50 protein-coding genes (2 of these 50 running past the window's edge) are annotated in these 57,023 nt (G+C 65.2%); 26 read left to right on the forward strand and 24 right to left on the reverse strand.

Translation table 11 applies throughout. The features are described 5' to 3' along the window. On the reverse strand, positions 1 to 520 hold the start of the coding sequence (locus NTH_RS05695; RefSeq protein WP_338529115.1) for a glycoside hydrolase family 15 protein. 1,286 nt of this gene lie to the left of the window's left edge; only the first 520 of its 1,806 coding nucleotides appear in the window; it begins with the start codon at positions 518 to 520; its stop codon lies off the left edge, out of view. 163 nt (positions 521 to 683) lie between these two features. Between NTH_RS05695 and NTH_RS05700 the strand changes: the two genes are divergently transcribed. The 6 genes from NTH_RS05700 to NTH_RS05725 all read left to right on the forward strand — a co-directional run bounded on the left by NTH_RS05700 (position 684) and on the right by NTH_RS05725 (position 9,480). Beyond that, positions 684 to 1,127: a PPC domain-containing DNA-binding protein gene (locus tag NTH_RS05700; protein WP_338529116.1), complete on the forward strand. Its 444-nt coding sequence runs from the start codon at positions 684 to 686 to the stop codon at positions 1,125 to 1,127. 118 nt (positions 1,128 to 1,245) lie between these two features. Next, a complete protein-coding gene (locus NTH_RS05705) occupies positions 1,246 to 3,033 on the forward strand; it encodes a thiamine pyrophosphate-requiring protein (RefSeq protein WP_338529117.1) in 1,788 nt (595 codons plus the stop codon). Between the two features lie 114 nt (positions 3,034 to 3,147). Further along, positions 3,148 to 4,239: an enolase C-terminal domain-like protein gene (locus NTH_RS05710; protein ID WP_338529118.1), complete on the forward strand. Its 1,092-nt coding sequence runs from the start codon at positions 3,148 to 3,150 to the stop codon at positions 4,237 to 4,239. Between the two features lie 24 nt (positions 4,240 to 4,263). Continuing rightward, complete coding sequence (locus tag NTH_RS05715; RefSeq protein WP_338529119.1) at positions 4,264 to 7,257, forward strand: FAD-binding and (Fe-S)-binding domain-containing protein; 2,994 nt, start codon at positions 4,264 to 4,266, stop codon at positions 7,255 to 7,257. Positions 7,258 to 7,268: 11 nt separating this feature from the next. Further along, positions 7,269 to 7,751 carry a hypothetical protein gene (locus tag NTH_RS05720; RefSeq protein WP_338529120.1) on the forward strand — a complete coding sequence of 161 codons (483 nt, stop codon included), beginning with the start codon at positions 7,269 to 7,271 and terminating at the stop codon, positions 7,749 to 7,751. Positions 7,752 to 8,076: 325 nt separating this feature from the next. After that, positions 8,077 to 9,480, forward strand: a complete 1,404-nt coding sequence (locus NTH_RS05725) for a Do family serine endopeptidase (RefSeq protein ID WP_338529121.1) — start codon at positions 8,077 to 8,079, stop codon at positions 9,478 to 9,480. 256 nt (positions 9,481 to 9,736) lie between these two features. On the opposite strand, the gene NTH_RS05730 is transcribed toward NTH_RS05725, so the two are convergent. Next, entirely contained in the window at positions 9,737 to 9,910 is a 174-nt protein-coding gene (locus tag NTH_RS05730) for a hypothetical protein (RefSeq protein ID WP_338529122.1), read from the reverse strand. Between the two features lie 210 nt (positions 9,911 to 10,120). Between NTH_RS05730 and NTH_RS05735 the strand changes: the two genes are divergently transcribed. Both NTH_RS05735 and NTH_RS05740 read left to right on the forward strand, forming a co-directional pair. Continuing rightward, positions 10,121 to 11,287 carry a PQQ-dependent sugar dehydrogenase gene (locus NTH_RS05735; protein WP_338529123.1) on the forward strand — a complete coding sequence of 389 codons (1,167 nt, stop codon included), beginning with the start codon at positions 10,121 to 10,123 and terminating at the stop codon, positions 11,285 to 11,287. Positions 11,288 to 11,396: 109 nt separating this feature from the next. Next, positions 11,397 to 11,543: a hypothetical protein gene (locus tag NTH_RS05740; protein ID WP_338529124.1), complete on the forward strand. Its 147-nt coding sequence runs from the start codon at positions 11,397 to 11,399 to the stop codon at positions 11,541 to 11,543. A gap of 40 nt (positions 11,544 to 11,583) precedes the next feature. Here NTH_RS05740 and treY read toward each other — a convergent pair whose 3' ends face one another. Genes treY through NTH_RS05775 form a run of 7 tightly spaced genes read right to left on the reverse strand, consistent with a single transcriptional unit; the run spans position 11,584 to position 27,440 of the window. Then, a complete protein-coding gene (gene treY, locus NTH_RS05745) occupies positions 11,584 to 14,178 on the reverse strand; it encodes a malto-oligosyltrehalose synthase (protein WP_338529125.1) in 2,595 nt (864 codons plus the stop codon). Further along, on the reverse strand, positions 14,175 to 15,992 hold the full coding sequence (gene malQ / locus NTH_RS05750) for a 4-alpha-glucanotransferase (protein WP_338529126.1): 1,818 nt from the start codon (positions 15,990 to 15,992) through the stop codon (positions 14,175 to 14,177). Before malQ ends, treY begins: the two co-directional genes overlap by 4 nt. Further along, positions 15,985 to 17,808 carry a malto-oligosyltrehalose trehalohydrolase gene (gene treZ, locus NTH_RS05755; protein ID WP_338529127.1) on the reverse strand — a complete coding sequence of 608 codons (1,824 nt, stop codon included), beginning with the start codon at positions 17,806 to 17,808 and terminating at the stop codon, positions 15,985 to 15,987. Before treZ ends, malQ begins: the two co-directional genes overlap by 8 nt. Further along, on the reverse strand, positions 17,805 to 19,880 hold the full coding sequence (gene glgX, locus NTH_RS05760) for a glycogen debranching protein GlgX (RefSeq protein ID WP_338529128.1): 2,076 nt from the start codon (positions 19,878 to 19,880) through the stop codon (positions 17,805 to 17,807). The genes treZ and glgX overlap by 4 nt, the downstream gene beginning before the upstream one ends. 14 nt (positions 19,881 to 19,894) lie before the next feature. Beyond that, positions 19,895 to 22,114, reverse strand: coding sequence for a 1,4-alpha-glucan branching protein GlgB (gene glgB, locus NTH_RS05765; protein WP_338529129.1), 2,220 nt, complete (start codon positions 22,112 to 22,114; stop codon positions 19,895 to 19,897). Then, positions 22,111 to 25,452, reverse strand: coding sequence for a maltose alpha-D-glucosyltransferase (gene treS / locus NTH_RS05770; RefSeq protein WP_338529130.1), 3,342 nt, complete (start codon positions 25,450 to 25,452; stop codon positions 22,111 to 22,113). Before treS ends, glgB begins: the two co-directional genes overlap by 4 nt. Further along, positions 25,449 to 27,440, reverse strand: a complete 1,992-nt coding sequence (locus tag NTH_RS05775; RefSeq protein ID WP_338529131.1) for an alpha-1,4-glucan--maltose-1-phosphate maltosyltransferase — start codon at positions 27,438 to 27,440, stop codon at positions 25,449 to 25,451. Before NTH_RS05775 ends, treS begins: the two co-directional genes overlap by 4 nt. Positions 27,441 to 27,736: 296 nt before the next feature. Here NTH_RS05775 and NTH_RS05780 point away from each other — a divergent pair, with 296 nt between their 5' ends. Continuing rightward, the gene (locus tag NTH_RS05780) at positions 27,737 to 28,174 is read left to right on the forward strand and encodes a DUF2267 domain-containing protein (RefSeq protein WP_338529132.1); all 438 of its coding nucleotides are present in this window, start codon (positions 27,737 to 27,739) and stop codon (positions 28,172 to 28,174) included. Between the two features lie 97 nt (positions 28,175 to 28,271). After that, on the forward strand, positions 28,272 to 29,615 hold the full coding sequence (locus NTH_RS05785; RefSeq protein WP_338529133.1) for an erythromycin esterase family protein: 1,344 nt from the start codon (positions 28,272 to 28,274) through the stop codon (positions 29,613 to 29,615). A gap of 64 nt (positions 29,616 to 29,679) precedes the next feature. Here NTH_RS05785 and NTH_RS05790 read toward each other — a convergent pair whose 3' ends face one another. Continuing rightward, entirely contained in the window at positions 29,680 to 30,063 is a 384-nt protein-coding gene (locus tag NTH_RS05790; RefSeq protein WP_338529134.1) for a winged helix-turn-helix transcriptional regulator, read from the reverse strand. A gap of 349 nt (positions 30,064 to 30,412) precedes the next feature. On the opposite strand from NTH_RS05790, the gene NTH_RS05795 reads away from it, so the two are divergent. Further along, a complete protein-coding gene (locus tag NTH_RS05795; protein WP_338529135.1) occupies positions 30,413 to 31,600 on the forward strand; it encodes an AI-2E family transporter in 1,188 nt (395 codons plus the stop codon). A gap of 90 nt (positions 31,601 to 31,690) precedes the next feature. Here NTH_RS05795 and NTH_RS05800 read toward each other — a convergent pair whose 3' ends face one another. From NTH_RS05800 to NTH_RS05810, 3 genes are all read right to left on the reverse strand, one after another. Then, the gene (locus NTH_RS05800; RefSeq protein ID WP_338529136.1) at positions 31,691 to 33,049 is read right to left on the reverse strand and encodes a UDP-glucose dehydrogenase family protein; all 1,359 of its coding nucleotides are present in this window, start codon (positions 33,047 to 33,049) and stop codon (positions 31,691 to 31,693) included. 119 nt (positions 33,050 to 33,168) lie between these two features. After that, positions 33,169 to 33,897, reverse strand: a complete 729-nt coding sequence (locus tag NTH_RS05805) for an alpha/beta hydrolase family protein (protein ID WP_338529137.1) — start codon at positions 33,895 to 33,897, stop codon at positions 33,169 to 33,171. Further along, entirely contained in the window at positions 33,894 to 35,003 is a 1,110-nt protein-coding gene (locus NTH_RS05810; protein WP_338529138.1) for a DUF3182 family protein, read from the reverse strand. Before NTH_RS05810 ends, NTH_RS05805 begins: the two co-directional genes overlap by 4 nt. Positions 35,004 to 35,164: 161 nt before the next feature. Between NTH_RS05810 and NTH_RS05815 the strand changes: the two genes are divergently transcribed. Together NTH_RS05815 and NTH_RS05820 are read left to right on the forward strand one after the other, a co-directional pair. Next, on the forward strand, positions 35,165 to 36,169 hold the full coding sequence (locus NTH_RS05815; protein WP_338529139.1) for an MDR/zinc-dependent alcohol dehydrogenase-like family protein: 1,005 nt from the start codon (positions 35,165 to 35,167) through the stop codon (positions 36,167 to 36,169). Continuing rightward, entirely contained in the window at positions 36,169 to 37,278 is a 1,110-nt protein-coding gene (locus tag NTH_RS05820; protein ID WP_338529140.1) for a Gfo/Idh/MocA family protein, read from the forward strand. The genes NTH_RS05815 and NTH_RS05820 overlap by 1 nt, the downstream gene beginning before the upstream one ends. Positions 37,279 to 37,323: 45 nt before the next feature. Here NTH_RS05820 and NTH_RS05825 read toward each other — a convergent pair whose 3' ends face one another. After that, positions 37,324 to 38,127 carry an aldo/keto reductase gene (locus NTH_RS05825; protein ID WP_338529141.1) on the reverse strand — a complete coding sequence of 268 codons (804 nt, stop codon included), beginning with the start codon at positions 38,125 to 38,127 and terminating at the stop codon, positions 37,324 to 37,326. A 118-nt stretch (positions 38,128 to 38,245) separates the two neighbouring features. On the opposite strand from NTH_RS05825, the gene NTH_RS05830 reads away from it, so the two are divergent. Further along, the gene (locus tag NTH_RS05830) at positions 38,246 to 38,425 is read left to right on the forward strand and encodes a hypothetical protein (RefSeq protein ID WP_338529142.1); all 180 of its coding nucleotides are present in this window, start codon (positions 38,246 to 38,248) and stop codon (positions 38,423 to 38,425) included. 180 nt (positions 38,426 to 38,605) lie between these two features. On the opposite strand, the gene NTH_RS05835 is transcribed toward NTH_RS05830, so the two are convergent. Beyond that, positions 38,606 to 39,616: a DNA topoisomerase IB gene (locus tag NTH_RS05835; RefSeq protein WP_338529143.1), complete on the reverse strand. Its 1,011-nt coding sequence runs from the start codon at positions 39,614 to 39,616 to the stop codon at positions 38,606 to 38,608. Between the two features lie 128 nt (positions 39,617 to 39,744). Between NTH_RS05835 and NTH_RS05840 the strand changes: the two genes are divergently transcribed. From NTH_RS05840 to NTH_RS05880, 9 genes are all read left to right on the forward strand, one after another. Continuing rightward, complete coding sequence (locus NTH_RS05840; RefSeq protein ID WP_338529144.1) at positions 39,745 to 40,470, forward strand: hypothetical protein; 726 nt, start codon at positions 39,745 to 39,747, stop codon at positions 40,468 to 40,470. Between the two features lie 9 nt (positions 40,471 to 40,479). Further along, complete coding sequence (locus NTH_RS05845; RefSeq protein WP_338529145.1) at positions 40,480 to 41,067, forward strand: cytochrome c oxidase assembly protein; 588 nt, start codon at positions 40,480 to 40,482, stop codon at positions 41,065 to 41,067. Positions 41,068 to 41,105: 38 nt separating this feature from the next. Further along, the gene (locus tag NTH_RS05850) at positions 41,106 to 42,182 is read left to right on the forward strand and encodes a c-type cytochrome (protein WP_338529146.1); all 1,077 of its coding nucleotides are present in this window, start codon (positions 41,106 to 41,108) and stop codon (positions 42,180 to 42,182) included. Further along, positions 42,179 to 43,168: a c-type cytochrome gene (locus tag NTH_RS05855; protein ID WP_338529147.1), complete on the forward strand. Its 990-nt coding sequence runs from the start codon at positions 42,179 to 42,181 to the stop codon at positions 43,166 to 43,168. Before NTH_RS05850 ends, NTH_RS05855 begins: the two co-directional genes overlap by 4 nt. Before the next feature lie 15 nt (positions 43,169 to 43,183). Continuing rightward, positions 43,184 to 44,260 (forward strand): sodium:calcium antiporter, encoded by a 1,077-nt coding sequence (locus tag NTH_RS05860; protein ID WP_338529148.1) that lies wholly within the window; start codon positions 43,184 to 43,186, stop codon positions 44,258 to 44,260. Continuing rightward, a complete protein-coding gene (gene ctaD, locus NTH_RS05865) occupies positions 44,257 to 46,794 on the forward strand; it encodes a cytochrome c oxidase subunit I (RefSeq protein ID WP_338529149.1) in 2,538 nt (845 codons plus the stop codon). Before NTH_RS05860 ends, ctaD begins: the two co-directional genes overlap by 4 nt. Before the next feature lies 1 nt (position 46,795). Continuing rightward, the gene (locus tag NTH_RS05870; protein WP_338529150.1) at positions 46,796 to 47,179 is read left to right on the forward strand and encodes a hypothetical protein; all 384 of its coding nucleotides are present in this window, start codon (positions 46,796 to 46,798) and stop codon (positions 47,177 to 47,179) included. A gap of 317 nt (positions 47,180 to 47,496) precedes the next feature. Continuing rightward, the gene (locus NTH_RS05875) at positions 47,497 to 47,658 is read left to right on the forward strand and encodes a hypothetical protein (RefSeq protein ID WP_338529151.1); all 162 of its coding nucleotides are present in this window, start codon (positions 47,497 to 47,499) and stop codon (positions 47,656 to 47,658) included. Between the two features lie 256 nt (positions 47,659 to 47,914). Continuing rightward, on the forward strand, positions 47,915 to 48,088 hold the full coding sequence (locus NTH_RS05880; protein WP_338529152.1) for a hypothetical protein: 174 nt from the start codon (positions 47,915 to 47,917) through the stop codon (positions 48,086 to 48,088). Between the two features lie 39 nt (positions 48,089 to 48,127). On the opposite strand, the gene NTH_RS05885 is transcribed toward NTH_RS05880, so the two are convergent. Continuing rightward, entirely contained in the window at positions 48,128 to 48,388 is a 261-nt protein-coding gene (locus NTH_RS05885; protein ID WP_338529153.1) for a hypothetical protein, read from the reverse strand. A gap of 80 nt (positions 48,389 to 48,468) precedes the next feature. After that, positions 48,469 to 48,747 carry a hypothetical protein gene (locus NTH_RS05890; RefSeq protein ID WP_338529154.1) on the reverse strand — a complete coding sequence of 93 codons (279 nt, stop codon included), beginning with the start codon at positions 48,745 to 48,747 and terminating at the stop codon, positions 48,469 to 48,471. Between the two features lie 193 nt (positions 48,748 to 48,940). Between NTH_RS05890 and NTH_RS05895 the strand changes: the two genes are divergently transcribed. Then, positions 48,941 to 49,369 (forward strand): DUF2267 domain-containing protein, encoded by a 429-nt coding sequence (locus tag NTH_RS05895; protein WP_338529155.1) that lies wholly within the window; start codon positions 48,941 to 48,943, stop codon positions 49,367 to 49,369. Here NTH_RS05895 and NTH_RS05900 read toward each other — a convergent pair. The 3 genes from NTH_RS05900 to NTH_RS05910 form a co-directional block, all read right to left on the reverse strand. Further along, positions 49,366 to 50,718 (reverse strand): NAD(P)/FAD-dependent oxidoreductase, encoded by a 1,353-nt coding sequence (locus tag NTH_RS05900; RefSeq protein ID WP_338529156.1) that lies wholly within the window; start codon positions 50,716 to 50,718, stop codon positions 49,366 to 49,368. The genes NTH_RS05895 and NTH_RS05900 overlap by 4 nt on opposite strands. A 34-nt stretch (positions 50,719 to 50,752) precedes the next feature. After that, entirely contained in the window at positions 50,753 to 51,613 is an 861-nt protein-coding gene (locus tag NTH_RS05905) for an SDR family oxidoreductase (RefSeq protein ID WP_338529157.1), read from the reverse strand. Positions 51,614 to 51,721: 108 nt separating this feature from the next. Further along, positions 51,722 to 52,222, reverse strand: coding sequence for a hypothetical protein (locus NTH_RS05910; protein WP_338529158.1), 501 nt, complete (start codon positions 52,220 to 52,222; stop codon positions 51,722 to 51,724). Positions 52,223 to 52,761: 539 nt separating this feature from the next. On the opposite strand from NTH_RS05910, the gene NTH_RS05915 reads away from it, so the two are divergent. Together NTH_RS05915 and NTH_RS05920 are read left to right on the forward strand one after the other, a co-directional pair. Beyond that, positions 52,762 to 54,096, forward strand: coding sequence for a phospholipase D-like domain-containing protein (locus NTH_RS05915; RefSeq protein ID WP_338529159.1), 1,335 nt, complete (start codon positions 52,762 to 52,764; stop codon positions 54,094 to 54,096). A gap of 83 nt (positions 54,097 to 54,179) precedes the next feature. Next, complete coding sequence (locus NTH_RS05920; protein WP_338529160.1) at positions 54,180 to 54,566, forward strand: DUF427 domain-containing protein; 387 nt, start codon at positions 54,180 to 54,182, stop codon at positions 54,564 to 54,566. Between the two features lie 95 nt (positions 54,567 to 54,661). Here NTH_RS05920 and NTH_RS05925 read toward each other — a convergent pair whose 3' ends face one another. The 4 genes from NTH_RS05925 to NTH_RS05940 all read right to left on the reverse strand — a co-directional run. After that, entirely contained in the window at positions 54,662 to 54,904 is a 243-nt protein-coding gene (locus tag NTH_RS05925) for a hypothetical protein (RefSeq protein ID WP_338529161.1), read from the reverse strand. Between the two features lie 73 nt (positions 54,905 to 54,977). Continuing rightward, positions 54,978 to 55,733, reverse strand: coding sequence for a TIGR04290 family methyltransferase (locus NTH_RS05930; RefSeq protein ID WP_338529162.1), 756 nt, complete (start codon positions 55,731 to 55,733; stop codon positions 54,978 to 54,980). Beyond that, positions 55,711 to 56,757, reverse strand: a complete 1,047-nt coding sequence (locus NTH_RS05935) for a UDP-glucuronic acid decarboxylase family protein (RefSeq protein ID WP_338529163.1) — start codon at positions 56,755 to 56,757, stop codon at positions 55,711 to 55,713. The genes NTH_RS05930 and NTH_RS05935 overlap by 23 nt, the downstream gene beginning before the upstream one ends. Positions 56,758 to 56,765: 8 nt before the next feature. Continuing rightward, positions 56,766 to 57,023, reverse strand: the 3' portion of a protein-coding gene (locus NTH_RS05940; RefSeq protein ID WP_338529164.1) for a CgeB family protein. Its footprint extends 840 nt past the window's final position; the window shows 258 of its 1,098 coding nt (coding positions 841-1,098); the start codon falls outside the window, past its right edge — the gene reads right to left on this strand; the stop codon is at positions 56,766 to 56,768.

Consider the following 57,023-nt stretch of genomic DNA (forward strand, 5'->3'; position numbering starts at 1 on the left):
CCGTCTGCCCCTCCGATATGGTGAAATCGGAGACGGTCTTGAAATCCTCGCCGCGATGCTCCACCGGCGTGCGCAGGACAAGCCGGTGCGGCCCCGCAATCGCGACCAGCGCCCCGTCCTCACCCCTGCTCACCCATGGCACCAACTGGCCGTAGTCGAACCGGATCCTCAGGTCCATGCGCATCGGCACCTTGCCGGCGAGGCCGGTAACCAGCCGCACGACATGACGGTCCGGGTTTCCGACGGCCATGAAGTCGGTGATCCTCACCTTGCCCTCCGGCGTCTCGAACTCCGTCTCGAGGACAAGGCTTTCGGGCCTGTAGCGGCGCCGGGAGGAGAAGGTTTCCCCGGCGGGCGCAAGCCGCCAGCAGCCATTTTCGGAGTCGCCCACGAGGGCTGCAAAGCAGGCGGGGGAATCAAAGCGCGGCAGGCACAGCCAATCGATCGATCCGTTGAGACCGACCAGAGCGGCACTGTGGCTGTCGCCGATAAGGGCGTAGTCTTCGATCCTGGGCGTCATCGGCTCCCCAAAGCAAAACATGCCAATTTGGCATACTTCCAAAATCCCCCTTGCCACGATGGGTTCCAACCGCCGCACACGGGAATGACTGCGGCCGGGCGGAACGATTGGCCCTTCCCCATCGTTGGGTCAGACACTTCACGGCGCGATCGGAGGCTGCAGGATGCAGAGCAGGATTTTGGCTAGCAATGACGGACAGCGGACCTTTGCGCTGGTTCTGGAAACCGGCGACGAGGTCATGGCCTGCCTGAAGGATTTCGCCGAGCGCGAAGAACTCTCGGCGGCCGGCTTGTCCGCCATCGGGGCCTTCAGCAGCGCCGTCATCACCTATTTCGACTGGGACAAGAAGGATTATCTCCGCAATCCGGTGGACGAGCAGGTGGAGGTGGCCTCGCTCAACGGAGACGTCGCGCTGGCCCCGGACGGCAGCCGCGCCATTCATATCCATACCGTGCTCGGCAAGCGCGACGGCACCGCGCTCGCTGGCCATCTTGCCGAGGCCCGCGTGCGCCCGACGCTGGAGATCATCCTGACGGAAAGCCCCGTGCATCTGCAGAAGCGGTTCGACCCCGAAAGCGGTCTGGTGCTCATACGGCCGGAGAGTTGAGCTTTAGAGCTGAGCGTTTCGGCCTTTCACGATCGCGGCCGGACGGCGCGGAACTTCCGGCCGCAGGTCTAGTTGGGCCAGTAGCCAATCCATCATCGAGTGCCGAGGAGACACAGCAATGGCAATGGTCGCCGATTTCATGCTCGACCGTCTCAACCAGTGGGGCGTCAAGCGCATCTACGGATATCCCGGTGACGGGATCAACGGCATCCTCGGCGCTCTCGGGCGGGCGGAAGACAAGATCGAGTTCGTGCAGACCGCGCATGAGGAGCTGGCCGCCTTCGCCGCCTGCGCCCACGCCAAATGGACCGGCGAGACCGGCGTCTGCCTCGCCACTTCCGGGCCTGGCGCGATTCACCTTCTCAACGGCCTTTACGATGCAAAGCTGGACCATACGCCGGTGGTCGCCATCGTCGGACAGCAAAAGCGCATGTCGCTCGGCGGCAATTATCAGCAGGAAGTGGATCTTATCTCGCTGTTCAAGGACGTGGCCAGCGACTACGTGCACATGTGCACCGATCCGGCGCAGATGCGTCATCTCGTCGACCGGGCGATGCGGATCGCGCAGGCCGAGCGCACGGTGACCTGCATCATCGTGCCCAACGATGTGCAGGAAATGGACGCCGTTTCCTCTCCGCCGCGCGAGCACGGCGCACTCTTTTCGGGCGTGGGCTATGCCAAGCCGGCTCATGCGCCCGGTGAGGCCGAACTGAAACAGGCAGCCGAGATATTGAACGGCGGCGAGCGCGTTGCCATGCTGATAGGCGCCGGCGCGCTGGATGCCGGCGCGGAGGTCATCAAGGTTGCCGACATTCTGGGTGCCGGTGTCGCCAAGGCGCTGCTCGGCCGCGCCGCTCTGCCGGACGACCTTCCCTTCGTCACCGGTTCGATCGGCCTGCTCGGCACCCGGCCGAGCTTCGACCTGATGATGGGCTGCGACACGCTGCTCGTCGTCGGCTCCAGCTTCCCCTATTCCGAATTCCTGCCGCCCGAGGGCCAGGCGCGCGGGGTGCAGATCGACATCGATGGCCGCATGCTCAGCATTCGCTACCCGATGGAGGTGAACCTGGTTGGCGACAGCGCGGCGACCCTCCAGGCCCTCATTCCGCATCTGAAGCGCAAGGAAGACCGTTCCTGGCGTGACGAGGTGGAGAAGAATGTCAGCGACTGGTGGGAGCTGATGGAAGAGCGCGCCATGAGCGCCGCCGATCCCGTCAACCCGCAGCGTGTCCTGTGGGAGCTCTCGCCGCGCCTCCCGGACAATTGCATCATCAGCGCAGATTCGGGCAGCGTCGCGAACTGGTTCGCGCGCGACCTGAAGCTGCGGCCGGGAATGAAGGCGTCGCTGTCGGGCGGGCTGGCGACCATGTGCCCGGGCGTGCCCTATGCGATGGCCGCCAAATTCGCCTATCCCGACCGCGTCGCGATCGGCCTGGTCGGCGATGGGGCGATGCAGATGCTCGGCAACAACAGTCTGATCGACGTCGCGAAATACTGGCAGCGTTGGAGCGACCCGCGGCTGGTCATCATGGTGCTCAACAATGGCGACCTGAACCAGGTCACGTGGGAGCAGCGCGTGATGGCGGGCGATCCGAAATTTCCCGATTCGCAGGACGTGCCGGCCTTCGACTATGCCCGCTACGCCGCGATGATCGGCCTCAAGGGCATCAGGGTGGAGACGCCGGACGAGGTGGGCTCGGCCTGGGAGGAGGCGCTGACGGCCGACAGGCCCTGCGTCCTCGACGTGGTGACGGACCCGAAGGTGCCGCCGCTGCCGCCGCACGTCACATACGAGCAGGCGAAGAAATATGCCCAGGCCGTCGTCAAGGGCGATCCCGAGGCCATCGGCATCATCTGGCAGTCCTTCAAGCAGGCTGCGCAAGGCGTGCTGCCGAGCCGGCATTAGGACTCAATGTCTTCACCCTCGTCCTTCGGCAGGCGGCCTTCCTGAGCATGTCGCCCTTGTTCTGAGCCTATCGAGGGAGGAGGGCGGAATGCAGGCATTGGTGCAGAGAAACGAATGAAACAGCCGAAGATCGAGCGCATCCAGGTTGCCGCATATCGGGTTCCGACCGACGGGCCGGAGGGCGACGGGACGCTGCGCTGGGATGCGACCACGATGATCGTCGTGCATGCCCATGCCGGCGGAGAGCGCGGCCTCGGCTATACCTATAGCCATGAAGCGGCAGCCGAGCTGATACGCACGAAGCTCGCGGAAATCGCGACGGGGCATGATGCCATGGCAGTTTCCGCCTGCTGGGAGGCGATGGCCGGCATCATACGCAATTTCGGCCGCGCCGGTCTCGCCTTCCAGGCCATTTCCGCAGTGGACACGGCGCTTTGGGATCTGAAGGCGAAGCTCCTGGGCCTGTCTCTCGCAAACCTTCTCGGCCAGGTGCGCGAGGCGGTCCCGGTCTATGGAAGCGGCGGCTTCACCACCTATTCGCCCGAGCGCCTGCAGGAGCAGTTTCGCGGCTGGGTCGGGCAAGGCATCACCCGCGTCAAGATGAAGGTCGGCAGTTCCCCCGCGAAGGACGTTGCCCGCGTCCGCGCGGCGCGCGAGGCGATAGGGCCCGAGGCCGAGCTCTTCGTCGACGCCAACGGCGCCTATGATCGCAAGCAGGCGCTGGAAAAGGCGGAGGCGTTCCGCGAGCACGGCGTGAGCTGGTTCGAGGAGCCGGTATCGTCGGATGACCTCGACGGCCTGCGGCTTCTGCGCGACCGCGCGCCTGCCGGAATGGACGTCACCGCCGGCGAATACGGACACGACCTCTTTTACTTCCGCCGCATGATCGAGGCGGGCGCGGTGGACGTTCTGCAGCCGGACGCGACACGCTGTGGAGGCATCACCGGCTTCATGCAGGCCGGCATCCTGTGCCAGGCGCACGGGCTTCCGTTCTCGGCCCACACCGCGCCCGCCCTCCACGCCCATCCCTGCTGCGCCCTGCCGAATGCCCGCCACGTCGAATATTTCCACGATCACGCGCGCATCGAGGAGATGCTTCTGGAAGGCGCCACGCCGCCCGTCGACGGTTCGCTCCGCCCCGACCTTTCCCGCCCCGGCCTCGGCCTGGAATTCAGGGACCAGGAAGCGGCCCGCTACGCCATCTGAACCCATTGCCGAGGAGAAAATCCCGTGGCCAATGTTCGCACAGAGCCACCACCCCCTTTTTCGGACGAAGCGGCCGCGGCGCTCGCCGCCGATCTCGGCCGCCGGATCCGCGGAGAAGTCCGTTTCCGCAGCGAGGACCGCGCGCTCTATTCCACCGACGCGTCGAACTACCGCCAGGTGCCGATCGGCGTGGTGATCCCGTGCGATGCGGAAGATGCCGTCGAGGCCGTGGCCTGCTGCCGCGAGCACGGCGCGCCGGTCCTGCCCAGGGGCTGCGGCACCAGCCTGTCGGGCGAGACCTGCAATGTTGCCGTGGTGCTCGACTTTTCCAAGTACCACAACCGCGTGCTCGACATCGATTATGGCAAGAGGCGGGCGCGGGTGCAGAGCGGGACGATCTTCGACGATTTGCGCAACGAGGTGGAGACGCGCGACCTCACGGTGGCCTTCGATACCTCGACCCATGCCTACGCCACCATCGGTGGGATGGTGGGCAACAATTCCTGCGGCGTTCACTCCGTGCTTGCGGAGAAGATGGGCGCCGGCTCGGGCCGCACGGAGGACAATATCCACGAACTGGAGGTGCTCACCTATGACGGCCTGCGCATGAAGGTCGGCCCCACCAGCGAGGAGGAGCTGGAGGAGATCATCCGCCAGGGCGGGCGCAAGGGTGAGATCTACGGCAAGCTCAAGGCTCTGCGCGACAAATATGCCGACCTCATCAGGGAGCGCTACCCGAAGATTCCCCGGCGCGTCTCCGGCTACAGCCTGCCGCAATTGCTGCCCGAGCACGGCTTCAATGTCGCCCGCGCCCTGGTCGGCACGGAGGGAACCTGCGTGACGGTTCTGGAGGCGACCGTCGGGCTCGTCGAAAGCCCGCCCGCCCGCGCGCTCCTCGTCATCGGATACCCGGACGTTTTTGCCAGCGGCGACCACGTTGCCGAAGTGCTGGCGAGCGGGCCCGTCGGCCTTGAGGCCGTCGACGCCCGGCTGATCGAGAACATGCGGCGCAAGGGACTGCACACGAAGGAACTGGACCTTCTGCCCGAAGGCGGCGGATGGCTGCTCGCCGAGTTCGGCGGCGACAATGACGAGGATGCAGCAGCGCAGGCCCGCGAACTGATGGCGAAGCTCGACAAGAGCCGCAATCGGCCCGCAACGCGGCTCCTCACCGACCCGAGCGAACAGGAGAGCGTCTGGCACATCCGCGAATCCGGGCTTGGCGCGACGGCCTTCGTCCCCGGGCGCCAGGACAACTGGCCCGGCTGGGAGGATTCGGCCGTGCCGCCGGAACGGGTGGGCGACTATCTGCGCGATCTCAAGGCCCTCTTCGGCCGCTATGGCTATCGCGCCTCGCTCTATGGCCATTTCGGCCAGGGCTGCATCCACTGCCGCATCAATTTCGACATTCAGACGCAGGCGGGCGTGGCCAAGTGGCGCTCGTTCCTCGACGAGGCGGCGGACCTGGTCGTCAGCTATGGCGGATCGTTCTCGGGCGAGCACGGCGACGGCCAGGCACGCGCGGAGCTGTTGCCAAAGATGTTCGGAGAGGAGCTGGTCCAGGCCTTCCGCGAGTTCAAGGCTATCTGGGACCCGCAAGGCAAGATGAACCCGGGCAAGGTGGTGGATCCCTACCCCATCACGGCGCACCTGCAGGCCGGGCCGGACTACCGGCCGCCGGAAGTCGATACCCATTTCGCCTATCCCGACGACGGCGGCAGCTTCGCCCGCGCGGTCACGCGCTGCGTGGGCGTCGGAAAATGCCGCATGCGCGGCGGGCAGGTCATGTGCCCGAGCTTCATGGCGACGCGCGAGGAGGAGCACACGACGCGCGGCCGCGCCCACAGCCTGTTCGAAATGCTCCATGGCGGGCCCATCAAGGACGGCTGGCGCAGCGACCAGGTGCACGAGGCGCTCGATCTGTGCCTGGCCTGCAAGGGGTGCAGGAGCGACTGCCCCGTCAATGTCGACATGGCCACCTACAAGGCCGAGTTCATGGCCCACTATTACGAAGGCCGGCGGCGGCCGATGCACATGTATTCGATGGGCCTGATCTACTGGTGGGCGCGCATGGCCTCCCGCATGCCGGCGGCGGCCAATTTCTTCATGCGCACCGAGCCGTTCGCCGGGATGATGAAGCGCATGGGCGGCATCGCGCCCCAGCGGCAGATGCCGGCCTTCGCCTCGCCTACCTTGACCGGCTGGTTCCACGGCCGCGCTGCGCCTGACGGATCGTCGCGCGCGGCCGACCGGGCCCGCGTCATGCTCTGGCCGGACACCTTCACCAACTATCTGACGCCCGAGCCCGGCAAGGCAGCCGTCGAGGTCCTCGAAGCGGCGGGCTACCAGGTGGAAATCCCGCCGCGCCCTCTCTGCTGCGGCCGGCCGCTCTATGCCATCGGCATGCTGGACCGGGCGAAAAAGCTCTGGCGGCAGACGCTCGATCATCTGCGGCCCCTGATCCGCGACGGCGTGCCGCTGGTCGGCATCGAGCCGAGCTGCGTTGCCGCATTTCGCGACGAGCTCCTCAATCTCTTTCCCGACGACGAGGATGCGCGCAAGCTCGCCCATCGGACTTATATGCTGAGCGAGTTCCTTCGGAAGGAGGGCTTCGAGCCGCCCCGCCTCGAGGCGAAGGCCCTCGTCCACTTCCACTGCAATCATCATGCGGTGATGGGCAAGGACGACGAGAACGCGGTCCTCGACGCGCTCGGCCTCGACCATCGCGATCTCAACGCCGGCTGCTGCGGCATGGCCGGCCCCTTCGGCTTCGAGGCCGATCACTACGACGTCTCCATCAAATGCGCCGAGCGCGTGCTCCTTCCCGAGGTGCGCAAAGCCGAGCCCGACACGCTGATCATCGCCGACGGCTTCAGTTGCCGCGAGCAGATTGCACAGACCACCGGCCGGCAGGCGCTCCATCTGGCGGAAGCGCTGCGCATGGCGATGCGGCAGCCCGCTGCCGGGAACGCACGAGCCGACGGAAACCGGAGGCCTGAGACCGGGCCTGCAGAGTGAAAGGAAACCCGATGCGCCTTCTTCTTGCCAATGCTCTCATCGCCACCTGCCTGACCGCCATGCCCGGTTCGGCGCAAGACGCTCCGGATTTGGATAACGCCGATCCTGATGCGCCGTCTGTGCTGATAGAGGAGCGGCCGGCCGTGACCGAGAGCGACACGGATGAGATCGACGAAAAACCCACCATCTTCGTCCAGTTGAACGGGGTGTGGGCTCCCTCGGAAGAAGCCTGTCCGGAGAGCCAGGCCGATGCCGGAAACGACGGGACGCTTCTGGTGACGGACACGATGATCCGCTTCCAGAACGCCACCTGCAGCATCCGCGACATCCAAACGCAGAACTCCGAAGCGACGGTTTCGACCCGTTGCGCCACGCCCGATGGATACGAATGGCGGGGGATGACGTTGATCCGGCAAAGCACCGACAGGATGACGCTGGTCTATCCGGAAAACGGCGACCAGCAGCATCGCGCCGAGCTTCTGCGCTGCCGATGACGGCGCACGCGTCCGCAGTTGCCCTTGAGCCGGACGCCCGGCCGGGAAGCGGCCACGGACGCGGACGACAGGTCCGGGAACAAATCGGTTCCGAAGCCTTTCGGTGGGGGAGCCGGTCGGGCGGCGACGCCGCGATGCGGGAAACCGGCGCGTAGCTGCGCCGCCTCGCCCTTCGTTGACACGGTCTCCTTTCGGCCGGCCCGTCGGATCGGGGGCGAGCGCATGCGTTCTCGGCGGCACAGCCGCCGGTACCTCGCGGTCATCGACGGCGCGCGAAGCTCTCGAAAGGTCCGACGCTTCAACATCGAGCCATTGGAGGAAAACAATGATTTCCAGTATTCTGCGCGGCGCCCTGGCGTCGATTGTCGTCGCCGTCGTTGCGGTGGTGCCGCTTCCCGCGCCGGCACAGGAGACGGCACAGAATGTGCCGGATGATTTCACCGGAATTGTGGAACGAATGACGCCGGCAGTGGTGGCGATCACCGCGCGCCGGCCGGTTGAGCAGCGATCGCTGCAGGAGGCCATTCCGCGGCCGTTCATGATGCCCCGCCGTCCGGATCGCCGCACGCCCCGGGAAGGGGCCGCGCTCGGCTCCGGCTTCATCATCAGCGAGGAGGGCCACGTGGTGACCAACAACCACGTGATCGAGAACGCCAACGAGATCGAAGTGCTCATGTCGGACGGCACGACCAAGACGGCCGAGCTCATAGGCGCCGATCCGGCAACCGATTTGGCGGTGCTGAAAATCGACGCCCCCGAAGATGTCACCACGGCGCAATGGGGGGATTCGGAAGCGATTCAGCCGGGAGCATGGACGATCGCGATCGGTAGCCCGTTCGGGCTTGGCGGCACCGTGACGGTGGGCGTTCTGTCCGCCCACTCCCGCGACATCCGCACCGGCCCCTATGACAATTATCTGCAGACGGACGCCTCCATCAACCGCGGCAATTCGGGCGGGCCGCTGTTCAATGCGGCGGGCGAGGTGATCGGAGTGAACACCGCCATCTTTTCCCCCATCGGCGCAAATATCGGCATCGGCTTCGCCGTGCCTTCCGAGGTCGCGCGGGATGTCGCCTCCCAACTGATCGAGACGGGTGTGGTGGAGCGCGGCTTCATCGGCGTGACCCTGCAGCCGGTCACCGACGCGATGGCCAGGGCACTGGACCTGGATTCGGCGCGCGGCGCCCTTGTCGCCGAGGTCGAGCCGGACAGCCCGGCAGCGGAAGTCGGCCTGCAGCCAGGCGACGTCGTGCTGGCTCTCGACGGCGCGGAGATCGAAGATCCGCGTGAGCTGTCGCGGGCCGTTGCCGAGCGCGATCCCGGAGAAACGGCGAACCTTACCATCCACCGCGACGGGGAAGAGGTCGAAGTGGAATTGACGCTCGGCTCCAGGGACACGCCGCAGGTTACCGCGGATGCAGGTCGTGGCGGAGACGAGCAGGCGGACCGCATGGGCGTCGCCATCACCGAACTGCCGGCGCTGGTCCGCCGCGAGCTTGATCTTGAGGGCAACATCGGCGTGATGGTGCGACAGGTCGAGCCGGGCAGCCCCGCCTCGGAGGCCGGCATCCAACCAGGCGACGTTATTCTCGAAGCAGGTGGCGAACCCACGCGCGAGACAGCGGATCTGGCAAATGCCTGGGAAGAGGCTGTCGAGGAGGACCGTCCCTTGCTCCTGCGGATCACGCGGGACCAATCTCCACTGTTTGTGGCGGTGGAGACCGGCTAGACGACTCTAGGAAAAGTGGAAGCCGGTTTTCCGTCCGGAACGCGTATATTCAAGTAGTTAGATCAGTTCGCGTTTCTGTGAAACGGTGAATTGATCTGGGGACAAGGACCGCTTGCACAGGAGAACCCGTGGCGTACCCGGCCACGGGTTTTCTCTACGGCTCCGGCTAGGCCTCGGGAGTTCCTGCCGGGGGCAGAGCCGCTGCAGGGCATCGAAGCCGCCCATTTGCGCCGCTTCCACCCACCGGCCTTTAATGCTACGGCCCCCCGGCCATCGCCCCGGCGACCACCATGGCAAGGTCGTCCAGGTCGATTTCGCCCTCGACCCTGACTTTGCTTCCCTGCTTCTCGTCCGTTTGGTCGTCCGCTTTGACGGCGCCTTGCCGTTTCAGTTCCTCGACGATCGCTTCCTTCAGTTTTTCCTCTAGCATCGGTCTGCTCCTCGACGTTGGACAAACCCAACTGAAGGAGACCCGGCCTCGTTCCCTCCGGCGCAGGCATCGGCTCGGCCAGCCCGCCATCTCTTCCTCAACTCGGAACTTTGCCGTCGGTTGGGCACTTAGGCTGGAGTCGGCCGCGATCGGCCCCGGCACTTGCAGCCGTTTTGTCGCAATTCAGCCAAGACCGTGGAGAGTCCTGCCATGACCAGACTACCCTTCCATCTTGTCGCCGCATCCGCCACTTTCCTCATGACCTTGCCTGCAGCGGCGGTCGACGAGGTATTCCAGACCGAAGGACCTGCGATTCACGTGCAGACCGTCGCCGATGGCCTTGTTCACCCTTGGGCGATTGCCTTCCTGCCCGACGGCGGCATGCTCGTGACGGAACGGCCCGGCAACCTCCGCCACGTCACCGCCGAAGGCGAGGTTTCGGCGCCGATCCAGGGCGTGCCGGAGGTCGACGCGCGCGACCAGGGCGGGTTGCTCGACGTGGTGCTGGATCCGGATTTTGAGCAGAACCGCTTGGTTTATCTGAGTTATGCCGAAGCCGGCGACGGCGGCAACAGCACGGCGGTCGCACACGGCACGCTGAGCGAGGATGCCTCGGCGCTGTCCGAGGTGGAGGTGATTTTCCGCCAGCAACCGAAGCTGCCCAGCACCATGCATTTCGGATCGCGCCTGGTGTTCGACGGCGAAGGGCATCTCTTCGTCACCCTGGGCGAACGCTTCGACGAGCGGTTCCGCGGCCAGGCCCAGGACCTCGATTCCCATCTCGGCAAGATCGTCAGGATCAATCCCGACGGTTCGGTGCCTGAGGACAACCCCTTTGTCGGCCGGGAAGGCGCCCTGCCGGAGATCTGGTCCTATGGCCACCGCAATATACAGGCGGCCGCGATCAATCCCGAAACCGGCGTATTGTGGGAGATCGAGCACGGCCCGAAGGGCGGCGACGAGCTGAACATCGTCGAGCCGGGCGAAAATTACGGCTGGCCGGTCGTCTCCCTCGGCGTCAATTATGACGGAACGCCGGTTGGAGAAGGGCTGCGCCATGCCGAGGGCATGGTCGATCCGGTGCATAGCTGGACGCCCGTCATCGCCCCCTCCGGCATGATCTTCTACCAGGGAGATGCCTTTCCGGAATGGCAGGGCGATCTGTTTGTCGGCGGATTGGCCTCCCAGGCTTTGGTGCGGCTTGAGCTGGAGGGCAACGAGGTAGCAGGCGAAGAGCGCCTGCTCGAAAGCCTCGGTCTGCGCATGCGTGACGTTGCGGAGGGTCCAGGCGGGGCGATTTACGTCGCCACCGACGAGGACAATGGCGAAATCCTGCGTATCGAACCTGCGGACGAAACACAGACGGGCGCCAACTGACCTCCGATGGAGGCCGGGCGCGGGGCCGGTGGCAGCGGCTTTGCGCCTCCCGCCATTGTGCTTCCGGCCTTATCTCCGTATTCATGCGTGAACATGGGAAGGAGCCGGCATGGCGCGAGCACCGAACTACGATCAAGAACGCAAGGAACGGGACCGCATCAAGGCGGTCAGGAAAGCCGGGAAGCTGGCGGCAAAGGCTGCCGCAAAAGAACGCGCGGCCCCCGCCGACGAAGGCGAGGCCGAGAAGACGGACTAGCGAAAAGGTTGGTACCGGCTTCCGAGCGTGCGAGATCGCGTCAGCAAGGCTCCAGCACGGCCAGCGGCAGCCCCTTCCATAGCGTCGAGACCGGTATCTTCCCGCCCTTTATGGCGGCGCCGTCCAGCCCATGGGTCCAGGCCGCCTCGGTAGGCAGATGAAGGCTGGTGGCGGAGAAGGCGGTGCCGAGCCAGCTCGTGTCGCGCGTATCGAGATGGCGCAGGACCAGGCGCGGTATGACGACGACCACGCTGCGGCCGTTCAGGATCCTGGCGAACGCGAAGACATGCGCTGCTTCCTCGCCATGCACTTCCACCGGCGCATAGCTGCCCGAGGCGAAGATATCGGCATGCCTGCGCCTTAGCCCGAGCAGCCGGTCGAGCAGCCAGAGCTTGGGAAGGCCTTGCCGCCACTGGGCCATCGCATCGGCCGCCGACATGCCGCGCACGTCCTGCAGAAGCCGCTCCCGGGCGGCGAAATCCACGGGCCGGCGGTTATCGGGATCGACGAAGCTGAAGTCCATGAGCTCGCACCCCTGGTAGATGTCGGGAACGCCGGGCAGGGTGAGCTTCAGCGCCAGCTGCGACAGGCTGTTGACGATCCCGGCAGGCTCGATCGTTGCTATTGTGGCGCGGATGTCGCGCAGCAGCGCGCGTCTGCCGCGCTCGAACAGGCCTCGCACATAAGCCTCCACCGCCGCTTCATAACCCTCGTTCTGGTCCGTCCAGCTGGTGCGCCGGTCTGCCTCGCGCAACGCCTTCACCATGAAGGAGACGAGCCGGTCGCAAAGATCCCGCAGGCCGGCCTCGTCCTGCAGGGAAAGGTCGGCCGGCCACGCGCCGGCGAGCGCCTGATAGAGGAGCCATTCGGCCTCGCGGCTTGGTGCCGGCCCCAGGCGCAGTACCCGGCGCAGGTCGGCGGCGGCCTCATGCCAGCGCGTCACGGCGGCGGCCCATTCCTGCGGCATCTCGCTCAGCACGGCCAGCCGGGCCCGGGCGTCCTCGCCGCGCTTCGTGTCATGGGTTGCGGTGGCCGAGAGGGCGCGCGGCCAGCGCGCGGCCCGCTCCTTCATGGCATCGTGGAAAGCCTGCGGATCGAGCCCGAATTCATCCGGCTCGCCACCGACCTCGTTGAGGGCGATCAGCCGGTTGTAGCGGTAGAAGACGGTGTCCTCCACGGCCTTGGCCATGAGCGGGCCGGTCGTCTGCTGGAAGCGCGCAATGAAGTGGGCGCGGAGCGCGGAACCTTCCGCCGGCTCGAGAAGGAGCGAAGACAGGAAGGCGACGACCCGGTCGTCCTCGACTTCGCGCCCGCGTTCGATCCGGCCGGCGGCCCCGTCGATCAGCGCCCGGTCCTCCTCCGAAGGTCCATCCCGGTCGATATAGGTTCGGTAGACCGGCAGGGCGGCGGCCAGTTCCGTGATGGCGAGCCGCAGCGCATCGCGGCCGAAGTCGCGCGTGGCGATATCGCCGGCCGCGATCTCGTGGGCGAGCCTGACGAGGCCGTCGAGCTCGCCCGCCAGGTTTACGGTCAGGATCCGGCGCTTGGCGGCAAGCACCTGGCGGGCAAAATCCGGATTGTCGCCGGTGAACCCGGTCCAGCCCCGCGTCATGGCCGCGCGATGGGCCGGATCCACCTGGAGAGCGGTGATCAGCCGCGCCACCTCGTAGCCCGTCGCGCCCGCGCAACGCCAGTCCCCGCGCAGATCTTCCTTCTGCCCGAGGATCTTTTCGACCACGACGAAATCGATTCCTGAAGCTTCGCCCAGTTCGGCAAGATATCTCTTCGGATCGGCAAGCCCGTCGATATGGTCGATCCGCAGGCCGTCGACCGCGCCGTCGCGGATGAGCCGCAGCGGCAACCGGTGGACGTCCGCAAAGACAGCCCGATCTTCCACCCGGACGCCGATCAGGTCGGCGATCTCGAAGAACCGGCGGTAAGTCAGCGCCTCGCGCGCAAGGCGCCAATAGCCGAGCCGCCAGGCCTGCGCCTCGTGCAGCTCGTGCATCATGCGCTGGTCGGCATTCGCCCGCGCGGCGGCGTCGGCCAGCAACTGGCGGCGTGCCGCATCGTCCCGCGGTCCGGACGCATCCCCGGCTTCCTCGCCGAGGAGCACGGACAAGGAGGCCGGTGAGACAGGAAGGGCCAGCTCGTAGTAGCAAAGAACAGGCTCGCCCGTCCGTTCGTCCACCTTCAACTGGAGCTTTCCTTCGCCAAGCGCCTCGCCATAGGGTTCGCCCAGCACCGGCAGAAGCAGTTTCGGCGCGCTCCAGTCGATGTCGAAATGCTGCGCATAGGCGCTGTCCCGGCCATGCTTCAGCACGTCCCACCACCAGGAATTGGCGGCCGAGACCGCCATGTGGTTGGGCACGATGTCGAGCAGAAGCCCGAGGCCGTGCTGCTTGAGCGCCGCCGCCAGAAGGCCGAACCCCTCTTCACCCCCCAGCGCCGGGTCGAGCTGCTGGTGGTCGGCGACATCATAGCCGTGGGTGGAGCCGGGCGCGGCCGTGAAGATGGGCGAGGCATAAAGATGGCTGACGCCCAGCTCCGCCAGATACGGCACGATCTCCGCCGCCCGTTCGAAGGTCATGCCCTCACGGAATTGCAGACGGTAGGTTGCGCAAGGTTGCCTCATGGCGCGCGCGGCCTTTCCCGCGAAAGGCCCTCCAGCACCGCGCGCAGCGTCGGAACCTCCTCCAGCTCCTCGATCGTCACCGGCAGCTTGCGCCGCCAGTTGGGATGCGTGTCGACCGTTCCGGGAACGTTGGGCTGCTCGGTCAGGCCAAGCAGGTCTTCCATCTGTGCTGCGACCAGGCGGGCCGGCGCCATTGCCACGAGCCGGTGGATGCCCGCCGCCACCGTCTCGTCGAAGGCTTCGCCTGCCTCGTGCATGCCGCAGCGATGCAATGCCGCGATCGCCTGATCCTTCTCCCGGCGACGCGTTTCGCGCTCCTTCTGCGCGGCCGCTTCGTCGAAAAGGCCGATCTCGAGACGAAGCTGTATGTCGCTTCCCGTCCACCAGGCGGCGAGCGTGGTCGTGTCGTGGCTGCCCACGCAGGCGAGTGCCGAGCGCTGCCACCGTTCCGGCGGCACGAAGCCGTTCGGGTCGCGCTCGAAATAGAAGATGCGGTAGCCAAGAAGATTGGCACGGTCCATCTCGTGCCGGAAGCCTTCCGGCACCACGCCCAGATCCTCGCCGATGATGAGGGCGCGGGAAGCCTGCGAGACCTCTGCCAGGACGCGCAGCATGTCGGCCATGGGGTACAGCACATAGGCCCCCGCGCCGGCCGGAAATCCGGCTGGAATCCAGAACAGGCGGTAAAGGCTCATGGCATGGTCGATGCGCAAGGCGCCGGCATGGCGCAGGATACTCTGGTAGGAGCGGCGCACAGGCGCGAAGCCGCCGGCGGCGATGCCGGAAGGCGAAAGCGGCGCCAGGCCCCAGCTCTGGCCCGCCGGATTGAACATGTCGGGCGGCGCTCCGATCTCCGCGCCGACCACGGTGAGCGAGCGGTCGCTCCAGGTCGCGGCGCCGTCCGGCGCCGTGCCGACGGCGAGGTCCAGATAAAGCCCGATGCGCATCCCGGCCTCGCGCAGCCGCCTTGCGGCCGTGCCGAGCTGGCGGTCGGCAAGCCACTGCAGCCACATCTGGAACTCCACCTCGTCGGCGTGGTCGCGGGCGAACTCGGCCACCGCTTCGCCGGCCGGATCGCGAAACGGCTCGGGCCACGACATCCATCCGGCCCCGTATCCCCGGCCTGCCATTTCGAGGCTGACGGCCTCGAACAGCGCATAACGCCGCAGGGGCTCGCCGGACGCCTCGACGAAGGCGTCGAACGCGCTCCTCGAAGGGCCGGCCCCGCGCCGGTGGATGTTCCGCAGGACGCGCAGCTTGTGTTCGGATACGGCCGTGTAGTCCACGAGCACCGCTTCGTTGAGCGCATTCAGCGCCGTTTCATCGAGATCGTGGCCCGGTATGAATCCTTCCACCTGATCGACGGCGATGTAGAGCGGGTTGAGAAAGCTCCTGTCGCTGGGAGAAAACGGGCTCGCCTTCTGCGGCTCGGCGAGGAACAGCGCGTGCAGCGGGTTGACGCCGAGGAAGTCGGCCCCCTTTCGCGCTGCCATCTCGCCCAGCCGGGCCAGATCCTCGAAATCGCCGATGCCCCAGTTCCTGCCCGACCTCAGGCCGTAGAGCTGGCAGGTGATCCCCCAGGCCCGCCCCTCCTGCAGGAATTCGGGCAGATAGCAGGCCGCATCCTGCGGCGCCTCTGGCGGCGGCGGCCAATCGGCGGGCACGGGCGGCGGCTGGCCGGTTTCGGGGTCTACGCCCAGCACTTTCAGCAGCGCCCTCACCGCCTCGTCCGGTGCCCTCGTCAGCGTCCCGTCGAGAGCGTGATAGGAGCGAACGATGCCATGGCCGGCGGCAAGGCGGTCGAGATCAGCCATGGCCTTCCCGCTCCTGCGCCATCACCGCGACGCTCCTTGCCAGGATCCGGCCCTGCCGAAGCGCGTCGGCGGCTCCGTCGCGGCTTTCATGGATCGCGACCCCGTGCGCCTCTTCCTCTGTCGCTGCATCCGCCGCGCCGAAATTGGCGGCCATCGACAGCGCGCCGCGCCCCGTTTTCCAGCGCACGGTGAACGCTTCGCTCCCGATGCGCGCCGCCTGGCCTTGCATCGCGGTCATGGAGGCAAGTCCCGGCACGACATGCTTGCGGCGGACTTCCAGCAGCCGGCGGAAAAGGCCGAGCCGCTTCGCCCCGGCAGCGGTCCCGGCCCGGCTCCAATCGAGCGCCGATGCCTGGAATGTCGCCGGCCCATTGGGATCGGGGATACGCTCCGCTTCGGCAGCGGCAAAGTGCTGGAAAGCGGCAAACTCCCTCCGCCTGCCCTCTCTCACCGCTTTGGCGAGGTCGCCGTGGAAATCGGTGAAGAAGAGAAAGGGGTTGGTCTCGCCATACTCCTCGCCCATGAAGACGAGCGGGATTTGCGGATTGAGCAGGAGCACGGCGGTGAGCAGTTCCACCGTCTCCTCGTCGGCAAGCGCCGCCAGCCGCTCGCCGAAGGCGCGGTTGCCGATCTGGTCGTGGTTCTGCAGGAAGGCGACGAAGGCGGTCGGCGGCTGGGCCGCGCTCGGCACGCCGCGCGGCTTGCCGTCCCAGGCAGCATAGGGCTCGCCCTGATAGCAGAAGCCTTCGGCCAGCGCGCGGGCAAGCAGCCCCACCGGATCATCCGCAAAGGCCTTGTAGTAGCCGGCGTCTTCACCGGTTGCGATGCAGTGGGCGGCGTGGTGAAAATCATCGTTCCATTCGGCGGTGAACAAGATGGGGCGGTTGTCGGAGCCGCGCGGATGCAGCGCCACGATGTTGCGCTCGTCCTCCGTCGTCAGGTGTATGTGTCGGTCGCCGAAACGCTCGCGGATCTGGCGCGCCATTTGCTTCAGGATCGGCGGTTCGCTGCGGTCCCTGATCTGGTCGATGGCGTCGAAACGCAGCCCGTCGAAGCGGAATTCCTCGAGCCAGTAGATCGGGTTGCCCAGGAAGAATTCGCGCACCGCCGGCTCCTCGAAGCGGATGGCCGGTCCCCAGGGGGTTTGGCGCTCGGGATCGAAGAAGTCGGGCGCATAGGTGCCGAGATAGTTCCCGTCCGGGCCGAAATGGTTGTAGACCACGTCCAGGATCATCATCAGCCCGCGCTCATGCGCGGCATCCACCAGCCGTTTCAGGCCGTTGATGCCGCCATAGGCGGCGTGCGGGCAATAGGGCAGCACCCCGTCATAGCCCCAGCCGCGCCCTCCGGAAAACTGGGCGACCGGCATCAGCTCGATGGCCGTGAAACCGATCTCGGCCAGATGGTCGAGACGGCGCCGGATGCCGTCGAAACCCCCTTCCTGCGAAAACGCGCCGGGATGGAGCTCATAGACCACGGCCTCTTCCCACGGCCTGCCCTTCCAGTCTCCCGCTTTCCAGTCGAAGGCTCCGGAGACGAGCAGGCTGGGGCCGTGCACGCCGGAAAGCTGTGCGCGCGAGGCCGGATCGGGCACGGCAAGGCCGTCCGGCAGGACGAACTGGTAGGCCGTGCCTTCGCCGAGCCCTGCCACTTCCAGCTCGAACCAGCCGTCCGCGCGGCGGTCCATCTCCCGCTCGTCGCCCTCGTCGATCCTCAGCCGCAGACGGTCCACGGCCGGTGCCCACAGGCGGAAGGCGGCGGTCCCATCCTCGCCCAAAAGGGCACCCCACCGGCTCTCGTGGAAAGGTCCCCTCATCGGATATGTCCCTCCAGAACCATGATGGAGCGATCGGCCACTTCCAGCTTCTGCGGGGCTCGCACGGCGTCCCACACCGGCCACTGGCCGGTATCCGTGCGCGTGATGATTCTCCAGCCGGCCGGCCCCAGTTCGCGCGGCAGATCGAATTCGACGGGTTCATGGTGGCCGTTGATGAGAATGAGCAAACACTGCCGGCGCGTGTCGCAGATCATGAGACCGAGCACATTGAGGTTTGGATCCTGCCAATCGCCGTCATTCATTTGCTCGCCTGTAGGCCGCAGCCACGTCACGTCCTTTCGTTCGTCATAGACGGAGCGGCCGTGGAGAAAATGCTTGCGCTTCAACCGGTCGTTGGACTGCCGGAAGGCGATCAGCCGGCGCAGGAACTGGAAAAAGGCTTCATCTTCGGGGTCGCGTTCTTCCCAGGACAGCCAGTTGATCTCGTTGTCCTGGCAGTAGGCATTGTTGTTGCCGTTCTGGGATCGGCCGACCTCATCGCCCATCAACAGCATCGGCGTGCCCTGGGAAAGCAGGATCGTCGCGATCGCGTTGCGCCGCATCTTCGCCCGAAGCGCGCGGATGTCGGGATCGTCCGTCGGCCCCTCGACTCCGCAGTTCCAGCTCCGATTGTCGCTATGGCCGTCCCGGTTATCCTCCAGGTTCGCCTCGTTGTGCCGCTCGTTGTACGAGTAAAGGTCCGCAAGGGTGAAGCCGTCATGGGCGGTCACGAAGTTGATGCTTGCCCAGGGGCGGCGTCCCCGACGGTCGAACAGCGCGGCAGTGCCCAGAAGGCCGCTCGCCAGATCGGGCGTGGCGCCCTTGTCCCCGCGCCAGAAGGAGCGCACCCAGTCGCGGGTGGCGCCGTTCCACTCCGCCCAGCCGGGAGGAAAGTTGCCGAGCTGATAGCCTTCCGGTCCCAGATCCCAGGGCTCGGCGATCAGCTTCACCCGCGAGAGAACCGGATCCTGGCGCACCGTGTCGAAGAACACGGACGAGGGCTCGAAACTGTCTCTCTCGCGCCCGAGCGCGGTGGCCAGATCGAAGCGGAAGCCGTCCACATGGCATTCCTCGACCCAGTAACGGAGCGAATCCATCACCATCTGCAGGACACGCGGATGCTTGAGGTTCAGCGTGTTTCCGCAGCCGGTCGTGTCGTAGTAGAAACGCGGATCGTCGCCCAGGATATAGTAGCTGGCATTGTCGAGACCCCGGAACGATAGCGTGGGGCCGAGCTCGTTGCCTTCGGCGGTGTGGTTGTAGACCACGTCAAGAACGACCTCGATGCCGGCGGCGTGCAGCTTGCGTACCATGCGCTTGAATTCATGCAGCCCGCCTTCGGGCGAAATGTAGCGCGGGGCGGCGGCGAAGTAGCCGATCGTGTTGTAGCCCCAATAGTTCGTCAGGCGCTTCTCGACCAGATAACGGTCGTCGAAAAATGCCTGGACGGGCAGGAGCTCGAGCGTGGTCACGCCAAGCCTTACCAGGTAGTCGATGACACGGGTGTCCGCCAGGCCGCCGAACGTGCCGCGCAGCTGCTCCGGCACCTCCGGATGCCGGGCCGTCATGCCCTTCACATGGGCCTCGTAGATGATCGTGTCGGTCCAGGGCCTGCGCGGGCGCACATCGTCGCCCCACGTCGCCGCGGGATCGGTCACGACGCATTTCGGCATGACGAAGGCCGAGTCGCGCCGGTCCATGGAAAGGTCCTGGCGCGGCGAGCCCACGCGATAGCCGAAACAGGCGTCGTGCCAGCGCAGGTCGCCGATGAGCATCTTCGAATAGGGGTCGATCAGCAGCTTGTTCGGATTGAAGCGATGGCCGTTGGCGGGATCGTAGGGTCCGTAGGCGCGCAAGCCGTAGACCTGTCCCGGCCGCATCTCCGGGAAGTAGCCGTGCCACACCTCATGCGTATATTCGGGCAACGCGACGCGATGGATTTCGCGCTTGCCCTTGGCGTCGAAGAGGCACAGTTCGATCTTCTCGGCATGGGCCGAGAAGACGGCGACGTTGACGCCGGAACCGTCCCAGGTTGCGCCAAGCGGGTATGGAAGGCCGACATCAACGCGCACGGCGGTTTCCTGTCTTACGTTTCGGAAGTGAGGATGACGGCGCCCAGGGGCGGCAATCGCAGCGCGGCGGAGGCCGGGCGGCCGTGCCACGGCTCTTCCGCTGCATCGATCTGCGGGTTGGTCACGCCCGACCCGCCATAGCGGCTGTCGTCGCTGTTGAGAATTTCCCGCCAGCGTCCCGCCTTGGGAAGGCCGATGCGGTGGTTTTCACGCACCGTGGGCGTGAAATTGCAGGCGACGACGACGGGCTGCGCTTCCGCGATGCCCTTGCGCATATAGATGAACGTTCCGAACTCGGGCTCGGAAGCATCGATCCATTCGAAGCCTTCCGCCTCGCAGTCGAGCTGGTGCAAGGACGGCTGGCTGCGATAGATGGCGTTGAGGTCGCGCAGCAGGTCGCGGACGCCGCGATGCATGGCATCGTCCAGGTGGTGCCAGTCGAGCTGCAGATCGTGGTTCCATTCCCGCTCCTGCCCGAACTCGCCGCCCATGAAGAGCAGCTTCTTGCCCGGATGGGTCCACATGAAGGTGAAATAGGCGCGCAGATTGGCGAACTTCTGCCAGCGGTCTCCCGGCATCCGGCCGATCAGCGAGCCCTTGCCATGGACCACCTCGTCATGGCTGAGCGGCAGGATGAAGTTTTCCGAAAAGGCGTAATGAAGGCCGAAGGTCATCTGGTCGTGATGATGCCGCCGATATATCGGGTCGCGGCCCATGTAATCGAGCGTGTCGTGCATCCAGCCCATGTTCCACTTGAACCCGAAGCCGAGTCCGCCGGCGTAGACTGGGCGCGAGACGCCGGGAAAGGCCGTCGATTCCTCGGCGATCGAAGTGGCGCCGGGATGGTCGGAGAACAGGGCGACATTGGTGTCGCGCACGAAGGCGATCGCTTCGAGATTCTCGTTGCCGCCATGGATGTTGGGAACCCACTCGCCGGGCTGACGGCTATAGTCGAGATAGAGCATGGAGGCGACCGCATCGACCCTGAGGGCGTCGATATGATAGCGTTCGAGCCAGAAAAGCGCGTTGGCCGTCAGGAAATTCGCCACCTCGCGCCGCCCGAAATTATAGATCAGCGTGTTCCAGTCGCGATGGAAGCCGAGCCGCGGGTCCGCGTGCTCGTAGAGCGCGGTGCCGTCGAAGCGCACCAGCCCGTGGGCATCGGAAGGAAAATGCGCCGGCACCCAGTCGACGATGACGCCCAGGCCCTCCCGGTGGCAGCGGTCGACAAAGCGCGCGAACGCCTCCGGCGACCCGAAGCGGCTGGTCGGCGCATAAAGGCCGATCGGCTGATAGCCCCAGGAGCCGGAGAAGGGATGCTCGCTGACCGGCATGCACTCGATATGGGTAAAGCCGAGATCCTTCACATAAGGGATAAGCTCGTCGCCGAGTTCTTCATAGGTGAGATAGCTGCCGTCCTCGTGGCGGCGCCATGAGCCCAGATGCACCTCGTAGATGGAGATCGGCGCCCGCCGGTCGTTCCTGGCGGCGCGGGTTTCCATCCACTCCCCGTCGCTCCATTGGCTGTCGGGAAGCCCATGCACAAGCGAAGCGGTCGCAGGCGGCACCTCGCAACTGAAAGCGAGCGGATCCGCCTTGCCGGGCAGCACCTCGCCCTGGCTGCCCACGATCTCGTATTTGTAGACCTCGCCGGGCCGCACGTCCGGGACGAACAGTTCCCACACGCCCACCCCCGGATGCCGGCGCATCGGATGCCGGCGGCCGTCCCAGCCGTTGAAATTTCCCACGACGCTGACGCTGCTCGCATTGGGCGCCCAGACGGCGAAACGCGTGCCGGCGACGTCGTCGCAGGTCATCGGATGAGCGCCGAGCTTCTCGTAGAGCCGCAGATGGCGCCCTTCGCCCAGAAGATGAAGATCGAGCTCGCCGAAGGTGCTGGGAAAGCGGTAGGCATCTTCTTCTTCCCACACATCGTCGCCGCGCGTGAAGCGGAGCCGGTAGCGCGGCGGCTTCTTTCGCCGCGCAATCAGCCCTTCGAAGAAGCCGCGCGCGTGCCGCCGCAGCAGCTTCGCCAGCACCTTTCCGCTATCGGCGTCGACCGCCTCCGCCGTCTCCGCCTCCGGGCGCAGCACGCGCAGCACGATCCCGGCGGGAGCTGGATGCGGCCCGAGCACTGCGAAAGGGTCGCCATGCCGCCCCGCAACGAGGGCGCCGATAGCGTGCGGATCGTCAAGCCGCCAGGCGGCGGCCGCAGTGTCTGTCGCGGGGTTCAAACGTCACCTCCCTCGATGAGGTCGAGCACGCCCTGGATCGGGATTGCGACCCAGTCCGGTCGGTTGGAAATCTCGTAATTGATCTCGTAAAAGCCTTTCTGGAGCAGGAAAAGTTCCATCAGGCTGTCCCGCATCTGCCGATCTTCGGGCTGGTTCTGCGCGCCGTCGGTTGCGGCGTGGTAGCCGGCCAGGAACTCTTCGGTCATGCGCCGGCGCCACAGCCGCGCCAGTTCGGCGCTGTCGCGCGACTGGTCGGGCAGCCGGAATGCCACCTGCCGCACCGCCGTCCAGGCCGCATAGTCGAAGGATCGCAGCATGCCGGCCACGTCCCGCAGGGGAGAGCTCTTCTCCCGGCGCTCGGCCAGGGTGCGCCGCGGCTCGCCTTCGAAGTCGATGATGAAGACGTCCTGCTGCGACACCAGCACCTGGCCAAGGTGATAATCTCCGTGGATGCGGGACTTCTTGCCGGACGGCCGGAGCTTTGCCGTCTCCCTCAGCTTCCGGTCGATCCGAGGCGCCAGGGCGAGCAGACGGTCGGCCGCTTCGCGCACGCCCTGCGGGAGCCGGTCGTGCCTCTGCTTGAGGCTGGCGCAGGCAGAGGCCACCTGCGCCCTGGCGTCCTTCGCCCATGCGGTGATGTCGGAACGGCGGATCGGCTCGCAGCGGAAGGCCTCGTCGCTGGTCTCGACGGCGAAGGCGGCGTGCAGCTGGCCGGTTCTCTCGCCCAGCCTGCCCAAAAGGTCCAGCGGATACAGGAAGGCGGCGGGCGCGGGGTCCTCGGGCGAAGCGGGCCCGGCCGCTGGCGGGCCCAGAAACTCGTCCTCGATATGCCGCTCCAACGCGTGGACGAAGACGCTCCACGCATCGCCCTGGTTCTCGACGAAGGCGGAGACGCTGGCGAATACCGTCTTTTCGCCGCCGTCCTCTTCGAGCTCGACCATGCCCAGGAAGGCGGGCGTGTTCTTGAAGCCGGCCTCCTCGGTCAGGAAACGCGCCACCTCCACCTCCGGCTGATGGCCCGGCCGCAGCCTGCGGAAGATCTTCAGGAGCGCCTTCCGGTCGAAGGCGACCGACACGTTGCTCTGCTCGCCCATCAGCACTTTGGGCGGCTCCTCGAACGCCATCGCCGTGAGCTTTTCATTGCCGTAGAACCGCAGCGTTCCGCCGGAAACCGGCATCTCCTGGTTTTCCTGCATGCGCCGCATCAGATCCGTGGCAAAACGGTCGTCATAGGAGCCGTCGATGAGGGCGCCGAGCTGCGGCCCCTTGCGCACCCGCGCGAGCGTGTTCGAAAGCTTCGGCGCGCCGAACTGAACGTTCTCCTCGCCCCACAGGATCGTAAGCGGCAACAGGTAGCGCTGCCGGTCGGCCTCGGCGAGGTCCACATCGACGACCGACAGAAGTCCTGCTTCCTCGTCGAGCCTTGCCACCTCCTCGATTTCGACGGAGCGTATTTCCTCTCCCTTGGCGCCGAACCAGCGCTGGCGTTGCAGGAATTGGGGAAGCGCGTTTTCCGTGAGCTGCCGCCGCTCCCTGCCCACGGGGGCGCGCTGGATCCGGCCGTCCGTCAGTGTCAACGTGATGAACTCCGGAAGAGGCTCGGGCAGGTCGCTGTGCCAGTCGGGGGCCTCTGCCTCATCGGCCAGCAGAAACCAGAAGGCGCCATAGCCCGATAGCGTAAGCATGTACGGCAGGTCGCCGATGGTCGGAAAGGGCGATTGGCTCATGAGCTCGATCGGCACGCGGTTCCGGTATCTGGAAAGGTCGAGTTCGACCGCCTGGGCCGAGCGGGAAAGATTGGCCACGCAAAGAAGCGTCTCGTTTCCGTCGCTGCGCGTATAGGCGAGGATGCGCCTGTTGCGCGGATAGACCAGGGTGAAGTCTCCGCGGCCGAAGGCATTGTGCTGCTTGCGCACGGCGATCATCCGCCTGATCCAGTTCAGCAGCGATGAAGGGTCCGCCTCCTGCGCCTCCACGTTGATGGTCTGGTAGCCGTAGACCGGATCCATGATCGGCGGCAGGTAGAGCGCCTGCGGATTGGCGCGCGAAAAACCGCCATTGCGGTCCGGCGACCACTGCATGGGCGTGCGCACGCCGTCCCGATCGCCCAGATAGATGTTGTCGCCCATGCCAAGCTCGTCGCCGTAATAGACGATCGGCGTTCCCGGCATGGACAGAAGCAGCGCGTTCATGAGCTCGATCTTGCGTCGGTCGTTCTGCATGAGCGGCGCCAGCCGGCGCCGGATGCCCAGATTGATGCGCGCGCGCACGTCCTCCGCATAGGTGCGCCAGAGATAGTCGCGCTCCCGGTCGGTGACCATTTCCAGCGTCAGTTCGTCATGGTTCCGCAGGAAGATGGCCCACTGGCAGGGATCCGGAATTTCCGGCGTCTGGCGCATGATGTCGCTGATCGGGTGCCGGTCCTCCTGGGCGAGCGCCATGTAGATGCGCGGCATCAGCGGGAAGTGGAACGCCATGTGGCACTCGTCGCCGTCGCCGAAATAGGGCCGCGTGTCCTCCGGCCACTGATTGGCCTCGGCAAGCAGCATCCGGTCGGGATATCTCTCGTCGAGGGCCGCGCGGATCTTCTTGAGGATCACATGCGTTTCGGGAAGGTTTTCATTGTTGGTGCCGTCGCGCTCCACCAGGTAGGGAATTGCGTCCAGCCGCAGCCCGTCGACCCCCATGTCGAGCCAGAAATACATGACCTTGATGACTTCTTCCAAAACCCGCGGGTTGTCGAAGTTGAGATCGGGCTGGTGGGAGTAGAAGCGGTGCCAGAAGAACTGGCCGGCGACGGGGTCCCAGGTCCAGTTGGACGTTTCGGTGTCGAGGAAGATGATGCGCGTGCCGGAATAGCGCTCGTCGTCGTCGCTCCAGACGTAGAAATTGCGCGCGGCCGAGCCCTTCTTTGCCCTGCGCGCCCGCTGAAACCAGGGATGCTGGTCGGAGGTGTGGTTGATGACGAGCTCGGTGATCACCCTTATGCCGCGCCGGTGCGCCTCGGCGACGAAGCGCCGGAAATCGCGCATCGTTCCATAGGAAGGATTTATGGAGCGGTAGTCGGCGATGTCGTAGCCGTCGTCCCGCAGCGGCGAGGGGTAGAACGGCAGGACCCATATCGCCGTCACCCCCAGCCGTTCGATGTAGTCGAGTTGCTGCAGCAGCCCGTTGAAATCGCCGATCCCGTCTCCATTGGCGTCGTGGAACGCCTTGATATGGAGCTGGTAGATGATGGCGTCCTTGTACCAGTCGGACGGTTGCGCCTCGGGCGAGCGGGACTGTGCGCGGTCTGCGGTCGGTGAGATCGCAGGCGCAAGCTTTTCCATCGTGCTCATGAACGAACCCCCGGTGGCTTGAGTCGCCAGGCCATGTATGGCCGCTGGTGCGGATCGAGATACATGTGCTGCGTCTTGCCGCTCCACGCGAATGCCTGGTCGGTCACCAGGTCGTAGGCATCGATCGTGGCGTCGTCCGGCAGGCCGAACTCCCACAAGGGAACCTCGAAATGGGCAGCCTGCGGATTGTGCGGATCGAGATTGACCGCAAAGAGCAGGAAATTGGAAAGATCGTCGGTGAATTTGCCGTAGTAGAGGATGGCTTCGTTCCACGCGTTGTAGAAGTTGAGGTTGACGAACTGCCTGAGCGCCGGGTTCTCCTGCCGGAGCCGGTTTATGAAGGCTATGTCCGGTTTTATGTTGCCGGGCCGGTCCCAGTCCCAGGCGCGGATCTCGTATTTCTCGGAGTTGAGATACTCCTCCTTGCCCGGCATGGCGGCCGCCTCGCAGAGCTCGAACCCGCTATAGACGCCGTAATTGGTGCCAAGCGTGGCCGCCAGGACAAGCCGCGCCTGAAAGCCGGGCCGCCCGCTCGTCTGCAGATAGAAGGGATTGATGTCCGGCGTGTTCACGAAGAAGTTCGGCCGCATATAGTGCCGGCACTCCTCGCGCGTCAGCTCGGTCAGATAGTCCGTCAGTTCCTGCTTGGTGTTGCGCCAGGTGAAATAGGAATAGGACTGGTTGAAGCCGACCTTGGCCAGCCGCTTCATCATCTTCGGCCTCGTGAAGGCTTCGGCGAGGAAGATCACGCCGGGGTCGACCTGGCGCACTTCCTCGATCATCCATTCCCAGAAGGGCAAGGGCTTTGTGTGCGGATTGTCGACCCGAAAGATCCGCACGCCCCTTTCGAGCCAGAACAGCACGACGTCGCGCAGCGCGTACCAAAGGTCCGGGATGGCGTCGCGGTAGAAGTGGACATTGACGATGTCCTCGTACTTCTTTGGCGGGTTCTCGGCGAATTTGATGGTGCCGTCGGGCCGCCAGTCGAACCATTCGGGATGCTCCTTGATCCACGGATGGTCGGGCGAGCACTGGATGGCGAAATCGAGGGCGATCTCCAGCCCGTGCTTTCGCGCCGCCGCCACCAGACGGGCGAAATCGTCGAAGGTACCGAGCTCGGGATGAATGGCGTCGTGCCCGCCCTCTTCCGAGCCGATCGCATAGGGGCTGCCGGGATCGTCCGGCGTCGCCATCAGGCTGTTGTTGCGCCCCTTGCGGTTCGTATGGCCGATCGGGTGGATCGGCGGGAAATAGAGAACGTCGAAACCGAGCGACCGCACATAAGGCAACCGTTCGATGACGTCGTCGAAGGTTCCGTGCCTGTCCGCCCGGCCCGATTGCGAGCGCGGCATCAACTCGTACCAGGCGCTGAATGCCGCCCTCTCGCGGTCGACGAAGACGGGGAAGGCCGTCTCCGTCTGCGTCAGGTTCACCCGGGCCGTCAGGCGGGCCATCAGCACCGCCATGTCGTCGCTCAGCATGACGGCGAGCATGTCGCCCTCGGAGGAGGACTGCTCGACCTCGGCCAGGAGCGCCTTGAGCGCCGAGCGGTCGCCCGACGACCCGGCGCGGGCGCCGGCGGCCTGTTCGACCAGGCGCCTGCCCTCTTCCAGCTCCAGCGAAATCTTCTGGCCGGCATCGTGCTTCTTTGAGACCTCTGCGCGCCAGGTGGCGAAAAGGTCGCGCCAGGCCGCAATCTTGAACTCGTGGCTCCCCGGCTTGGCAAAGACGACCGAGGCGCGCCAGCGGTCGTTCCCAAGATGGCGCATGGGGGTCTCGCCCCAGCGCTGGCGGCCGCGGGCGCGGTGGAGAAGCGCTGCTGCGATCACGTCATGGCCGTCGCAGAAGATGTCGGCTTCCACGGTGAATGGTTGGTTGACGACCGCCTTTGCGGCGAAGCGGCCTGCGTCGATCGCCGGATCGACGGCTTCTATGGCAATACGGCTGGCAGCGAGCGTTTGTAGGATGTCCTGCTCCGGATGGTTCATAACGAATTTTCTCGATCGGAATATCTGTCGAACGCGGTGCAGGCGTGAGAGTTCCCTTCGCCATGCCCGCGGTGTCGCGCGCGGGCGCCGCTCGACCTGCCGCTCCACCCCGATATGCGCTGCCTTGCGGGCGCGGAACGGCGACCGGACCGAAGGGCGCGGCCGGTGATCCTCCGGCGATCCCCCACCTTTTTATCCGGCTGACGCGAACATTCGCCTGCGCCATGCGTTGTGAGCGCACGGACCGGGCAACGCCCCGGCGTTTCCATCAACAGTAAACCTGGGAGGGCTGAACGATGACGAGCACAGGCCCAGAAGTTTTTGACAAAACGATCCAGACCACGAACATCTGGCTCAACGAGATCATGGCCGACCATGGCGGCGACCGGCAGGTCGCATGGCACATACTGGGCGCGGTGCTGAAGGCGCTGCGCGACCGGCTGCCGGCGGATCTGTCCGCCCATCTGGGCGCCGAGCTGCCGCTGCTGATCCGCGGCCTTTACTACGACCAGTACCAGCCTTCGCGGCAGCCGGACATTACCCGCTCCCAGGAGGCTTTTCTGGAGCGTGTAGAGGAAGGGCTGGCCGACATCAGGCCGGTCGACCCCGCCAAGGCGACCCAGACCGTTTTCCGCGTCATCACCCACCATATCGATCTTGGCCAGTCGGCCAAGGTGCGCGAGGCGCTGCCCAAGGATCTGCAGGCGCTGTGGCCGGAAAGCGTAGGCGTTTAGAGCAATTCCAGGAAACCGGAAGCCGGTTTCAAATCAAGCAGTTGGATCAGTTCGGCGTTTCTGTGAAACGGTGAACTGATCTGCAGGGAGATGTGAGATGGCTGACGCCGGAACGACCCAAAGCACCAGAGCCCGCCATGCCGACGAAGCGGCGAGCTGGGTGCGTGACCGCTGCGAACAGCTCCCCCCGCCGGAAAAGCCGGAGCTCTTCGGCACCATGTTCGACCGCTTCGCCGACGCCCGCGTGGTGCTGCTCGGCGAGGCGACCCATGGCACATCCGAGTTCTACCGTGCCCGCGCGGCCATCACCCGCCGGCTGATCGAGCGTCATGGCTTCAACGTCGTGGCGGTCGAATCGGACTGGCCGGATGCCGCGCGGGTGGACCGCCATGTGCGCCACCGGCGGGCGGGCCGCTACGACGAGGAGACCTTCGCCCGCTTCCCCACCTGGATGTGGCGCAACAGGGAGTTCGCCGATTTCGTGGATTGGATGCGCGGCCACAATGAGCATCTGTCCGCCGAGGACAGGGTCGAGTTCCGCGGCCTCGACGTCTATTCCATGTCCGCCTCCATCGCCGCCGTCGTCGACTATCTCGATCGTGTCGACCCGGAGGCCGCCGAAGCCGCGCGCCGTCGCTACGGATGCCTCACGCCGTGGCAGGCCGACCCTGCCCACTACGGCCGCGCCATGCTCAGGGGCGCGCGCGACACCTGCGAGGACGAGGTCGTCGCCCAGCTTCGGGCGCTGCTCGAAAAGCGGCTGGAATATGTCGCGGCGGACGGCGAGGAATTTCTCAGCGCGGCGCAGAACGCCCGTATAGTGCGCGCGGCCGAGCAGTACTACCGCATCATGTATCACGGCTCGACCGAATCCTGGAACCTGCGCGACCGGCACATGTTCGACACGCTCCAGCACGTTTTGGATGCGCGCGGGCCGGATTCCAAGGCCGTCATTTGGGCGCACAATTCCCATATCGGCAATGCCGCGGCCACGGCAATGGGCTGGCAGGGCGAGTTCAACATCGGCGAATTGTGCCGGACGGCCTATGGCGATGCCGCCGCCCTGATCGGCTTCGGCACCGACCGCGGCACGGTCGCCGCCGCCGACGACTGGGGCGGCCCCATGCGCATCAAGGACATAACCCCCTCGCGCCCCGATTCCTACGAGCGGATCTTCCGTCAGTCGGGCATCGCAACCTCGCTGACCGATCTGCGCGCGCCAGCCAATCGCGAGTTGCGCGAGGCGCTGAGCGCGCCTCGCCTGGAACGGGCCATCGGCGTCATCTACAGGCCCGAGAGCGAGCTTTACAGCCACTATTTCGAGGCCGTTCTGCCGGAGCAGTTCGACGCCTATGTCTGGTTCGACGAGACCAGCGCCGTCACGCCGCTGCCCACGGAACGCCCGCATGGCGTTCCCGAAACCTATCCCTTCGGCGTGTAGGGCGGTTCGAGGAAAGCGCGAAAAAGGCTCCCATCCAAGCGCGACCGGCGGCCGCCCCCGCCGGTCAGCGCTCCATGCGGTCGTAGCGCTGGCGGGCCTCTTCGATGGCCGGCAACTGCCGCCCGATCCATCCGGCAAGTCCATCCATGATCGATAGCAGATCCTGCCCCGCCGGCGTGAGGGCGTAGCTCACCTTGGGCGGCACGGTGGGCTCGACATAGCGCTCGATGAGGCCGTTGCGGCACAGGCTCTTGAGGTTCTGCGACAGCATTCTCTCGCTGATCCCCTCGATCCGGTCACGCAGATGGTAGAAGCGCTGCGTGCCGTCCTTGAGCGCCCAAAGGATGAGCAGCACCCACCGGCTCGTGATCAGTTCGAAGACCTCGCGGCCGGGACAGTCCGCGTGAAGCGGATCGGCATCGGCGGTGTAGGTTGGGCTTACACTCATGTTAGCTCCCGATTTTCAAAACCGTACTTCCAGCGAAGGAGGCCCAGAAGGCGTGGGCACAGACCGATGCCTTCGCTGCACATGTCCGGCGCATCGGGCCTTTGCTGGAGAAGGTCGACTCCATCCCGGTCGAGCTTGCCGCAAAGCATGAAAGCGTGCCGTGAGATTGCGAGAGCCGCTACAGGAAGTTAGACAGGTTTGCCGCTTGGGGAAATGGCGAAACGACCTGACGGCTTCATCTTGAGCGCAGGCAGATGGCACCAAGAACCGCCTGGACGACAATTCGCGCTTGCATCGATGACGCTGCCGTGGCTCCGATATGTTTCGGCAATGATATGGGAAATCGGTGATGGAATCGCGCAGCGGCAACAAGACGCCGGATACTGGCCCGCAGCCGCGTTGGCTCGGAACCTCGGCATCCTCCCGCGTTGCATTGATTCCGCCTCTGTCGGTCGCCCGCTGGCTGCTGGTGCTGGTGATTGCCGCGGGCATCTACTTCTTTCACGGTTTCCTGGTCCCCGTTCTCGCCGCGCTGGTCATCGGCTTTGCCAGTTGGCCGCTCTACCGCGCCCTCCTGAAGCGCGTCGGCGGCAACAGGACAGCCGCGGCGACCATCGCCCTCCTGCTGATCCTCGCCTTTCTCATCGTTCCGATCGCCTTGGCGATCAGCTATGCGATCGAGGAGATCGGTTTGTGGTTCACCTGGGCTGCGCAGACCAACGAGGTGGGTGCGCCGACGCCGGACTGGATTGCCGCCCTGCCCGGTATCGGCGACTGGCTGAGCGAGCAGTGGGACCGGTATGTCGGCCATCCCGGCGCTATCGGAGAGCTCGTGCAGCTCCTCAACGGTGCCAATATCGGCAGCATCTATCGCGCGGTCCTGGCCACGGGAACCGGCGTCTTCGACCTGTTCCTGACCCTGCTTTTCATGTTGATCGCCCTGTTCTTCGTCTTCCGCGACGGCGAGGAATTCGTCGCGCAGCTCGATACGCTGGGCGAGCGCATCTTGCCCACGCGCTGGGAGAGGATTTCGCGCGTCGTGCCCGCCACCATCAGCTCCACGGTCACCGGCATGACGCTGATCGCCATCGGCGAGGGCATCGTTCTGGGCGTCGCATACTGGCTGGCCGGTGTCCCTTCGCCGGTGACGCTGGGCGTTCTTACGGGGCTGATGGCGCTGATACCGGGCGGCGCGCCGCTGTCCTTCACCCTCGTTTCCATCTACCTTGTCGCAAGCGGCTCCCCGATCGCCGGCCTGGCGCTGTTTGCCTGGGGCTCGACCGAACTCTTCATCGTCGACAAGACGTTGCGGCCAAGGCTGGTCGGAGGACCGATCAAGCTGCCCTTCCTGCCGACCTTCTTCGGCCTCATCGGCGGTGTGAAGACCATGGGCTTCCTGGGCCTGTTCATCGGCCCGGTGCTGATGGCGCTGCTCGTCGCCATCTGGCGCGAATGGCTCCACGAGATGCGATTGCCGCCGCCCGCCGAAAGGTCGGCGCCGGGCGATCCAAAGCAGTACCCCGAACCACCACGATGAGCGCCGGCGCGGCGGTCCTGGAAGCGGTTCCATGAAAAGCGGAAGCCGCTTTTCCGCCCGGAACCGCGTAGAATCAAATAGTTGGTTGAGTTAGTTTGCCGCGGCGACGGCCCGCTTTTCCACATATTGCCTTTTATCGCCGGGAAGGCCGGCTCGTCCGACGCCGAAATAGGTCATCCCGCAGGCGGCCACGGCCTCCGGCTGCAGGATGTTGCGGAAGTCGAACAAGGTCGAGCCCTTCATGCGCTCCGACAGCCGCCCCAGATCGAGTTCGGTAAAGTTCTTCCAGTCCGTCAGTATGACGACGGCATCGGCGCCGGTGGCCGCTTCATAGGCATCGCTGCACCAGTTCACGTCCGGCAGTTCCTTGGCGGCTGTCGGCATCGCCTGCGGATCAAACGCACGGACCACGAATCCCTGATCCTGCAGCGCGGGGATGAACGCCAGGGCGGGCGATTCGCGCACGTCGTCGGTCGCCGCCTTGAACGCGACGCCGAGGACCGCCACCACCGCTCCCTTGCGAAGGTTGGCCTTGAACGCGATGCGGCGCGCCAGCGCCGTCTTCCTCCGGTCGTTGCCTTCTATGAGCGTTTCCACGAGGCTTTGCGGCACGCCATTGCGGCGCCCGGTCGCCGCGAAGGCCCGGGCGTCCTTGGGAAAGCACGATCCGCCGAAGCCGGGCCCGGCCTGCAGGAAGGCAGGGCCGATGCGCTGGTCGAGCCCGATGCCCTTGGCGACGGTGGTCACGTCGGCGCCGGCCCGCTCGCACAGATCCGCCACCTCGTTGATGAAACCGATCTTCATGGCCAGGAAGGCGTTCGCGGCATGCTTGACCATTTCCGCATTCTCGGCGCTGGTGACGAGCACCGGAGCGTCCGTCCGCGCCACGAGGGGCCCGTAGAGTTCCTTCAGCGTGGTGGTCGCCCGTTCGTCGTCCGAGCCGATGATGATCCGGTCGGGATGCATGAAATCGTCGATGGCCGAGCCTTCCCGCAGGAACTCCGGATTGGCCGCGACGGCAAAATCCCCTGCGCCGCGGACATCCCTGATGATCTGCTCCAGACGGCGGCACGAGCCCACCGTCACCGTGGATTTGACGACCACGGTCGTGAAAGGCGCCAGAAGCGGCGCGATCTGCCGGGCCGCCGCCTCCAGATAGGAAAGGTCTATGTCGCCATCGGGTAGCGACGGTGTCCCGACCGATAGAAAAACCGCCTTTGCACCGCGCACCGCATCGGCGAGCTCGGAAACGAAGTGCAGCGAGCGCTTGCGCGCGGCAGCCCGCATCGCCTGCTCCATGCCCGGTTCGTAGATTGGCGGCCGGCCTCGCGCCAGCTTGTCCATCCGGCCCGGATCGACGTCGTGACACCGGACCTCGTGCCCGAGAAGCGCGAGGCAGACACCGGTGGTCAATCCTACATATCCTGTACCGATTATGGCGACGTCCATTGGGTGACTCCTGAAGCCATTGGAAATTTTGCCTCTAACTGGCTGCAATGGTCGTTGTTCCCGCTGAAGACATTGATGCTGCTGATGAAGGTGGCGCCGGCCGCCCGCGCCGAACCCGCTCAGCGGGCGTCGAGCACCATCTCCCTCACCCAGCGCAGCAGGAGTTCGTCATAGGAACGGCGGCTTTCAGGCTCCGACAATGCATGGTCGGCTCCCGAGATGATCCGGTGGGTTATGGAGTGCGCGTTGCTGAAGGACGCCAGATAGCTGGCTATCGTCGGGTGCGGAACGAGATGGTCGTTCTCCGACTCGACGACGAGAACGTCGCCGCCGAATTCCCGGCATTGGCGCAGGGCGCGGTTGCTGTGCAGGGGAACCTGCTTGCTTCTGAAAAGCTGCAGCTCCTTCCTGTCCAACGCGTATTTCGGAATGTCCCAGTCGTCGTCCCGGTAAAGCGCCGGAACGCGCAGCGCCAGCCAGCGCACCGGCCGTTCCGCCGCGAGGAACGTCGACAGATAGGCGCCATAGCTGCTGGCGATGACGGCGATCGACGAGGCGTCGACGGCCGGATGCGAGGCAAGCACGTCGTAGGCGGCACGAATGTCGGCGAGATTGTCGTCCCGCGTGACCGTTTGCTGCTCCTCCTGGGTCAGCCCATGGCCGCGCATGTCGAATGTCAGGCAGATGCATCCCAGCCGGGAAATGGCGCGCGAGCGCTTTTCGTCGCGCTTCTGGCTGCCGGCCCAGCCATGGATGAACAGTATTCCCGGCCAGCCCGTGCTGGGCTCAAAGAAATGTCCGGCCAGTTGCCGGCCATCCACCTTTATATGCGCCTCTGTCTTCTTCAATGCTCATCCTGCAATACAGCGTATTTCAGGAACGGCCCGACCGACGGGTCGTTCCCCCGGAAATAGATGGTGGCGTGTCCAGGAGGAACCGTCCCCTGCCCATATCGTTCCACAGTTGCTGCTTGGACATGATTGAGGTCGGGCCGATGCTCGAAGGCTTCCAGCGCGGCGATTTCCGCGCCCGTTGCGCCGCCGACGCGCCAGGACTGCTCCAGGACCGCGGCCTTGCGACGCCCCGCGCCGTCGATGCCGGTGACGATGTCGTAGTTGCGTCGCGATGCGACAAGTCCCAGCCGCCGGGCCGCCAGCCGATCGAACTGCACCGCCATGCGGCAGATGGCCTCGTCCTCGTCCGACAGCATGGACAGGAGCTCGCGGTATCCGCCGCGGACGACGGAAAGCCGCGACCCGCCATAGACCGTTTCGCCGCGGTTGTCGGCCGTCAGGTCCTGCTGGCCGACATAGGCCGCGACCATGCCGCCCAGCCTCGTCTGCCCGACGCTGTAGGTGCGCACGTCCGACAGGTTTTCCTCCAGGACGAGACTGTCCTGGAGCGCGCAGTCGCCGTCGAACCCGTCGATGATGTCGGAGAGTTCGCCGGCCGTGCGCGCGACATATTGCTGCTTGCCGCCGCTGGCGCTCACAGCCTTGACGCGGATATCCCCGCTTCGCAGAAGCGTGGTTCCGCAATGCATGGCGCCGGCGCGCGTGAGGGCGGTGAAACCGCAAAGGGTCAGTCCCCTCGCATCCGCCGTGAAGGCGTGCGGCCAGCCGGGAGGCGCGGCCTCGCCCGGAGCGAGCGGATGGATGATCGCCTTGGTGGCGAACAGCCGACGCGGCACCCATCCTCCGAGCAGGTCCGTTTCCGTCAGGCCGGCAAGACATGGCGAGCCCTCGTCGCCGCAAAGCGTATCGCGCGGAACGCAGTACGGACGGCCGTCGCCCGGAAAATCCTCCAGCCGGCCCCTGTAGTCGAAACCGAGAAGAAGCGCCGCGCGTTTCGCCAGCACGATATGAGCCGCCTCCTCGTGGCCAGCCTCTCCTCGGCAGCCCCACGTGAGCAGCGGCCTGGCCTTACGAACGGCATCGCCGGCACGTTCCTGCATTGCCAACTCCAATCTGCGGGTAAGCGCAAGCAACGGTCCAAAAGGGCGATTGTTCCGATAGGACGGCCGGTGCCGGGTCCCGGCTGAGACATCTTCATCTTCTGTCGGAACTTCATTATCGCGAGGTCGTTTCGTGTGCAGAAGCACCAGAGGAGATATGAATGGAACTGACGCTGAGCGAAAAACAGACCGGCGTCCGCGCGGAAACGATGAAAGCCGCGGTCCTGACAGGGCCGCGCCGGGTGGCGCTGGTGGACGCGCCGATCCCCGTCCCGGGCAGCGGCCAGGTCAGGGTGCGCATGGAAGGATGCGGCGTCTGCGCCTCCAACGTCGTTCCCTGGCAGGGGCCCGAATGGATGGAATATCCGACGGCGCCGGGCGCCCTCGGCCACGAAGGCTGGGGCGTCGTCGACAGCGTCTCGCCGGATGTGGAAGGCCTCGAGGTCGGCGACCGCGTCGTCGCCCTCTTCCAGAACAGCTATGCCGAATATGACGTCGGGGACGCGGAAGCCGTGATCCGGCTGCCCGAATCCCTTGCCGCCCGCCCTTTCCCGGGCGAGCCGATCGGCTGCGCCATGAACATCTTTCGCCGCAGCGACATCCGTGCCGGCCAGCGCGTGGCGATCATAGGCATCGGCTTTCTGGGCGCCGTCCTTGCCCGGCTCGCAACGCTCAGCGGTGCCGAGGTCATTGCGATCACCCGGCGCCGGTGGGCGCTAGACATCGCCAGGAGCCACGGCGCCTGGGAAACGATCCCGATGGAGGATCACGCCGAAATCGTGCAGCGCGTCGCCGAACTCACCGGGGGCGCCTTCTGCGAGCGGGTGATCGAGGCGACTGGCAAGCAATGGCCCCTCGACCTTGCATCGGAGATCGCCGGCGAGCGGGCGAAGCTGATCGTGGCCGGCTACCACCAGGACGGGCCGCGCACGGTCAACATGCAGCAATGGAACTGGAAAGGCATCGACGTGGTGAACGCCCATGAGCGCCAGCTGGCCCAATACAGGCAGGGCGTGGTCGACGGCATACGCATGATCGAGGACGGCGCCGTGTCCATCGACGATCTTCTGACCCACCGCCTGCCGCTGGCCCGCCTGGGAGAGGCGCTGGAGCTCACCCAGGACCGCCCTGAAGGTTTCATGAAAGCCATGGTGACATTTCCATAATGAACGACACGATACGTTTTCCCAACGATCATGGCGCTCGGCCCCGGCTCGGTTTTCTGGGGCTCGGCTGGATCGGCCGTCACAGGATGGAGGCTGTCATGGCCTCGGGACTCGCCGAGGTGAAGGCGCTGTGTGATCCTTCCCCGGAGATGATCGACGCCGCCGTCGCTGCGGCGCCGGACGCGGTCGTCGCGCCCACCTTCGAGGATCTCCTCGGGCTGGATCTGGACGGCGTGGTGATCGCCACCCCGAGCGCTCTGCACGCCGCACAGTCGATCCAGGCGCTGGAGCGCGGACTGGCCGTATTCTGCCAGAAGCCGCTTGGGCTGAACGCGGAGGAAACGGCCGCGGTCGTCCGTGCGGCGCGGAAGGCCGACCGTCTTCTCGGCGTCGACCTGTCCTATCGCCATACCGCCGCCATGAGATGCATCCGCGATCGTCTGCGGCAAGGAGCCATAGGCGAGGTCTTTGCTGCCGACCTGACCTTCCACAACGCCTACGGGCCGGACAAGCCATGGTTCTACGACGCCAGGCTGTCCGGGGGCGGCTGCGTTACCGATCTCGGCGTTCATCTCGTCGACCTGTTCCTGTGGACGCTCGAATTCCCGCGCGTGAGCGAAGCGCATGCCAGGCTCTTTGCCGGTGGCAAGCGGCTCGACCCGCGCAGCCGCATTGTCGAGGACTATGCCGCGGCCACCCTCGAAACCGACACAGGCGCCATCGCCCGCATCGCTTGCTCGTGGCGGCTGAATGCGGGCTGCGACGCCGACATCTCCGCAATCTTCTATGGCGACCAGGGCGCCCTCGCCCTGGCAAATGTCGACGGCTCTTTCTACGACTTCACCGCACAGATCAGGAAGGGCACCGGCAAGGAGGTTCTCGTTACGCCGCCGGACGACTGGGGCGGACGCGCCGCCGTCGCCTGGGCGCAGCAGCTTTCGCAAGGAGAGGGTTTCGACGCCTCGGCCGAGACCTATGTGCACACGGCACGCGCGCTGGACCTCATCTACGGGCGCAACGTAGGGGATACAGCCTTTGGCGAAGGACCGACTCCGGCCTCCCGCACCGAAGCGGTCACACAGTTCAAGAAGGCCGCCCGGCGCGGATAGAAGCCCTATCCGCGCCGTCCGGAGCGATTTCGGGAGGGGACTGATCTAGATGTAAGGCAGCCGCCCCAATGAGGAATAATGCTCGTTGAGCTGGCTCAGCGTGTTCATCTCGTCATCCGAAAGCGAGAAGTCGAAAACGTCCAGATCCTCGTGCAGGTGCTTTTCCTGATTTGCCTTCGGCAGGGGAACCGTTCCCAGCTGAAGGTTCCATCGGATGAGAACCTGCGCCGGCGTCTTGCCGTGGCTGTCGGCGACGCGCTTCAGCACCGCATCGTCAAGGCGCTTTTCCCGCGTCAGGGGACTATAGGCCTGGATGACCATCCGGTGCGCCTTTGCATGGCGCAGCATCGCGTCGCTGTGCCCGAACGGGCTCCATTCGATCTGGTTGACGGCCGGCGTCTCCTGGGTCGCTTCGATCAGCGCGTCGATCTGCCCGGCCGAATAGTTGCTGACGCCGATGTCGCGGGTCAGCCCCTCGTCGCGCGCCCGCATCAGCCCCTCCCACAGCTCCGTTCCCGGGCCCTGCGGTGGCGGCCGGTGGATCAGCATGAGGTCGGCGTAGTCGAGTTTCAACTGGTCGAGATTGTCCTTGACCGCCTGATACGCGTCGTCGGTTTCCTCGACCTTGGTGACGAGGAAGAAGGCGTCCCGCGCCATGCCGCTGCGCTCGATGCCCTCGCCGATGCCCGGCTGCGTGCCGTAGTCGCCGGACGTGTCGATCATCGGATAGCCGAGTTCAAGCGCCTTGGCGATGGTTTCTGCGGTGTGGTCGGTAAGCTGCCACGTCCCGAGCCCCAGCACCGGCATGGCATTTCCGCTGCGCAACTCAATGGTGGTTTGAGGGGTCATGCCTTGTCCCTTTCGATTTTCCTGAAATTTGGACCATGCCCGGCAGAACTTTTCCGCGGGTCGTTTGTTCGGCGGGGGACTGTTCGCAGGAGATCAGCATGATGAATAGGACCAGCCCATGACCGCCCCGAAGAAAGACATCGATCGCCTCGCGCGGCAGAGCAAGGCGGACTACCTGCGCCGATCGTCCGTGACCTATCTGGAGTGCTGCATCAGCCTGATGCTCACGCACCTCACGGCGGAGGAAGTCGCCCGCATCCTCGAACAGGAGGCCCACTTCATTCGCGACCTGGATTGACCGGCGCAGGTCCGCGGTCTGCAGGTAACGGAATGGCCCCGGACGCGGAAGCGGACCGGAGCACCATTCAGACGATGGGTGCAGCTCACCTCCCCCCGCCCCACCAGCCATCGTCTGAAGCGGCATTGCGCCGCGGAAGGATCGGCCAACCAGCCGGTCCTTCTTCCTTTGCGCGGATGGTCACGTCTCGTGCGATTTCAGCCATCGAAGGACGAGCGTTTCGTCGGCACCGAGCCCTGTGAGCGGCTTGCGGAAGCGTCGCCGGAGGCTCGCCATCTCCTCGCCCAGTGTTCCGGCCGACCATGCATCGAGCACGGCCGGGTGGATGTAGCCCTTGCGGCATACCGCGCGCGTGTTCCGCAGCTTGCGGGCCACCGCATCGATGACTTCGTTGGCGCAGCGCGTCCTTCCGCGCTTGCTCGACGGGATTTCGCGCTCCGACAACTGGATGGCGGCAAAGGTGGTGGCCGCCCATGTGCGGAAGTGCTTCGACGTGAAGTCGTCGCCGATCGCGTCGCGGATATAGTCGTTGACGTCATGGGAGTGGATCGGGACCCGTCTGCCGCTGTCGCCGATATATTGAAACAGGCGCTGGCCCGGCAGTTCCTCGATCGTGGCGATGATCCGCGCGATGCGGCGGTCGACGAGCTTCAGCTTCCACTCGCGGCCCGACTTGCCCCGAAACGCAAAGCGCACGGTGGATCCGTTGACGCCCACATGCTGCGACCGGAGCGTGGTCAGCCCGAAGCTTCCATTGTCCCGCTCATAGATGTCGTTCCCGATGCGGATCAGCGTCTTGTCGAGCAGGCTCACGATCGATGCCAGCACCTTTTCCCGCGGCATGCCGTGCCGCCGGAGATCGGCGTCGATACGCGCGCGGATCGTGGGCAGCGCTTCGGCGAACCGGACGATGCTGGCGAACTTCACGTCGTTGCGGATGGCGATCCAGTCCGGATGGTAGCGGTACTGCTTGCGCCCGCGCTGGTCCCGCCCCACGGCCTGGATATGGCCCTCCGCGACCGGCGAGATCCAGACGTCGGTCCAGGCCGGCGGGATGGCGAGGGAGCGGATGCGGGCAAGCGTCTCCTCGTCCTCCACCCTGCCGCCGCCCGGCGCGATATAGGAGAAGCCCCGGCCGGCCCTGCGCCGGCGGATGCCTTCCGTGCTGTCGTTCATATGCACGAGCCGCATGTGCTCCGGGCTCCTCCTGCAAGACCTCTTTGCGGGGGGAGTGATCGTCGCCGCCGCCCGTCAGAAAAGCCCGGACGGTGCATTTGTTCCCGAGCCTTCGCCGCTCCTCGGGAGACCGGAGGGGAACCGTGCATGGCCGCAGGCGTTGGGTTCTCGCCCGCGAGAACGGATTTCTTTCGATGTGGACTTGGCTGCAGGACAATCATGGGCCGGTGAGCGCCCTGGCGAGCATTTTCACGCTCGCGATCTGGACGTTGTATTTCCAGATTCTGCTCAGCAGCTACCGCCACCGCCTGAGAGCCAAGATCCTGATCAATCGCGGCGCCGGGCACACCCTTCACGCCCACTGCGTGATCGCCAATATGAGCGTCGAACCGATTTACGTCGAGGCGGTCATCGCCGATATCGGCTTCCGCGGCGAGCAGGATTCCATAGTGCGGCGGCGCTGCTCCCTGAGCGATCTCGATCTGGACATCAAGACCACCGAGAACAGCGACCTGCGCCCGCAATGGTTCCAGGGGCCGCTGGACAGCGGTGAGTTCATCAGCGTCGGCACCTACCACCATCTCCTCGACAGGGCTGCTTCCAGCGCAGGCGTGACGTCGGCGATCTGCGAGGTCACCCTCACCGTCGTCGCCACATACACGGCGCAGGATGCCCTCGTCGCCGCCTGCCGGACCTTCGACATCGGGAGGGACGACGGCGGCGACGTCTTGATGCCGCGGTCCCTGACGGCAACGCAAATCCGCTCCCGGGCCGAGCAGCAGGCTCTCGAACGGTGGATGGAAGGGAAGATACCGGCCCGGGAGAGGAGCAACCGCCGCACATATATGGCCGGGAGGCGAGGAACCTAAGGCCGGCCTTTGTGTTCAGCAGCTATGGTGGATCTGTCCGGGCACCTCGCAAAACACATGGCTGCGCATATCCTGGCGATGAACCTCTTTGCGCCGGTCCTGGCCTATCTCTGGCATCGGACGCGGCGGGAGGCTCCGCCTCTGCCGTTCGGCGTCGCGGCGGCGACGGGCCTCCAGCTGGCGGTCCTGTGGGCGTGGCATGTTCCAGCCGCTTTCGCCTCCGCTTCCACGCAGCCGCTGATAGGCGCGGCGATGCACCTTTCTCTGTTCCTGACGGCGCTCCTGTTCTGGCGCGCGGTATTGCACGCCGCCAGCGTCTCGCCATGGCGTTCGATAGCCGCGCTTCTGGTCACCGGAAAGCTGTTTTGCCTGCTTGGCGTGCTTCTCGTCTTTTCGCCGCGGCCGCTTTATGAGCCGATGGGTCATCCGTCCTCAACATCCGTGGGCAGCCTCCTCGCCGACCAGCAGGCGGCCGGTCTCCTCATGCTCATTTTCTGCCCCCTTACCTACGTGCTTGGCGGCATTCTGATCGTGCGGCGATGGATCATCGTGGATGAGCAGAACGCCAGCCGCCTTTTCGAGCGGTTGCGGCCGTGAAATGGAGCTTTCCGCCTGATCTGAACTGGCGAAGGGCGTTGCTCTGGCTTGTGGCCTATCTGGCGATAGGTGCAGTCGGAGCCACGCTCTTTGCCGCTTCGGGCATCTACAATGTCGCGGCCTCGGTGCAGCATTTCCAGATAACCGAGCGCATCATCAAGTTCGTTCTCAACCGGTCGGTCGCGGTCCACAGTCCCGACGAAGTGCCGGCCGATCTCGGCGACGAGCGCCTGGCCCGACTGGGCGCGCGCCATTTCCGGCTTGGCTGTGCCCCATGCCATGGCATGCCCGGCGAAGATGCCAGCCCGATCATGCAGAAGATGTACCCGGCGCCTCCCAGGCTTGAGCACGCAGCGCTGAAATGGGATCCGGCCGAACTCGCCTGGATAATCGACAATGGGCTGAAGTTCACCGGCATGCCGGCCTGGGCGGGGCAGGATAGGAACGACGAGGTCTGGGCGCTGGTGGCCTTCCTGCGCCGGCTGCCGGATGCCGGAGAACGGGAACTCGCCGACCTTGCCGGCCCCGGCAGCCATCCCCGCGCCGGCGTTTCTGAGCTGGCCGCCCGCCCGGCGAGCCCGGCGCTGTGCGTAACCTGTCATGGAAACAGCGGACAGCCGCCGGTTTCACCGGAAGTGCCGGCGCTCTCCGCCCAGGCCGGGGCCTATCTGCAACGGGCCTTGAGGGAATACCGCAGCGACCGGCGCCAGAGCGGCATCATGGAACCCATAGCCGCAGCGCTGGACGATCGGGCCATCCAACGTCTCGCCAGCTATTTCGCCGCGCAATCCATGTCGAGCGACACCGGTTCCGGAGAGGTGGCGGGAGACGTGGAACGCGGCCGGACCATCGCCACGGTCGGACTGCCGGACGGCAACGTGCCGCCATGCCTTTCCTGCCATGGCGCCGGGGCATCGGAACGGTTCCCGCGGCTTCGCGGGCTTTCGCGGGACTACATCGTCGGCCAGTTGCGCCTCTTCCGCTCAGGCGCCCGCAGCCAGACCGCTTACGCCGATATCATGTCGACCGTAGCCCGCCGTCTGTCGGCGGAGGACATGGAAGACGTGGCGGCCTTTTTTGCCACCCATCCTGATGCGCAAGGGGCAGAGCGATGAAGAGCGCACGCGCGGCCTGTCTCGGCGGAGCGCTCCTCGCTCTTCCAGGATGCTCCGGCGCTCAGTCGGCACTTGAGGTGACAGGACGCGAGGCGGCGGACATATATTTCCTGTTCATCGTTGCCACGGCGCTCAGCGTGGTCGTCACGCTGCTGGTTCTGATCCTGCTCGTGATCGTTCTGTGGGGGCCGCAGAGATGGCGCGCCCGGCTCGGGTCGGACCGGGTTGTGATCGGCGGTGGCATCGTTCTGCCGGTCGTCCTGCTCAGCCTGCTGCTCGGCTACGGTCTTTTCGTGCTCGACGCGGGCGCCTCGCGCGTTGCGCGTGCGGAAGACGGCGTCATCACGATCGTCGGCAAGCGCTGGTGGTGGGAGGTCGCCTATACCACGGCTGATGGCGACCGGGTCGTCAGCGCCAACGAGCTGCGCCTGCCGGTGGGACGGCCCGTTGCCCTGCGCCTCGAAAGCGACAACGTCATCCACAGCTTCTGGGCTCCCCAGCTTGCCGGCAAGCTGGACATGATACCCGGCCGCACCAACACTCTGGTCGTCGAAGCGACGGAGCCGGGCGTCAGTCGCGGCCAGTGTGCTGAATATTGCGGCGGCGCGCACGCGCTCATGTCGTTCTTCATCATAGCCATGCCCCCCGGCGAGTATGACGCCTGGCTGCGGAAGGAAGCCGCGCCGGCACGCGCGCCCGAGGCCGCGATTGCGCAGCGCGGCCATGACCTTTTCCTCGAAAACGGCTGCGGCGCCTGCCACACGGTACGGGGAACCCGGGCCGGCGGGACGATCGGGCCCGACCTCACCCATGTCGGCTCGCGCCGCTCCCTGGCGGCGGCGACCCTTCCCAATGATGCGGAGGCTTTTGCCCGCTGGATCAAGGACAACCAGCACATCAAGCCCGAGAACCTGATGCCCGCCTACGAAAATCTCGAACCGGACGAACTTGCCGCCATAGCCGCCTATCTGGAGGGGCTGGATTAGGATCAGGACCTATTAATGTTGCTTGATTTCAGCACCCTCCCCCTGCCCCTGAATCTCGTGCTTTTCACGACGGCGGCGGTTGTCGTGTGGTTCGCCGGCAGCCGCCTTACCTTCTATGCCGACGCCATCAGCAACGCCACGGGTATCGGCCAGGCCGCCATCGGCATCATGCTCCTGGCCGGCGTCACCTCGCTCCCCGAAATCGGCGTGACGGCCACCGCTGCGATTGCCGGCGATGCCGACCTCGCCCTCAACAACCTTTTCGGCAGCATCGCGCTGCAGGTGGCCGTGCTTGCCATGGTCGACTTCTTGATCGGAAGAAGAGCGCTCACCGCAGCGGTGTCCGATCCCACCGTCATTCTCCAGGGCAGCCTCAATGTGATCATGATTTCGGCGGCCGCGGCGGCAATGGTCATCGGCGACGTCAGCGTCTTCGGCGTCGGCTTGTGGGCCTGGGGAGCGCTCGCCGCCTATGTGGCCTGCGTCTATATCCTGTCGCGGGGACGGGGGCGCCGGCCGTGGCTTGCCGCCGGCGGCGAGCGCGTGGAACGTGGTCCGGCCGGCGAGCAGGGGGGTGGCAGCCTGTCGGCCGCCGCCGGGGAACCGGAAGCCTTGCGAAGCCTCATTGTAAAGACCGCCGTGGTCGCGGCGATCATCCTCGTGGCGGGCTATGTCGTCGCCAGGTCCGGTGAAGCGATCGCGGAGCAGACCGGGCTGGGTTCAAGCTTCATAGGTTTCGTGCTGGTCGCCATTGCCACGTCCCTGCCGGAACTCAGTACCGCCCTGTCGGCCGCCAGGCGCGGCCTTTTCACCATGGCGATATCCGACATCCTGGGCACCAACCTCATCAACATCGCGATGATATTCCTGGTCGACTTGCTTGACACCGGCGAGCCCGTGATCGGGCGCATGGGCCCCTTCGCGATTTTCGGCGCCTTGCTGGCGGTGGTGCTGACGGCGCTGTTTCAGGCCGGCGTGGCCGAGCGGCGCGACAAGTCGATCCTGCGCATGGGCTATGATTCGGTGCTGGTGCTCATCGTATATATCGGCGGCATCGTCCTTCTCTATACCCTGCGGAGCACGGGAACATGAGCGGCCAGGACCACAAGCTCCCCAATCCGGCGCCGCGTTCCGAACGCGAAGTCGACGAACTCCTTCGCATTTGGGCGACGCCGAAGGGCTGGCGGATCATAACCGCCGTCAACAACACGGTCATCGGCCTCCTCTACATCGGGACCGCTTTCCTCTTCTTCCTGATGGCCGGGGTGCTGGCGCTCATGATGCGGACACAGCTCGCTGTGCCGGAGAATGATTTCCTCAGCCAGGACTTCTACAATCAGATCTTCACCGTCCATGGCACGACGATGATGTTCCTGTTCGCCGTGCCGGCGGTGGAGGCGCTGGGGGTGATGCTCCTGCCTCAGATGCTGGCAGCGCGCGATCTTCCCTTTCCGCGCCTCAGCGCGTTCGCGATCTGGGCCTATGTGATCGGCGGCCTCGTCTTCTTCTCGACCGTCTTCTACGATCTGGCGCCCAAGGGCGGCTGGTTCATGTACACGCCGCTGACGCTGAAGGAATTCTCGCCCGGCGACAATGCCGATTTCTGGCTGCTCGGCATCGGCTTCATCGAAATCTCGGCCATCGCCGGCGCGATCGAGATCGTCGTCGGCACGCTGCGCACCCGCCCGCCCGGAATGTCGCTGACCAAGATGCCCATCTTCGCCTGGTCGATGCTGATCTTCGCGGCGATGATCATGTTCGCCTTTCCCGCGGTCATTCTGGGAACGATGCTGCTCGAGATAGAGCGCTCTTTCGGCTGGCCGTTCTTCACCGCGGCCAAGGGCGGTGATCCGCTGCTCTGGCAACACCTGTTCTGGTTCTTCGGCCACCCGGAAGTCTACATCATCTTCCTCCCGGCGGCGGGCCTGGTATCGATGATCGTTCCGACCATGGCGCGCCGGCCACTGATCGGCTACCGGCTGATCGTGGTCGCGCTTATCGGCACAGGCTTCTTCTCATTCGGCCTGTGGGTCCATCACATGTTCACCACAGGCATTCCCACGCTCAGTCTCGCCTTCTTCTCGGCGGCGAGCATGGCGGTCGCGATACCGTCGGGTATCCAGGTCTTTTCCTGGATCGCCACCATGGCGGCGAGCAAGGGCCGCTTCCGCATCAACACGCCATCGCTCTTCGTGATCGGCTTCCTCGTCATCTTCACGATCGGCGGAATGACCGGGGTGATGGTCGCTCTGGTGCCGGTGGACTTCCAGGTGCACGACACCTATTTCGTGGTCGCCCATTTTCACTATGTGCTGATCGGCGGAATGGTGTTTCCGCTTTTCGCCACCTTCTACTACTGGATGCCGATGGCGACGGGCAAACTGCTGTCGGAAGCGCTCGGCCGCTGGGTGTTCTGGTTGATGTTCGCCGGCTTCAACATCGCCTTCTTCCCGATGCACGTCACCGGCCTGCGCGGCATGCCGCGGCGCGTGTGGACCTATTCCGGCGATCTTGGCTGGGATTCGCTCAACATGGTCTCGACCGTCGGCGCCTATATCTTCGCCGCCGGCGTGCTCGTCTTCCTGTTCGACCTTTCGCGCAGCCTCCTTTACGCCAAGGCCGCACCGGACAATCCGTGGGGAGCCGGCACCCTGGAATGGCTGCCGAACGACCTTTATGCCATGCGCAGCATTCCCTTCGTCACCAGCCGCGAGCCGGTATGGGACCGGCCCAGCCTTCCCGAGGAAGTAAGGGCCGGGCATCACTTCCTGCCCAATGCGCCGACGGGAGGGCGCGAGACGATCGTCACCTCAGCCGTCGAAGCGGAACCGCAATACATCATCCAGATGCCCGGTCCCGGCTGGGCGCACCTGATCGCCGCGATATTCACGGCGGCGTTCTTCCTGTTGCTCACGGTCAAGATCGTCGTGCCGGCGATCATCTGCGGCATTGTCGCCATCACCGCCTGCCTGGTCTGGGCATGGGGGCTGGATCCCGGGCCGTCCAAGGGAGAAGTGGAAATCGGCGCCGGCATCCGGCTCCCCACCTATGCGAGCGGTCCCTCGTCCCATTCCTGGTGGGCGATGATCGTGCTGATCTTCGTCGCCTCATCGCTCTATATCGCCTATGTTTTCTCCTATCTCTATCTATGGGTGGTCTCTCCGGACGTTTGGGCGCCGCTTGGCTCTCCGGCCCTGCCGCCGCCCGCCTGGCCGGCGTCGAGCCTTCTGCTGACGGTGGCCGGCGCGGCGGCAATATGGCTTGCGGGCCGCCTGCTTCCCGCCCCCGGCACGCGCAATGCCATATCCCCCGCCCTCAACGCGGCGGGCGCGCTGTGTCTCGTCGCCGCCATTGCGCTGGAAATCATCGGGCACTGGGGCACCGGGTTGCGTCCGACCGAAAATGCCTATGGCGCGCTGGTCTACATGCAGAGCGCGCTGAGCGGCCAGCTCGCCTTCGCCATTTTCATCATGAGCGGGTTTGCGGTCGCCCGCGCCGCGACCGGCAAGCTCGACCGCGTGCGCCGGGTCAGCTTCGACAACTGCGCCGTGCTCTACTATTACGCCGCGCTCCAACTGGCCGTCGGCCTGCTTCTGATCCACGGGTTTCCAAGGGTGGCGGGCTGACATGAGCGAACGCAAGGACTTTTTTCCGCCAACGAGGAAGCCTTCGACAACGGGCACCCTCCTCTATCTCCTGTTCGGCATGCTGGTCTGGGCAGCGCATCTCACCATCGTCTATGGCGGCCATACGCTGCTGTGCGCGCTGGGTTTCCCGCCGCAAGCCACTGACTGGCTGGTGATCGCGGCGACGGCTGGGGCGGCGCTTGCCGTCGTCTTTTTCCTGGCACGGCAGAAATGGTGGGCGCGCACGCTCGGCCTGCCGCCCGGCGGACGTCCTGACCGTCCGTTGGACCTGATCGCCCGCCTCACCGCCATCCTGTCGCTCGTCGGCATCACCTGGGCCGGCGCGGCCGTCGCCTTCGTCGCCTCGTGCGCCCAGGGACGGTAGCGGCCAGGGTTCGATGGCGCGGCTGGAAACTTTCCGGCCGCCAAAACCGTTGGGTTCGGTGAGGTGAGAACATGCGCAGATTTTTCCGAAGCCTTCTTGCAGAACTGATCCCCCAATGGATGCGCGACAAGCGCCGCGCACCGCCCCGGCCGGCTGGCAACGGCCGAAAACCCTTGCCGGAACAACCGGAAGACAAGCGCCTCGAGACGGACAGGAACCGGGACCGCAAACCCACCGGGAACGGATCGCCCTAGCCGTTCGTTTCCCATACAGGCATCCGGCTCACATCGGGTTCACCGTAGCGAAGGAGTTAACTCATGGCGCTCTCCGACTACCTGTGGTTCTTTGCCGTTGCAGGCGGACCGGTCGTGCTCGGTGTGGCCTTCGTCTACGCTCTCCTGAGACGCCGGCGGCTGTCCCGGAGGGAGAGGGCCGAGCGCGACAAGAAAACGCGCGAGCTCTACCGCGAAGGCCGCTAGCAAGGTGGAAACCGCCCGGAAAATCAGCCGGAACGGCGTCAAACACCCTCAATTTGAGCTGAGATTCGACCGTTTTCACCCCAGATTCGGCGTAAACGGGCGGGTTCAACCCGCTTTTTTGGCGACCGGAACAGCGCAACCGGCTGGGAAATCCCCCATTTCCTTTGGATTGACCACTTCCCGCGCCGGTTGCCCTTGATGGTCAAGGAAATATCCGAAATGCTGCCCCAAGGGACGAACGCCTTGGGGTGATCATATGGTGAAAAGCGACAAGCGGGGACCCCTCCGCGGTCTTCCCCACGACCTCCGGTTGCTGCTGAGCGAGATCGAGAAGGAGCCGGTTCCCGAAAGGCTGCTCGAACGTGCCAGGGAGCTTCAAAAGGCCCTGGCGCAGAACCGGCAGAAGGAGCCCGACGGCGACCGCAGCTAAGGCGCCGGTGCGCGATCAGGGCCTGAAAGCCCTTTGTTTTCAGCGTTCCACGAACTTGTTGAAGCGGCTCTCCTTGCCGTCTTCGGTCTTGTCCTGGAAAAGAAACGCCACATTGCTTCTCTCGAATATCCGGAAGAATTCTTCCCAGGAGATCTCCTCGAGATTCTCTTCGGGTTCACCGAAATCGATCCGAAGGATGCCGCCCAGCGCAGTGCCCTTGACGCGGGCGGGACGCCCTCCCCTCGCCTCGGCCCAGGCCCTTATCTCGTCGTGATCGGTGGTGGTCTTGGCTTCGCTCATTCCATTTCTCCGTTCCGTTCACATGCCGAACCACGAAGCAGCCGAAGCTGTTCCCGGCCATGCCGCTCGGTGGCGAAATCCTACACTTCGCCGAAGCGGCCGCCCTCGCGCTTGTTGTTCCGGCGGAAGACTTCTTCCTCATCCTCGTCGGGCAGGGCTTCGTCGCTCTCCATGTATGGATTGTCCTGGCCCTCCGCGTAATGCTCGTCCGTGTCGACCCGCCCGGACCGGTTGATGGGGTCGCCGGCGGCATGGTCGGGCTTGAGTTTCTTGCCTTTCAGGGCATCCCAGTTCTGCTTGGCCCGCTCGGGCGCCTCTTCCGAAACATCCTCCGGCGGTCGCTTGTTCTTGTCGGTCATCGTCCGGTTTCCTCTTGGTTCCAAGGGCGGGCTTCGGGGCCGCATTCACGGCCGCCCGCCCTGTCTTTGAAACGAGGTCCCGGCAGAGGTGTTCCGCGGAATGGTGCTTTTCGCGGAGAAAGATCGGGCGGAACACAGGCCGTCCTTTTCGGTTCGACCGGTATGTCAGCGAAGAAACCGGAAGGAGCCGAATATGGCCACGACAGGGCTCGAGGTTGTCGATAAATCACTGCAGACAACGCATATATGGCTTGACGAGATCATGGAGGTGCTGGGGCCCGACAGGCAGGTGGCCTGGCATGTGCTGGGCGCGGTGCTGCGCAGCCTCCGCGACCGGCTGACGCCGGAACTGGCCGCGCATCTGGGCGCGCAGCTGCCGCTGATGATCCGCGGCGCCTATTACGACCAATACCAGCCGTCGAAAATGCCCGAGAAGATACGCACCGTGGAGGAGTTCCAGGAAAAGCTGCAGAAGGAGCTTTCGGGGACCAGGCCGGTCAATGTCAACGACGCGTTCCGGACGGTCTGCCAGGTTCTGAACCGGCATATCGAGGCCCATCAGGCTGAAAAAGTCTGGCAAGCCCTGCCCGAGCAGGTCCGCCGCCTGGCACAGGCCGGCTAGCGCACCGTGCGATCTGGACGCCGGGCGGGTTCATCTGCCGCCTGCGGGAGCGGGCCCTTGCCCGCCTTCGGCGCGCCATCGGGGTGGGTCAGCAGCCGGGCCCCCCGCTCATAGGTGACATAGCGCCACAGCCACTGCAGCGACACCTGCGTGCGGTGCTGGGCGCCGACGAGCAGATAGACGTGGATAAAGGCCCAGGCGAGCCAGGCAAGCCAGCCTTTGATCTTGAAGGAGCCTTGCTCGAAAATCGCCGCGTGTCGGCCGACGATGGCCGTATTGCCGCGCCCGCGATAGCGGAACGGGCTCATGGGCGCCCCTTCCCGCAGGTGCCGCGCAAGCTGGGTTGCAAGGTGCCGGCCCTGCTGCTTGGCCACCTGGGCAAGGCCCGGCAAAGGGTTGCCCTCCTCATCCTCGCAGCGCGCAAGGTCGCCGATGGCATAAACGTCCGGCAGGCCCCGCACGGCCAGTTTTTCGTCGACCGGAACGCGGCCCGTCCTGTCGGTTTCCACGCCCAGCGTCCGGCCGAGGGGCGATGCCGCCACGCCGGCCGCCCAGACGACCACGCCTGTGGGAACAGCCTCGCCGGAGAAGCGGACGAAATCCTCGCCGATCTCCTCGACCGCAGCTCCAGTCTTGACCTCGACGCCCAATCTTTCGAGCCGCTCGGCTGCGTAACGGGACATCTTTTCGGAGAACCCCGAAAGCAGGCGCGGGCCCGCCTCCAGCAGAATGATCCGCGCCTTTTCGGGATCGACTTGCCTGAAATCCCTGGCAAGCGTGAAGCGGCTGAGCTCGGCCAAGGAGCCGGCGAGTTCGACGCCGGTCGGCCCGCCTCCGACGACGGCGATAGTCATCAGCCGCTGCTGCTCGGCCGGATCGTCGGTCTTCTCCGCATGCTCGAACGCGAGAAGGCTTCTGGAGCGAATGGCGCGGGCATCTTCGACGGTCTTCAGCCCCGGCGCGAAACCGGCCCACTCGTCATGCCCGAAATAGCTGTGGGCGGCCCCAGGTGCCAGAATGAGAACGTCGTACGGCAACACCATCCCGTCGGTCAGGGTCAGCGACCGCTTGTCTGCATCGACACGCGCGACCTCGCCGAGGATGACGCGCACATTACGGTGCCGCCGCAGGATCTTGCGGATCGGCTCGGCGATGTCGGCTGCCGACAGCGCCGCCGTCGCCACCTGATAGAGCAACGGCTGAAACAGGTGGTGGTTCTGGCGGTCGACGAGGGTGACCTCAAGTCCCGCCTTGCCGAGCACCTTTGCAGCCTCCAGGCCGCCGAAACCGCCTCCGACGATGACGATCCGCGGCTCGCCGCGTTCCGCCAGGGCGGCTTCGGCAGGCACGGCGCGGGATGCTGCAGGGGAAATGGATCCGGTCCTAAAGCATGGGGCGGCCGCCGGTGACCTCGATCAGCGCCCCCGTCGTATAGCTTGCCTCGGACGATGCGAGGAGCACATAGGTCGCCGCCAGTTCCGCGGGCTGCCCCGGCCGCCCCATTGGCGTGTTCCTGCCGAAGTTTTCGACCTTCTCCATCGGCAGGGTTGACGGAATGAGCGGTGTCCAGATCGGCCCTGGCGCAACGGCGTTCACCCGCACGCCCTTCTTGGCGACCATAGCGGCCAGGCCGGCGGTGAAATTGGCTATTGCGCCCTTGGTCGTCGCATAGGCAAGCAGCGAAGGGGACGGATCGGTCGCGTTGATCGAAGAGGTGTTGATGATGGAGGAGCCCGGCTTCATGTGCCGCAGCGCCTCCTTGCACAGATAGAACATGGCGTCGACATTCGTGCGGAAGGTCAGATCCCACTCCTCTGTGGTAATGTCGTCGATGCTCTGAAAGCTCGCCTGATGCGCTGCGTTGTTGATCAGAATGTCCAGACGGCCTAACTCATCGAGGGTGCGCTTCACCAGTGCCTTGCAGTGGCTTTCGTCGCCGATGTCGCCTGGAACCAGGATCGCCTTGCGCCCCGCATCCTCTACCCAGCGGGCGGTCTCCTCCGCATCGCGGTCCTCGCTCAGATAGGAGATGACGACGTCGGCACCCTCTCGCGCGAATGCGATGGCGACCGCGCGGCCGATCCCGGAATCGCCGCCCGTGACAAGCGCCGCGCGGTCGAGCAGCCGGCCGCTCCCCTTGTAGCTCCGTTCGCCATGATCCGGTAGCGGATCCAGTTCGTCTGTCCAGCCCGGCATGTCCTGGCGCTGTTTCGGGAAGGGCGGCTCGGGGAATTTGGTTGGCATAGCATCTTCCATATGAGACCGACGATGTTTTGAACCCGTTGAACCGCCGAGTCGGGGCTTTGTTCCAGCCTCCACAGGGGATTCACGCGCTCCGCAATGGCAGGCGGATCAGGAGGCACCGAAGCTTAGCCAGGGCCGCGCGAGCCGCACGAACCGTCCCGCCACCTTCGGCAGATCGTCTCCGAAGGTTGTACGGAGCTGGCCGTGAACGTCTTCCAGTCCGGTGTTCACATAGCGCTGCAGCGAGACCACGAGATGCTCTTCGTCACGCACGCGGGGCGACCATTCGCCCATCGGCCTTTTGGCGCCCGAACCGTGCACGGCGCTCCACAGCGACCATGAATGCGGCCAGCCCAGTTCGTCGGCGATGAAGGAATGAGCGATTTCATGCTCGATCAGCATTCGATGCTGATCGCCGCCGTAGCCCGCATGCCAGGATGCCAGGATGTGATCCGGATCGCCTTCGTCCACCGTCGCCACGGCTGTCGACCCGTCTTCGCTGAAGACCGTTTCCACCCGATCCTCCAGCACCCACACCGTGGCGGTGCGAAGCACGATTTCGAATGGGGCGCTGAAAGTCTGCCCCTGCTTTGGTCGCCTTTCTTCCATTAGATACCGTCCGAACGTTGAGTTTCCGCAACCGGCCCCTCCTGCTCCGCAGCGCCATTGACGGCAGGCGGATCGCCTGCGCGCCGAGGGCGGTGCAAAACAGGCTGCCCTAACCATTCACGGCAGGTCATGTTCCGCCATGAGGCACCGGCAGATGGTGACGCAGTTGAAACCTTTCGCGCGCCTTCTCGTTTAACCTTGATACCGATGATGCGGCCCGATGACCCGGCCCGATGATCCGGGTCGAGCAGAACAGGCTCCATGATGAGACAGGAAGACGACAAATTTGCCCGCGAATCTTTCACATTCCGCAGGATGAAGCGATGGCAGGTATGGGCTCTGGTCGGCGCCGTAGTGATAGTGCTGATCGTCGCATACGCCCTCCTGTGATGAATCTCGAAGGGCCGCGTGCCGTCGGCATTCGCCAAGAGCCCATTGCCCGCCGGGGTGATAATTGCTGGAGAACGGAAACAAGCCCGTCCTCTGCTTTCCTGGTCGACGGCGAGGCATATTATGGCGCGCTGGCCCGAACACTCCCCTTGGCGCGGGAGCGAATCTGGATCATCGGATGGGATTTTAACCCATGGATCGAGCTGACGCCCGGTTCTGGAGGACCCAATCTGGGATCGTTCCTGCGCGGCCTCGTGGAAGAATGCGACACCCTCGAGATCCGCATGCTGATCTGGGCCTTCGGACCCTTGTACTCGGGAAAATCCCTGAAGATCTTCAGTGAGCACGAATGGGCGGACCATCCGCGCATCTTCCTGCGTTTCGACCGCGGGCGGCCGCTGCGCGCCTCCCATCACCAGAAGATCGTCTGTGTCGACGATGTGACGGCGTTCGTTGGGGGCATGGACCTGACACTGGCCCGGTGGGACAGTTGCGAGCACCTCCCGCACAACCCCCTCAGGAAAAAGCCGGCCGGCGAAGAGTATGGACCGGTGCACGACGTCCAGGCCCTGGTGACGGGCGCGGCGGCGGGCGCGATCTCCGAGATCGCAGCCAAGCGCTGGCGCCAAGCGACCGAAGAGAGTGTCGACGCGGGAAAAATCGAGAAGCCAGTGCTGTGGCCACCAACCCTCAAGCCCGACCTTTCCGACTGTCAGGTGGCGATAGCCCAGACCCGTCCGGCCGGCTTGCGATGGCGCGGCAGACACGAGGCCGCCGCGCTGACCTTCGATGCGCTGGCGGCCGCCCGGCGGCATCTCTACATCGAAACGCAGTATCTCGCCTCGTTCAAGGTCGCCGACCGGCTCGCCCGCTTGTTGCGCAAGCCGGACGGGCCCGAGATACTGATCATCCTGACCAAGAGTTCGCGCGGCATCGTCGAGCATTTCGTGATGGCGCACAATCGCAACCGTCTGCTGCGCCGGCTGAAGCGGGCGGACGTCCATGACCGCCTGCGCGTGATGTACCCCACGACCGAAAGCGCCGATGGAAGCACGAAGGAAATCCTCGTCCACTCCAAGCTGATCATCGTCGACGACGCTTTCCTGAGGATCGGCTCCTCCAACCTCAACAATCGCTCCGAAGGCCTCGACACCGAGTGCGACGTCGCGTTCGAGGCGGCGGACGACCAGCAGCATGCCGCGGTCGCCGGCCTGAGGAACCGCCTTCTGGCCGAACATGTGGGAAGTGACGCCGATACCGTCGCGCGCGAAATCGCCCGGACCGGCTCGATGCTGGCCGCGGTGGACAAGCTGAACGTCGGCGCGCGCCGATTGAACAGCCTTGACGTGGACCCGCAGAACGGCATGACGACGCCCCTGCCGGGAACGCAGTTGCTCGACCCGCCGGCGCCCATGCAGCCCTTGCGGGCCCTGCGCCGCTGGTGGCGGGCCTGCATTTCCTGGATCTCCGGTTGGAAGCGATAGGACGCCGTACGCAAAGCCGCAGCCGGCGGGAACTTCCAGACATCGCCACGGTTTGAAACAGCAAAGGTCAGGAGGTGAATGCGATGACAGAAGCAGAACACCGCATCACGGTCACGCCGTACGAGGGCACCGTCAACGTGCGGTTCTCCGATGCCATGATCGCATCCACGGATGAAGCCCTCGTCCTCCGCGAGGAAGGGCACGAACCGGTGTTCTACATTCCGTTCGATCACATCTATTTCGAGTTTCTGCCCCCCTCCGACACCCGCAGTCGGCACCCCTTCAAGGGTGAGGCCAGGTTTTGGAACGTGGAGGCTGTCGGCGAAGCCGCCGACGATGTGATGTGGGCCTACGAAACGCCGGACGACCGGGTGCGGCCAATTGCCGGTCACGGCGCGTTCGATCCCGACAAGGTGACCATCGAGGCGACCCCCGACGAAAGCCCGCGGGAATCCACCGAGCTGGCCTAGGCGGGCAGAGGGGGCCGACGCGTGCGGCATGCTCACCTCGGCCTCCTCCGTCCCCTGGCGAAGGTAGCTCGGCTACCGCTTTCGTCTACTTTCAGCTATTTGTCGTCGGTCTTGCGCGCGCCCTTGCCCAGATCCCTGCGTGCCCGCTTGTCCTTGTCGAGCTTTTCGAAGCTCTCCACCAGATCGTCGGGTTTCGATTTCGAATCGGGCGTTGCGTGACGCTGGTTGCGGACGGAAAGCTGGTCGTCGCCCTGTAGCCGGTTCTTTCCCATCCTTTCCTGGGCGAGATCGGTCTCGCGGACCTCTTTGGCGGTGTCGGCTTTGCGCTTGGCTGTCATGGGAAACTCCTTTTGGAACGAACGAGGAGACGGGCCAAAGCGTTCCATGGCGCGGGCGCCTCGTGGCGTCCGGTCAGCAAGGCGGAGGATCGACGAAGGGCGGGCGCTCCACCGCGCGGCACAGATAGACCTCGCGCTCGGGATGCTCTTCGATGGCGAACCCGGCGCTGCGCAGCATCGCCTCGACGCCGGCCTGATTGGGGAAGAACCAGTTGGTTGGATCGCCCGCGAACCGCTTCTCCACGAAGGACAGCCGCGGGAAATCGGGGCGCTCGAACAAATCCCACTCGGAGAAGGGATAGTCGTCCTCAACCGGCGCAGCGCCTTCGGGGCCGCGCTGCAGCGACTGGAACAGCATGAGATCGTCCGCCACGTGCTCCCGGATCATGTCCAGCGCGAGCAGAGGATGGCGCAAATGGTAGAGCACGCCCATGAAGATGACGAGGTCGAAACGCTTGCCGAGCCGGGCGATGTCGTAGACCGACATCTCGTGCAGATCCAGATCCACGCCCGCATGGCGGGCGGCGAATTCGGCCTGGCGCAGATAATGCGGGTCGCTGTCTATCGCCACGACATGTCCGGCGTTCCGGCGCTTCATCTCAATGGCGTAGAATCCGGCGTTGCAGCCGATATCGAGCACCGAGCGCCCCTTGAGATCGATGGGAAGCACGTGGGAAAACCGCGCCCATTTGAAGGCGGGATAGTCGCCGAGGAAATGGTCCGGCGCGGTGGGAACGCCGGCGATCCGCATATTCTGGAACCAGGGACCGAGTTCTTCGATCTGCTGGCGAATATCCTTTCGGCCGTCACGGTGATGGCTGATGTTCATATCCGTTATACGTCCCTTCGGCGTCTTTCTCCCGGATCTTTCCCCTGTCTGGATTCTCCGGCGAAAGGGCGGCGAACCAGTCGATCGTGCTCGCCAGGCCCTTGCTCAGCGGCACCAGCGGCTCCCAGTCGAGCAGCGCCTTGGCGCGGGCAATGTCCGGCCGCCGCCGCTGGGGGTCGTCCTCGGGAAGCGGCAGGAAATCGATGTCCTTGGCGCCTGGAACAAGGTCCAGAACCCGCCTCGCCAGCTCGATGACCGGGAGTTCCTCCGGGTTCCCAAGATTGACCGGAGCGCCCGGATTGGGGCTGACCCGCATGAGCGCGATCAGCCCTGCGACCATATCGGAAACGTAGCAGAAGGAGCGCGTCTGCCTGCCCGAGCCGTAAACGGTCAATGGCCGCCCCTGCAATGCCTGGAAGATGAGATTGGAGACGATGCGGCCGTCGTCCTGCTGCATTCTCGGTCCGTAGGTGTTGAAAATCCGCGCGACCCGCGCGTCGACGCGTTCCTGCCGCAGATGGTCGAAGCACAGCGTCTCGGCCGCCCGCTTGCCTTCATCGTAGCAGGCCCGCGGCCCGGTGCAGTTCACGCTGCCGCGATAGGTTTCGGGCTGCGGATGGACCTCGGGATCGCCATAGATCTCGCTGGTCGAGGCCTGGAGGAACGCTGCCCGGTGCTGCTCCGCCAAGGCAAGGAGATTGGCCGTGCCCACGACGTTGGTGAGCAGCGTGTGGGAAGGGTCGGCCTGGTACCGGGGCGGCGAAGCCGCGCATGCCAGATTGTAGACCTCGTCGATCTCGTCCCCGATCGTCAGCGTCGACGTGATGTCGTGCTCGATGAAGCGGAAGCCGGGATGGTTTTCGAGCGCGCGCACATTGTCGAAGCTGCCGGTCAGGAGACTGTCGACGCAGATGATATCCGTCCCCTCCGCCAGCAGCGCATCGCACAGATGCGAGCCGACGAAGCCCGCGCCGCCTGCCACCAATGCCTTTCGGCGTCCGTCCTGCCGTTCCTTCTTGAACATGGCGACCTCTATTCGACCAGTGTGAGCGCGGCGCGGGTCGGCCGCAGAGTGCGAAGCGCAGCGACCAGTTCACGCGCACGGGCCTGGCCGGTGTGCGACGTGAGCACGCGTTGGCGCGCCGACCGCGCAATCGCCAGTCTCTCGGCCTCGCCGAGTTCGGTCAGCATGCGCACGACATCGTCGCTCGTATCGGCCACGGCGATTGCCTCGCCCTCGGGGAAAAACTCGTCCAGCCCTCGCCACCGATCGCTGATGACCGGCGTACC

This window comes from Nitratireductor thuwali, assembly GCF_036621415.1.
Taxonomy (GTDB): domain Bacteria; phylum Pseudomonadota; class Alphaproteobacteria; order Rhizobiales; family Rhizobiaceae; genus Chelativorans; species Chelativorans thuwali.

What these genes read in the sequence shown, in the direction of transcription:
- NTH_RS05700 (WP_338529116.1), top strand. Translation starts at nt 684, where the DNA reads ATGCAGAGCAGGATTTTGGCTAGCAATGACGGACAGCGGACCTTTGCG.
- NTH_RS05705 (WP_338529117.1), top strand. Translation starts at nt 1,246, where the DNA reads ATGGCAATGGTCGCCGATTTCATGCTCGACCGTCTCAACCAGTGGGGC.
- NTH_RS05710 (WP_338529118.1), top strand. Translation starts at nt 3,148, where the DNA reads ATGAAACAGCCGAAGATCGAGCGCATCCAGGTTGCCGCATATCGGGTT.
- NTH_RS05720 (WP_338529120.1), top strand. Translation starts at nt 7,269, where the DNA reads ATGCGCCTTCTTCTTGCCAATGCTCTCATCGCCACCTGCCTGACCGCC.
- NTH_RS05725 (WP_338529121.1), top strand. Translation starts at nt 8,077, where the DNA reads ATGATTTCCAGTATTCTGCGCGGCGCCCTGGCGTCGATTGTCGTCGCC.
- NTH_RS05730 (WP_338529122.1), bottom strand. Translation starts at nt 9,910, where the DNA reads ATGCTAGAGGAAAAACTGAAGGAAGCGATCGTCGAGGAACTGAAACGG.
- NTH_RS05735 (WP_338529123.1), top strand. Translation starts at nt 10,121, where the DNA reads ATGACCAGACTACCCTTCCATCTTGTCGCCGCATCCGCCACTTTCCTC.
- NTH_RS05740 (WP_338529124.1), top strand. Translation starts at nt 11,397, where the DNA reads ATGGCGCGAGCACCGAACTACGATCAAGAACGCAAGGAACGGGACCGC.
- treY (WP_338529125.1), bottom strand. Translation starts at nt 14,178, where the DNA reads ATGAGGCAACCTTGCGCAACCTACCGTCTGCAATTCCGTGAGGGCATG.
- malQ (WP_338529126.1), bottom strand. Translation starts at nt 15,992, where the DNA reads ATGGCTGATCTCGACCGCCTTGCCGCCGGCCATGGCATCGTTCGCTCC.
- treZ (WP_338529127.1), bottom strand. Translation starts at nt 17,808, where the DNA reads ATGAGGGGACCTTTCCACGAGAGCCGGTGGGGTGCCCTTTTGGGCGAG.
- treS (WP_338529130.1), bottom strand. Translation starts at nt 25,452, where the DNA reads ATGAGCACGATGGAAAAGCTTGCGCCTGCGATCTCACCGACCGCAGAC.
- NTH_RS05775 (WP_338529131.1), bottom strand. Translation starts at nt 27,440, where the DNA reads ATGAACCATCCGGAGCAGGACATCCTACAAACGCTCGCTGCCAGCCGT.
- NTH_RS05780 (WP_338529132.1), top strand. Translation starts at nt 27,737, where the DNA reads ATGACGAGCACAGGCCCAGAAGTTTTTGACAAAACGATCCAGACCACG.
- NTH_RS05785 (WP_338529133.1), top strand. Translation starts at nt 28,272, where the DNA reads ATGGCTGACGCCGGAACGACCCAAAGCACCAGAGCCCGCCATGCCGAC.
- NTH_RS05790 (WP_338529134.1), bottom strand. Translation starts at nt 30,063, where the DNA reads ATGAGTGTAAGCCCAACCTACACCGCCGATGCCGATCCGCTTCACGCG.
- NTH_RS05795 (WP_338529135.1), top strand. Translation starts at nt 30,413, where the DNA reads ATGGAATCGCGCAGCGGCAACAAGACGCCGGATACTGGCCCGCAGCCG.
- NTH_RS05800 (WP_338529136.1), bottom strand. Translation starts at nt 33,049, where the DNA reads ATGGACGTCGCCATAATCGGTACAGGATATGTAGGATTGACCACCGGT.
- NTH_RS05810 (WP_338529138.1), bottom strand. Translation starts at nt 35,003, where the DNA reads ATGCAGGAACGTGCCGGCGATGCCGTTCGTAAGGCCAGGCCGCTGCTC.
- NTH_RS05815 (WP_338529139.1), top strand. Translation starts at nt 35,165, where the DNA reads ATGGAACTGACGCTGAGCGAAAAACAGACCGGCGTCCGCGCGGAAACG.
- NTH_RS05820 (WP_338529140.1), top strand. Translation starts at nt 36,169, where the DNA reads ATGAACGACACGATACGTTTTCCCAACGATCATGGCGCTCGGCCCCGG.
- NTH_RS05825 (WP_338529141.1), bottom strand. Translation starts at nt 38,127, where the DNA reads ATGACCCCTCAAACCACCATTGAGTTGCGCAGCGGAAATGCCATGCCG.
- NTH_RS05830 (WP_338529142.1), top strand. Translation starts at nt 38,246, where the DNA reads ATGACCGCCCCGAAGAAAGACATCGATCGCCTCGCGCGGCAGAGCAAG.
- NTH_RS05835 (WP_338529143.1), bottom strand. Translation starts at nt 39,616, where the DNA reads ATGCGGCTCGTGCATATGAACGACAGCACGGAAGGCATCCGCCGGCGC.
- NTH_RS05855 (WP_338529147.1), top strand. Translation starts at nt 42,179, where the DNA reads ATGAAGAGCGCACGCGCGGCCTGTCTCGGCGGAGCGCTCCTCGCTCTT.
- NTH_RS05860 (WP_338529148.1), top strand. Translation starts at nt 43,184, where the DNA reads ATGTTGCTTGATTTCAGCACCCTCCCCCTGCCCCTGAATCTCGTGCTT.
- ctaD (WP_338529149.1), top strand. Translation starts at nt 44,257, where the DNA reads ATGAGCGGCCAGGACCACAAGCTCCCCAATCCGGCGCCGCGTTCCGAA.
- NTH_RS05870 (WP_338529150.1), top strand. Translation starts at nt 46,796, where the DNA reads ATGAGCGAACGCAAGGACTTTTTTCCGCCAACGAGGAAGCCTTCGACA.
- NTH_RS05875 (WP_338529151.1), top strand. Translation starts at nt 47,497, where the DNA reads ATGGCGCTCTCCGACTACCTGTGGTTCTTTGCCGTTGCAGGCGGACCG.
- NTH_RS05880 (WP_338529152.1), top strand. Translation starts at nt 47,915, where the DNA reads ATGGTGAAAAGCGACAAGCGGGGACCCCTCCGCGGTCTTCCCCACGAC.
- NTH_RS05885 (WP_338529153.1), bottom strand. Translation starts at nt 48,388, where the DNA reads ATGAGCGAAGCCAAGACCACCACCGATCACGACGAGATAAGGGCCTGG.
- NTH_RS05890 (WP_338529154.1), bottom strand. Translation starts at nt 48,747, where the DNA reads ATGACCGACAAGAACAAGCGACCGCCGGAGGATGTTTCGGAAGAGGCG.
- NTH_RS05895 (WP_338529155.1), top strand. Translation starts at nt 48,941, where the DNA reads ATGGCCACGACAGGGCTCGAGGTTGTCGATAAATCACTGCAGACAACG.
- NTH_RS05905 (WP_338529157.1), bottom strand. Translation starts at nt 51,613, where the DNA reads ATGCCAACCAAATTCCCCGAGCCGCCCTTCCCGAAACAGCGCCAGGAC.
- NTH_RS05910 (WP_338529158.1), bottom strand. Translation starts at nt 52,222, where the DNA reads ATGGAAGAAAGGCGACCAAAGCAGGGGCAGACTTTCAGCGCCCCATTC.
- NTH_RS05920 (WP_338529160.1), top strand. Translation starts at nt 54,180, where the DNA reads ATGACAGAAGCAGAACACCGCATCACGGTCACGCCGTACGAGGGCACC.
- NTH_RS05925 (WP_338529161.1), bottom strand. Translation starts at nt 54,904, where the DNA reads ATGACAGCCAAGCGCAAAGCCGACACCGCCAAAGAGGTCCGCGAGACC.
- NTH_RS05930 (WP_338529162.1), bottom strand. Translation starts at nt 55,733, where the DNA reads ATGAACATCAGCCATCACCGTGACGGCCGAAAGGATATTCGCCAGCAG.
- NTH_RS05935 (WP_338529163.1), bottom strand. Translation starts at nt 56,757, where the DNA reads ATGTTCAAGAAGGAACGGCAGGACGGACGCCGAAAGGCATTGGTGGCA.